Genomic DNA, 55,035 nt, shown 5'->3' on the forward strand with positions numbered 1-55,035 from the left:
GCCAGCTCCGTGCAGGTCTTCCGCAGACCCGGAGCCCCCGTGCAGGGGCATGCGCAGGGGTGCGCGGATCACGCTAATGAGGGAAAAGGCCCAGCGGTGCTGGTGCTTTGTCGATTTGTTGCGGAATTCTGGTCCTCGGAAGTGAAGGGCAGCGATTCACGGTCATCGGCAGTGACCGGAGCGACCATCGGCAGCACGGAGGAATCCATGACGCACTTACGCACCACCCGCCCGGCCGCAGGCCACGGCCCGATCGGCGGTGCGGCCTCCGACGCCGGCGCCGTCCTCTCGCCGGTCCATCGCCACTGACCTCCCGGCGGGAGGTGCGGACGGACCGGCGGGGGCGCCGGACCGGCCGGAGCACCTGCCGCCGGAGCACCCGGGAGTGGAAAGGGTCACCCGCCTCGGGGCGCACAGACGAACGGAAAACCCCTCGGGGGCGCGGCGACCGCCGCGCCCCCGAGGGGTTTTCCGACCGGAAGGACCGCCCTACCGTCGGGCGGTGAGGGTCGCCCCGACGCTGGCGGCGACCACGCAGCAGATGCCGATCAGCTGCGGCAGGCCCAGCACCTGGCCGAGCACCAGCAGTCCGACCAGCGCGCTGACCGCCGGGTCCAGGCTGACGATCACGCTGAACACCCGCTGGGACATCCGGCGCAGCGCGACCATCTCCAGCGCGTACGGCAGCACCGGGAAGAGCAGCGCGACACCCGCGACGGCGAGCAGCAGCAGCGCGGGGGAGGAGGCGCCGGACAGGCCGTGCAGCGCCTCGGCGGCGCCGAACGGGGCGAGCACGACCATGCCGACGGTGAACGAGACCGCCAGGCCCTCGAACCCCCGGAACGCCGCGCCGACCTTGTCGGTGAACAGGATGTAGCCGGCGTAGCAGGCGGCCGCCCCGAAGGCGCAGGCCAGGCCGACCGGGTCCAGGCCGGAGCCGGACTCGCCGTGGCCGAACAGGGTGAGCAGCACCACGCCGCCGGCGGCGAGCATCGCCCACAGCACGTGTCCGGCGCGGCGGGCGAAGACCAGCGCGACGGCGAGCGGGCCGAGGAACTCGATGGTGGCGGCGGTGCCCATCGGCAGCCGGTCGACGGCCGCGGCGAACAGCAGGGTCATGCCGGCGGACGCCACGCCGAGCAGGCCGGCCATCGCCAGGTCGCGCGGGCTGCGGCCGCGCAGCCGGGGGCGGGTGAAGGCGAGCAGGACGACGGCGGCGAAGGAGATCCGCAGGAAGGTCGCGCCGGCCACTCCCAGCACTCCGAACAGCGGCTTGGAGGCCGCCACGCCGAGCTGCACCGCCACCATCGAGACCACGCACAGCACCGGGGCCGGGATGCCGCCCAGCCGTCGTCGCATTCCGCTGGCCCGCGCCCGACCGGAGCCGCCTTCGACCTTGGAAATGGAGGTGATAGCGGGGAGTTCAGTAGTGCTTTCAACGGTGAGGGAGGTGCCTGGCATGAGATCGAGTGTGGCGTAAGGAGTGCTTTTGGTCAAAGACGGTTACCACCCATCGGTCGAGGCCGGCTGCCGCCCGCCGACCGGGGGCGGTTTGCCGCCCACCGGGCTCCGGGGCGCGACCATGGGAACAGTGGGCGGAGTCCCGGATTCCGAACACGCCGCGGACCCGGACGGACACGCGCGGAGACGGACAGCCGTGCAGGTCGGCGGCGTCGGTCTCATCTCGGTTGCGGCTACTGACAGCGCGGGTGTGCCGGAGAAACAATCGAGGGCATCGCCTACTACCTGCGGGTAACAACCGCGGGCCGGTCAAGGAGGACCCTGGTGTACAGCACGATGCAGGACGTTCCACTCACCGTCGCCCGGATTCTGCAGCACGGGTCCACCATCCACGGCCGGTCGACCGTGACCACCTGGACCGAGAACGGCCCGGTCGTGCGGACCTTCGCCGAGATCGGCGCCCGCGCCGCGCAGCTCGCGCACGCGCTCCGCGAGGAGTTCGACGTCGCGGACGGCGAGGCCGTCGGCACCCTGATGTGGAACAACACCGAGCACCAGGAGGCGTACCTGGCGATCCCGTCCATGGGCGCCGTGCTGCACACCCTGAACCTGCGGCTGCCCGCCGACCAGCTGGCGTACATCCTCCGGCACGCCGCGGACCGGGTGGTGATCGTCAACGGCTCGGTGCTGCCGCTGCTCGCCGCCGTCCTGCCGCAGGTCGGCGACGTCGTCCGGCACCTGGTGGTGGCCGGGCCGTACGACCCGGCGCTGCTGGCGGGCTTCGAGGGGACGGTGCACGACTACGAGGCACTGATCGCGGGCCGCCGGACCGACTACCCGTGGCAGACCGACATCGACGAGAAGCAGGCCGCCGCGCTCTGCTACACCTCCGGCACCACCGGCGACCCCAAGGGCGTGGTGTACAGCCACCGGTCGATCTACCTGCACTCGATGCAGATCATCGCCGCCGACAGCTTCGGCCTGACCGCCCGCGACACCGTGCTGCCGGTGGTCCCGATGTTCCACGTGAATTCCTGGGGCATCCCGCACGCGGCGTTCATGACCGGCGCGAGCCTGCTGATGCCGGACCGCTTCCTGCAGCCCAAGCCGCTGGCCGCGATGATCGACCAGGTGAAGCCGACCTTCAGCGCCGCCGTCCCGACCATCTGGACCGGCCTGCTGGACGAGCTGGACGCCGGCGACTACGACACCTCCACCCTGAAGACCGTGGTGATCGGCGGCTCGGCCTGCCCGCCCGCGCTGATGAAGGCGTTCGAGGAACGGCACGGGATCCGGGTCATCCACGCCTGGGGCATGACCGAGACCTCCCCGCTGGGCACCGTCGCCCACCCGCCGGCCGGCGTCACCGGCGAGGAGGAGTGGACCTACCGGGTCACCCAGGGCGTCTTCCCCGCCTCCGTGGAGGCCCGGCTGATCGGCCCCGGCGGCGAACCGGTGCCGCACGACGGCGTCGCCGAGGGCGAGCTGGAGGTGCGCGGCCCGTGGATCGCCGGGGCGTACTTCGGCGGCGCGGACGGTGCGGCGATCCGGCCCGAGGACAAGTTCAGCCCGGACGGCTGGCTGCGCACCGGCGATGTCGGCACCATCACCGCCAACGGCTACCTGACCCTCACCGACCGGGCCAAGGACGTGATCAAGTCCGGTGGGGAGTGGATCAGTTCGCAGGCCCTGGAGAACCACCTGATGGCCCACCCCGAGGTGGCCGAGGCCGCCGTGGTGGCCGTCCCGGACGAGAAGTGGGGCGAGCGCCCGCTGGCCACCGTGGTGCTGCGGCCCGGCGCCACCGCCGGACTGCCCGAGCTGCGGGCCTTCCTGGCCGAACGGGTCGCCTCCTGGCAGCTGCCCGAGCGCTGGTCGCTGATCGAGGCGGTGCCGAAGACCTCGGTGGGCAAGTTCGACAAGAAGGTGATCCGCGCCGACTACGCCGCCGACCGGCTGGACGTGACGGTGATCGGCAAGGGATGACCACGAACGGCGTGTGCCGGGTGAGCGGCCGGTGGCGGACGTCGACGACGGGCCGGGCGACGCCGCGCTGCCTCACCGGCTGCGTAGTCGGCGGGGTCCGCGGCCGGGTGATCGGCGTCGGCTTCGGCCCGCACAACGGCGCGACCGTGGTGCTGTCGATCGCCCCGGCGTTCGTCGTCACCGTGCCGGTCGACCGCCGGCCGATCGGCCGCGGACTCGGCCACGCCGTGGTGCACGCCCACCACTGACCGACCCCGAGGGCCCCGCCGCAGCGCCGCGGCGGGGCCGTTCGCGTGCGCTCAGCGGCCGTTCACGACGGTGTTGCCGGTGATCGACCCGTCGGCGCCGTCCACCGTCACCAGGTGGCGGACCCCGTCCGCGCCGAGCACCTCCACCGCCCAGGAGCTGCCGCCGCCCTCCCGGCCCACCACCGACAGGGCGTCCGGCTTCCCGTCGGGCACCGCGCCCGCGGCCTTGGCCAGCGCCTGATCGGCGGGCACGGCCGGCAGCGCGGCCGGAGCGAGCGTCGCCGCCCCGCCGCCCTCGGCGCCGCGGTGCGCCGTCTTCCGCCCGTCCTGGTGGGCCCCCGGCCGCCCGTCCTGGTGAGCCCCCGGCCGCCCGTCCTGGTGAGCCCCCGGCCGCCCGTACGCGCCGGGCGCATCGGGTGCCTCGGGCGCGCCCGGCACCCGCTGCGCGAACCCCCGCTCGTGCATCGGCCGCCCGCGCTCCGGATGGTGCAGCGCCACCCCGGCCACGGTCGCGGCGACGCCCAGCACCACCACGGCCGCCGCGCCCAGCGCCCAGCGGCCGCCCCGCCGCTTCGGCAGCGGAACCCGGCGCCGACGCGGCTCCGCCCCGGCCGGCTTCTCGAACGCGACCTCCGGATCGAACGCCAACGGCCCCGGCCCCGGCTCCGGCGACTGCGGCTCCGACTGCGGCTCGGACATCTGCCCACCACTTCCCCTCGACGACCCGGCCGGGACCGATCCGCCGGCCGGGCGCCCAGCATGCCGCCACCCGCCTGAAGCCAAGCTGAAGTTGCCCCCGCCGCCCGGCCCGGCGCCTGCCACGCTGGTCCCCATGCGCGTACTGGTGGTCGAGGACGAACGGCGGCTCGCCGCCGCACTGCAACGCGGCCTGCGGGCCGAGGGGTTCGCCGTCGACGTCGCCCACGACGGCGAGGACGGCCTCTGGCTGGCCACCGAGCACGACTACGACGTGATCGTGCTCGACATCATGCTGCCCCGGCTGAACGGCTACCGGATCTGCGCCCGGCTGCGGGCCGCCGGCGACGACACCCCGATCCTGATGCTCACCGCCAAGGACGGCGAACTCGACGAGGCCGAGGCGCTGGACACCGGCGCCGACGACTTCCTGTCCAAGCCGTTCTCGTACGTGGTGCTGGTGGCCCGGCTGCGCGCCCTGGTCCGCCGGACCGGCCGCCGACTGCCGCAGACCCTGGAGTTCGGCGACCTGGCGATCGACCCCGCCCGCCGCACCTGCACCCGCGCGGGCGCCGAAGTGCGGCTCACCGCCCGCGAGTTCGCCGTCCTGGAGTGCCTGGCCCGGGCGGCCGGCGGAGTGGTCTCCAAGCGGGAGATCCTGGAGCACGTCTGGGACTCCGCCTACGACGGCGACCCGAACATCGTCGAGGTCCACATCAGCGCCCTGCGCCGCAAGATCGACGCCCCGTTCGGCCGCAGCACCGTCGGCACCGTCCGCGGCGCGGGCTACCGGCTGGCGGTGGACGGTGGCTGACCGCGTGCGGCGTCCGCCGGTCCCGCCGCGCCTGCGGCGGCTGCTGCCGCGTTCGGTGCGGGCCCGGGCCACCTTCGCCGCCACCGCCGTGGTGACGCTCGCGCTGGGCGGCAGTTCGGCCGCGCTGCTCGCCGTGCTGCACGCCAACCTGCTGCGCACCGCCCGGGACTCCGCGGTCGAACAGGCCGGCAAGGTGGTCGAGCTGGCCTCCCGCGAGCACCTGCCGTCGGTCCTCGCCCCGCACGGCGGATCCTCCGTCTGGGTGCTGGACGCCGACGGGAACCTGGTCGCCGTCACCCCGGACCTGCTGATCCGCCCGGCCGCCGCGCCGCCCCTCCCGAACCCGCCCCTCCCGAACCTGCCCGGCCCGAGCGCCCCCGGCCCGGACCAGAGCCTGCTCCAACTCCCGCCCGACGAAAAGCCGCTGGTGGTCGGGGCGCGGCTGCACGACCGCCGGCAGCAGGTGATCACCATGTCCGTCTCCGGACCGGACGGGCCGCTCACCGTGCACGCCGCCGCCTCGCTGCGCGACGTCGAGGCCGCCGGGGACACCACCGGCACCGCGCTGGCCGTCGGCGTCCCGGTGCTGGTGCTGCTGGTCGCGGCCGTCACCTGGCGGGTCACCGGCCGGGCGCTGCGCCCGGTGGAGGCGATCCGCGCCGAGGTCGCCGAGATCACCGGCCACGACCTGCACCGCCGGGTCCCCGTCCCGCACACCGGCGACGAGGTGGCCCGGCTGGCCGTCACCGTCAACGCCACCCTGGACCGGCTGGAGGACGCGGGCCTGCGCCAGCGCCGCTTCATCGCCGACGCCTCGCACGAACTGCGCAGCCCCATCGCGGTGCTGCGCACCCAGCTGGAGGTCGCGCTGGCCCACCCGGACCCCGAGCTGTGGCCCGAACTGCTCGCCGACGCACTGGAGGACACCGTCCGCCTGCAGGACCTGGCCGCCGACCTGCTGCTGCTCGCCCGGCTGGACGCCGCCGACCCGGTCGCCGTCGAACTCCTCGACCTGGCCGCCCTGTTCGCCGCCGCGCTGGCCGCCCGCACCGCCGACCGCGTCCCGGTCGCAGCCGAACTCGCCGACGGCGCGGAGGTGCTGGGCAACCGCACCTGGCTGACCAGGCTGCTCACCAACCTGGTCGACAACGCGCAGCGCTACGCCGCCGACCGGGTGGAGGTCCGACTCACCGTCCGGGGCCCGGACGCGGTGCTGGAGGTGTGCGACGACGGGCCGGGCATCCCGGCGGCCGACCGGGAGCGGGTGTTCGAACGCTTCACCCGGCTCGACGACGCCCGCAGCCGCGAACTGGGCGGCGCCGGGCTGGGGTTGGCCATCGCCCGGGATCTCGCCGGGCACCACGGCGGCACCCTGGCCGCCGAGCCCGCCCGCACCGGCGCCCGCCTGGTGGCCCGGCTGCCGCGGGCCGGGTCCGCCGACTGAGCGTCAGAACGACGCGGCCGTCGCCACCTGCCCCAACGCGCCGACCCGGGCCAGCAGTTCGACGATCCGCCCCTGCACGTCCTCGGTGGTGGAGCGCTCGGCCAGGAACAGTACGTTCGCGCCGGTGCGCAGCCCCGCGCGGGCCTGCGGGTCGAGGTCGGCCGAGGTGTACACCACCAGCGGGGTGCGGTGCAGGCGGTCGTTGGCGCGCAGCCAGTCCAGCAGGCCGAGGCTGCGGCGCTCGATCCGCTGCAGGTCGAGCACCACCAGGTTGGGCTGGATGCTGCTGGCCCGGGCCACCGCCTCGTTCTCGTCGGTGGCGTGCTCCACCTGCATGCCGCGCCGCTCCAGGCTGGCGACCAGGGCAGCGGCCACCTCGGGGTCGGACTCCACCAGCAGGACCCGGGCGGCGTGGTTCTCGCCGTCGCGGGGGGCCAGGGCGCGCAGCAGCACGGCCGGGTCGGCTCCGTAGGCGGCGTCCCGGGTGGCCTGGCCGAGTCCGGCGGCCAGCAGCACGGGGATTCGTCCGGCCAGGGCGGCGGTGCGCAGCGCCTGCAGCGCGGTGCGGGTGATCGGGCCGGTCAGCGGGTCGACGAAGAGCGCGGCGGGGGTCTGCGGCACCTGGGCGTCGACCTCCTCGCGGGAGGCCACGACGACCGGGCGGAAGCCCCGGTGCTCCAGCGCGCCGCGGGTGGACGGGTCGGGCTCGGGCCACACGAGCAGCGGCCGGGGCCCGTCGAACGCGGGTTCCCTGGCGGGCGGCAGCTCGGCGATCGGCCGGGGCGGCGTCCGGCCCTCGACCGCGCCGGGCCCGGCGGGCAGCGCCAGGGCGCCGCCGCTGTCACCCGAACCGGCGCTCAGCGGCTGCCCGTTGACGGCCGGTGGGACGCCCTCGCCGGTGGCGGCGGGCAGTTCGGCCTGCTGCGGCGTCCCGGGGGGCGGGAACGCGCCCGGAAAGCCGTTCTGGAGGCCGCCCATCGGCCGCGGCGGGACGAGCTCGCCCAGTCCGCTGCCGACGGGCTGCGGCTGGCCGCCGTCGGCCGTGGCCGGCAGCGAGGGCGGCACGGGCGGCATCGGGGGAGCGGGCGGCGCGGCGGGCCGGGCGATCTCCAATGCGGCGGACGGTTCGGGGGCCGTGGCGGGGACGGGCGGCAGGACCGTCGTCACCTCCTCCGCGCTCTCCGCGGTGTCGGCGGGCAGGGCCAGCCGGCGGCGGCGTCCGGTGGGCTGGCTCGGCGGGATGACGGGTTCCGGCGGAGCGGTCGGCAGCGCGTTCTCCAGGCCCGGGTAGACCGCCGTGCCGGGGTCCGGGACGCCGGGCAGCTGCAGCGCCGGCGAGCTGTCGCCGGAGCCCGCGTGCGCCGCCCGGCGGGCCCGCCGCCCGGTGGGCGCGGGCGGTTCGACGGCGGGCCGCTGCTCGACCGGTTCGGCGGCGGCGGACGGGCCGGGCCCGAGGGCGATCGGCGTGCCGGGCCGGGGGGCCTCCTCGCTGGCCGGCCGGGCCCGTCGCCGGCCGGAGCCCTGGGTGTCGTCGGCCCGGGCGGCGGCGCCGGCGTCCTCCTCGGCGGGCTCGGCCTTTGACGGTCCGTCGGCCTCGGCGGGCGTCGACTCGGCCTCGGCGGGCTGCCCGGGGAGGTCGGGCAGCATCGCGGTGTCGGAGTCCTTGGGGACGTGCTGCTGCTTGTCCGGCGTGTCCCCGTCGCCGCCGTCCGGGTCGAGCGGGAGCTCCACCACATAGGTGGCCCCGCCGCCGCCGGGCAGGTCGTGCCGCTGCAGGACCCCGCCGTGCCGCTGGACGGCCGCGCGGGCGATCGGCAGGTGGACGGCGCTGGCGCTCTGTGCGGGGCCGCGCACCTCGATCCGGGCGACCTGACCGCGCTGCGCGGCGGCCAGCACCACCATCGGCGGCTGCCCCGGGTCCGGCGCCGGTCCGGCGAACGGCCCGCCGGCGGTGGCGGATTCGTCCTCGGCGCGGGCCGGCTCGGGCACCGGGGTGACGCCGCTGACGTCGGCGACCAGGTGCGCGAGGGCCTGGGCGAGGCGCTCGCGGTCGGCGAGCACCTTCACGGCGGCGGCGTGCACCGAGTAGCGGACCCGGCCGGGGCCGACCAGTTCGCCGGCCCGGTCGACGGCCAGCTGCACGACCTCGTCCAGGCCGATCCGCTCACGGTCCAGTGCGGCCTTGCCGCGGTCGGCGGCGGCCTCGAAGCGCTGGTGCTCCAGCACGCCCTCGATCAGCCGGCCGAACCGCCGGCACTCGTCGGCGAGCCGGCGCAGCGTCCAGTTGGCCTCCGGCCAGAGCTGCCCGGCGGGGTCGGCGGCGAGCGCGTCGATCCGCCGGTGCAGGGCGCCGAGCGCGCCGCCGAGTTCGGACTCCAGGACGGCGGTCAGGTGCTCGTTCCGGGCGGTCAGGGCGAGTTCGTGGGTGCGGTCGGTGAACGTCATGACCGCCCCGACCAGTTGCTCGCCGTCCCGGACCGGTGCGGTGGTCAGGTCGACGGTGACGGGGGTGCCGTCCTTGCGCCACAGCACGGTGTTGCGGATCCGGTGCTTGCGGCCGGAGTGCAGGGTGTCGTTCAGCGCCGAGCTCTCGGCGGCCAGCGGGCTGCCGTCGGGCTGCGAGTGCTGGATCAGCGGGTGCAGTTCACGGCCGCCGAGCTCGCTGGCCCGGAAGTCGAGGATGTGCGCGGCGGCCGGGTTGACCAGCACCACGCGGCCCTCCAGGTCGACGCCGAGGACGCCCTCGGCCGCGGCCCGCAGGATCATCTCGGTCTGTTTGTGCTGGCGCCTCAGTTCGGACTCCACGCCCAGGCGCGTCGACAGATCGCGGACCAGGAGCAGCAACAGGTCCTGGTCGGTGGTGGTGAAGGACAGGAACCCGTGCGCCTCCCCGCCGCCTTCGTCCTTGAAGTCGTTGCCGGACACCTCGACGGCGAAGGTGGTGCCGTCGGTGCGTCGGGCGGTCATCCGGACCGGTAGTTCCAGGCTCTGGGTCTCGCTCGCCGGGGGCCGCATCGAACCGGGGATTCGGCTGGGGTCGAACTCCGGCAGCAGGTCCAGCACTCCCCGTCCGACCAACGAGGTGCCGGGGGCCTGCAGGCTCTCCACGGCGGCCTTGTTGACGTCGACCACAGTGCCGTTGGAGTTCACCAGCAGCAGGGGGTCGGGCAGTGCGTCGAGTATCGCGGCGAGGCGAGCAGCGCCTCGGGTCGGCCTGCTGCTCACGTCGACAGGTCTCCTCACGCCTTCGGGCCGCCGCTTCGACGGGCGGCTCTGGCTCTCCTCGGAGACTGGAGTATCTCATTCTTCTTTGCGCCGTGGACGACCCGGCCAGTATCGTTGTGGTGGTTGGTGCCGGAGCCTTCGGCTGTGGCATCATCGCAGTCGCACGGAGTGCGCCGGAGTCCCGGTCGCAGTCCGGGTGTTGGAGGCGTCGCCTAGTCCGGTCTATGGCGCCGCACTGCTAATGCGGTTTGGGCTTTACCGTCCATCGAGGGTTCAAATCCCTCCGCCTCCGCTTCACCGGGAGCCCCGTCGGTCACAGACCGACGGGGCTCCTGCGTTGTCCGGAGGGGCCGGATCGTTCGCCGGACAGTCGTCGAACGGCTGTCGGACGGCCGCCGTGGCGGCCTTGACGGGGCCGACGGCAATGAATTTCGCCCCAGGTCGCCGGTCATGTAATGTTGTCCCCGCACCGCCCAGGAGGCCAAGGCCGACGGGGCGAGCGCTCATAGCTCAACGGATAGAGCACTTGACTACGGATCAAGAGGTTGCAGGTTCGAATCCTGCTGAGCGCACTCATCTCCGCTCGCGGTTCCGCAAGGGGCCGTCCGAGCGCTCATAGCTCAACGGATAGAGCACTTGACTACGGATCAAGAGGTTGCAGGTTCGAATCCTGCTGAGCGCACCAGCCGAAGGCCCCGGGTTTCCACCCGGGGCCTTCGTCGTCATGTCGGCGGGCCGAGTTCGGTCCGGTTGATCCAGGGCACGTCGCGTTCCTCCAGGAACCATTCCGCGGGCGTGAGCGGGCGGCTGCGGTTGAACGTGGCGGTGACCGGGTCGTGCCGGACGAGTGCGGGATCGGCGCGCTGGTCGAGGAGTTGGGCGGTGAGCGCGGGGGCGAGGTCGGGCGGGCCGGACAGGTGGATGTCGTGGCCGGCGCAGTCGCCGTAGTCGCGCAGGCCGTCGCGGAGCAGTCGGATCGCGGCGCCGCGGGACGCGCCGGGCGCGGGCGCCGAGAGCACGGCGTGCAGCCAGGCGTGTTCCTTCACCAGGTCGTGCAGGGCGGTCAGGTCGTACTGGTCGTGGTCGTCGCGGGCGGCGACGAACACGGTGGCGGACCGCCCGCCGTTCCGGACGAGCTGTTCCAGCAGGGCCTTGATCTGGGCCCAGCCGGTGCCGGCGGCGACCATCAGCAGCGGCCGTCCGGAGCCTTCGGCGAGCACGGCCTCGCCGAGCGGCGGGCCGAGCCGGAGGGTCTCACCGGGCCGGACGTCGTTGACCAGCGCGGTGGACAGCAGCCCGTCGGGGACCCGGCGGACGTGCAGTTCCAGGGTGTTGTCGGGTCGTGGTGCGCAGGCGGGGGAGTAGGGCCGCCAGACCTGCGGGTGTCGCTCGGAGCTGACGGTCAGGTACTGGCCGGCGGTGAACGGGTACGGATGGTCGGGCCGCAGCGTGAGCACGGCCAGGTCGGGGGCGGCCCGGCGGACGTCCGTCACCTCGGCGTCCCACCAGCGGGGGGTGTCGGCGGGGACGGCCGCGGCCGCGTCGATCATGGCCCGGGCGATGACGCCGTACGCCTCCGCCCAGGCCTGCTCGACCTCGGGCGTCCAGGCGTGGCCGGAGAAGTGCTTCAGCGCGGCGATCAGGCTGGCGCCGACGGCGGGGTAGTGCTCGGGCGCGGCCTGGAACTTGCGGTGGTCGCGCCCGAGCGCCGCCAGGTAGCCGGTGAGCTTCTCCGGGTCCTCCAGCCGCAGCACCAGTTGGGTGAGGGCGGCGAACAGGCGGTCCCGCTGCTCGGCGAGCCGGGCCGGGAACAGTGCTTCGACGCCCGGGTTGTTGGTGAACAGGTGGGCGTAGAAGTACTTGGTCAGGTGGTCGGCACGGCGTTCGACGACGGCGAAGCTGGCACGGACGACCGCGGGGTCGAAGGGCACCGGGGAGGTCCTCAGCCCGTGGCGGCTTCGGTCAGTGCCCCGCCCATGACCTCGGTGACGACGCCGTACAGGGCGGTCCAGGAGGCTTCGGCCTCCGGCGTCCAGGCGTCCCCGGCGACGTGCGCGAGGGCGGCCAGCAGGCTGGCGCCGACGGCGGGGAAGTGCGCGGGCAGGGCGCCGTAGCCGGCGTGCCGGCGGCCCAGGCCCTGCAGCACGGCGACCACGGTGTCGGTGTCGTCCAGCTTGTCGACCAGGGTGGTCAGCGCAGCCCAGAGGCGGTCCTGCTGCTCGTCGAGGTGCTCGGCGAAGAGCTTGCGAACATCAGGGTTGTGCTCGAACAAATGGGCGTAGAAGTATGTGGTGATCTCGCTGCCGCGGGGCTCGACGGCGGCGAAGCTGCTTTTGATGAGCGCGGAATCAATGGTCACGGCGGCCGACTCTACTGATAAACATACCAATTCCAACAGGGTGACCTGATGATCAGTCAAGTACTGGACAGTAGCGTCCGATTGATGCCCGCTTGGGCGAGTTGAAGCCCGGCCCGACGGGTATCCAGATGCTGTCGAACGAGTGACCGTCAATCGGGTGGTGTCGGGCGAATTCACCAGGTGTCGCGGTATGACCGAAACCAGATCGTGATTCCCTTTTGTCTGATCGTCATGGCCATTCGGGTGCATGGCATTGGGCCGCGAATTCGGCGGACGAAGACACCGAGAGGAGAGCCGGATGTGCCGACAGTTCCTCCACCGGGGCCCGGCCCCCGACGCCCGCCCGGCCGACCGTGACCGGCCCGGACCCCGGATCGGCCGGACCACCACCGCCCTGATCGCCACCGGGCTGCTCACCGGCCTCGGCACCCCGCCGGTGGCCGCCCAGCAGACGCCGGGCAGCTGGTCGGCCGGTCGGCGCGCCCAACTGCCCTCCGGGCTCGCCGTCCAGTTCGACTGGACGGCCGCCCCCGGCACGAGCGTCGAGGCCGAGCCCGGCCGGCTCGCCGAACGGACCGGCAGCGCCTACAGCGACGGCATCCGCCCCGGCGACCCCGCCGAGACCTTCCGCGCCGTCGGGGACCAGCCCCGGGCGGACGGCTCCTGGCGCGCCCTCGGCACCCTGCGGCTCTCCTTCTCCAGCCCCGTGCGCAACCCCCGCCTGCACCTCAGCGGCCTGACGGGGCTGTCCACCGGCAAGGGCGGCACCACCGGCAGCAGCACCCGGCTGACGGTCGCCGGCGGCAGCCCCGCCGCCCCCGCCCTGGTCGGCCGGGCCGGCTGGGCGGGCTGGACGGTCGGCCCCGGCGAACTCGCCCCCGCCGCGGTCGGCGTCCGCGACGGCGACGCCGACGGCGCCGGCACCCTCGAACTGGCCGGCACCGTCAGCACCGTCGACCTGCGCGTCGAACAGCGCTCCACCGCCCGGGACGGCTCCACCACACCGCCCGCGGCGCTCGGCCGGACGTGGACGGTCACCGTCGACGAGGGCCTCGGCAGCGCCCCGGAGAGCTACGGCAACGCCTCCCACCTGCTCTCCGACCTGTTCCTCGGGCAGGACGCCACCCCGGCCGCCACCCGCTCCCGGCCCGGTCTGGCCCAAACCGTCGAGAAGCCGGTGCTGCCCGTCCCGCCCGCCGCCGCCACCGGCCCGCTCGCCCCCGGCGCGGAGAGCGCCGCCGCGGCGGACCGGCGCAGCCCCTGGGCCAACCCGGCGCCGCCCCGGCTCCGGCCCGGCCGGGCCGACTACCGGGGCGCCGACCCGAGCCTCACCCTCCCCACCGAGACCGCCGCCGGGCGCACCTACCGGGCCGAGGTGCCGGTCAGCCCCGGCACCGGGTCCGCGGTGCTGGCCGGCTGGATCGACTTCGACCACAACGGGCGGTTCGACCCGGCGGAGCGGGTGCAGACCGACGTCCCCGCCGGGGCGAGCAGCGCCCAGCTGGAGTGGAAGGTCCCGGCCGCCGCCGCCGGCGGCGACACCTGGGTCCGGCTCCGGCTGGCCCGCGACGCCTCCCAACTCGCCGCCCCCGACGGCTTCGCCGACTCCGGGCAGGTCGTCGACCAGCGGATCGCGTTGACGGTCGGCCCCGCCGCCCCCGGGCCGGAGATCGCGCTGCCGATCCCCGGTGCCGTCACCGGCGAGACCCGCCCCGAGTTCCGCGGCGACGGCGCCGTCGCCGGATCGGGCATCGCCGTCCAGGAGAACGGCACCGCCCTGTGCCTCGCGCAGGTCGGCGCCGACGGCAGCTGGAACTGCCGCCCCGACAGCGCGCTCGGCGAGAGCACCCACACCCTCGTCCTGGCGGAGACCACCCGCGAGGCCGTGCTGCGCGGCGAGCCGTTCCGACTGACCGTCAAGACCACGGCGCCGACCGCCCCCGTGCTCACCCTGCCCGCCTACAGCAACGACCCGGGGCTGCTGGTCACCGGGCTCGGCGAACCCGGTTCCACCGTCACCGTCTCCGCGGACGGCGGGCCGGAGGAGCTCGACCTGTGCTCCACCGGCGTCGCCGCCGACGGCAGTTGGTCCTGCCTGCCGGTGGAGAACCTGGCCGACGGCGTCCGCCGGCTCACCCCGCACGCCCGCGACGGGGCCGGCAACACCTCCGACGGCAAGCCCGTCGAGCTCACGGTGGACACCGTGGCGCCCGACAAGCCGCAGCTGCTCTCGCCGACTGCCGGTGAACTCCTGCACTCCGCCCGGCCCGTGATCACCGGCCGCGCCGAGCCCGGCTCCACCGTCACCGTCACGGCCGGCCGGAGCGGGCACGACCGGGTCACCGTGTGCAGCGCCGTGGCGGCCGCCGACGGCAGCTGGTCCTGCACCGCCACCCACGACCTGGCGGGCGGCGAGGTCACACTGATCGCCACCGCCACCGACCCGGCGGGCAACGGCACCGCGGGCGGTCCCGTCGCAGTCCGGGTGCCCGGCTCGTCGGCCGGCGGCAGCAGCGCCGCACCGGCGCCGACCGCGTCGCCGAGCGCACCGAAGCCGTCGACGGCGGCGCCCACGGGCACGGCCTCGCCGACCGCGCCGCCTTCCCGCAGCCCGGCCGCGACGAGCCCGTCCGCCTCGGCCTCGGTCTCCCCGGCGAGCACGCCCCCGGCGGCGCCGGTGCCGCCGGAGCTGCTGCCGGTCGTGGTGCCGGTGGAGGCGACGCCGGCGCCGACGGCGGGCACCGGCCCGGTCGGGTCCGGCTCCGCCCCGGCCTCCGCGCCGGCTTCCGGCGCGCCGTCGGCGCAGGAACCCGGACCGGCCGTGGAGCCGGTGCCGCCCTTCCTGAAGCCGACGCTGACGGGTGATCAGTCGCCGTTCGCGGCCCGCCCCGCCGAGCCGGACGCCCCGGATTCGGCAGGCGCGCCGTCCGGCAGCCCGTCGCCGACGGCCGCGCCGTCCACGGGTGCGCCGAGCCCGAGCCCGGTGCCGTCGGTCCCGGCCTCGCCCACACCTACGGCCTCGCCCTCGGCCGCACGGGTCGGTGCCCCGTCGGGTCCGGTGGTCGCGTCGGCCGAGCCGACCGGCTCGTCGGCGGACGAGGCCGTGCGGGGGCGGACGTTGGCGCCGCCGCCGGGCGGCGTGGCGGCGGCCGAGCGTCGGGCGGCGGCCACCGGGTGGCGCGGCCTGGCCTGCGGGGCGCTGCTGATCGCGGCGGGTTTCGGGCTGCTGGCGCGGCGGGTGTTCGGCCGCCGTCGGAGGAGTGCCCGCCGTCGTTGACGGCCGGTTCGGTACTGCCCGCCCCGCGGTGTGCGGCGGGCGGTACCTCGGGCGACGTTGTTTTCCGACATAGCGACACACCGGATGGCATTCGTCGCATTTGATGATCAATCAGCCTAGCCTGGGTCCCCGGCACTGCCCGTCAGATCCGGGCCGCCCGTTGCGCGACACTCTGAACCCTTAGGACACGTGCATGGACGTCACCCGCGACTCGTCGCCGCGACCCCGTTCCTGGCCCTCCGCCGCCGAACCCCCCGCCGACCCCGTCGGTGCGACCCAACTGTCCAAGGCGGTCGCCCGGGCGGTGAACAACCCGCTGATCAGGCCCGCCGCGCCGGCCGAGGAGCCGCTCGACCGGAGCGCGCCGACCCAGCAGCTCCCGACCGTCGAAGCGGCGGACCTGCCGGCGGTCGGCGCGGACGAGCCGTCCGCGTTCCCGCCCGGCCCCCGGACGACGTCGGAACCCGCCGACCGGGGCGGGCCGCGACCGTTCGGCGCGGGCCGGTCCGACCGGGCCGGGTCCACCGCCCACCCGACGGTCGCGGACGCCGCCACCCACCGGCGCCCGCCGCGCGCCGACCAGTCGCTGCGCGAGCGCCCGGCGTTCGCCCTGCCGGGCTGGCTGCCGCTGCTGGCGTTGCTGCTCGGCACCGCCGGCGTGCTGCTGGTGCTGGCCCGCGCCGGGGTGCTCCCGCACCTGTCGGGCCTGCCGGACGTGCGCACCGCCGCCGTGAAGGCCGACGGGGTCCAGGTCGACGACCGGACCATCGGCGAGGTCAGCGCCATCGGCCTGGCGATGCTGCTGGCGATCGGCGGACTGCTGTCCAACCCGGGCGGCGAGACCCGGGTGCTGACCCGCTGGGGCCGCTACCGGGGCACCGTGCGCCGCACCGGTCTGCTGTGGGTGAACCCGCTGGTGCGCCGCCGCCGGGTGGACGTCCGGCTGCGCCACTGGCGCAGCGAGCCGGTGCAGGTCACCGACCGGACCGGCACCCCGCTGCTGGTGCGGGTGCTGATCGTGTGGCGGGTCAAGGACACCGCGCGGGTCACCCTGGGCATCGCCGACCACGAAACGTATCTGCGCGAGCAGGTGCAGGCCGTTCTGACCCGAACGTCCTCCGTCCTGCCGTGCGACTCCAACTCCGCCCCCGGGCCCGCGCTGCGCGACGGCCAGTGGTTCGCCGACGAGCTGACCCGGGCGCTGGCCGCGGAGACCGCCCCGGCGGGCATCGAGGTGTACTCGGTGCAGCCGCTGACCCTGGACTACGCGCCGGAGGTCGCCGAGTCGATGCGCCGGCGCCGACTGGCCGATCTGGACGCCGGGCTGCGGACCGTCCTGGTGGACGACGCCGTGGAGGCCGCGGCACTGGCGGTGCGCCGCCTGGAGCGCGCCACCGCCCACGAGTTGGACGACAGCGCGCGCAGCGCCCTGATGGAGCAGCTGCTGGTCGCGTTCGTCGCCCCGGCCGGGGTGACCGCCTCGGTGCCGGCCCCGGCCGCCCGGCCGGGCCGCAAGGAAGGGAAGCCCGCGTGACGAACCCGCTCGCCTCGATATCCACCGACCCCGCCGATCTGCCCGACTGGTCGGGCGCCCCACTGCTGGGCTTCGCCGAATCCGCCGGGCCGTCGGCCTGCCGGTGCGCGGAGTGCACCCGCCCCGCCCCGGCCGCCGCCCCGGGCGCCGTCGAGCGGGCGGGCCGAATACACCGCGCCGTGCGCTCGACCTGTCTGGCCACCACCGTGCTGGCCGGCGCGGGAGCCGTCGGCCTGGGCCTGGGCGCGACCACCGCGCACGCCATGCCCGCCCCGTCCGGCCCCGGCTGGGACGGTCACGTCTACTGGTTCAAGAACGCGTCCGGCGAGTGGCGCTACACCCAGTGGCACAACGTCTACCTGGAGCGCACCGGCGGCTCCAAGGGCCAGTCGCAGCCGCAGGGCTCCGGCTCCTCGCAGTCCTCGTCCGGCGGGATCCGGCAGGGCTGGGACGGCAAGGTCTACTGGTTCAGGAACGCCGCCGGCGAGTGGCGCTACACCAGCCACTACGACGTGTACGTCTCCCGCACCGGCGGGGGCGGCTCCGGCTCCCCCGCCCAGCCCCCGAAGCCGGCCGCGCCCGCGGCGAGCGGCGTCGAGGCCGCGTTGTCGTACGCGCTGGCGCAGGTCGGCAAGCCCTACGTGTGGGGCGGCAACGGCCCGAACGGCTTCGACTGCTCGGGCCTGGTCCAGCAGGCGTTCCGCCGGGCCGGGGTGTCCACCCCGCGGGTCGCCGACGACCAGTACCGGGCCAGCACCCCGATCACCTCGAAGCAGCTCCAGCGCGGCGACCTGATCTTCTGGTCCAGCAACGGCCGGGTCTCCGGCATCCACCACGTCGCGATCTACCTCGGGGACGGGACGTACGTCGAAGCCCCCCGTCCCGGCAAGAACGTCCGCGTCTCCCACCTGAACAGCGGCTACTACCCCGACTTCTTCGGCCGCCCCTGACCGGGCCCGCCACACCACGGCGGCACCCCTCCCGCAGCCGCGGGAGGGGTGCCGCCGGCGCGTTGACGGACGATCAGGCCGACGCGCCGTCCAGCAGCTTCAGCTCGGCCTCGGTCAGCCGCAGCGAGGCGGCGGCCAGCAGCGCGGGCAGCTGCTCGACGGTGCGGGCGCTGGCCAGCGGCGCGGCGACCGTGGGCTGCGCGGCCAGCCAGGCCAGCGCCACGGAGGAGACCTCGGCGCCGTGCGCGGCCGCGACCTCGTCCAGTGCGGCCAGCACCCGCGGGCCGCGCGCCGTCTCCAGGTGCCGGGACGCGCCCTGCGCCCGGGCGCTGTCCACCTGCGCGCCGGGCCGGTACTTGCCGGTCAGGAAGCCCGAGGCGAGCGCGTAGTACGGGACGGCGGACAGGCCGTGCGCGGCGACCACCCCGGCCAGGTCGCCCTCGTAGGTGTCGCGGGAGACCAGGTTGTAGTGCGGCTGCACCGCCACGTACCGGGCCAGGCCCTCGCGGGCGGCGAACTCCAGCGAGGCGGCGAGCCGCTCCGGGCCGATGTTGGACGCCGCGACCTCCCGCACCTTGCCCTCGCGGACCAGCTCGTCCAGCGTCGTGACGATCTCCTCGACCGGCGTGTCCAGGTCGTCCCGGTGGGTGTAGAACAGGTCGATCCGCTCGACGCCCAGCCGGCGCAGCGAGCCCTCGACGGCGCGCCGCACGGTGTCGCGCCTCAGGTTGTCCAGACCCGGCGCCATGCCGGCCTTGGTGGCGACCACGATCTGCTCGCGATTGCCGCGGCTGCGCAGCCAGTTGCCGATCACCGTCTCGGACTCGCCGCCGGAGTTGCCCGGCGCCCACGAGGAGTAGACGTCGGCGGTGTCGACGAAGTTGCCGCCCGCCGCCGCGTACGCGTCGAGCACCGCGAAGGACTGTTCCTCGTCGGCCGTCCAGCCGAACACGTTTCCGCCGAGGGAGAGTCGGGACACGACGAGGTCGGAGGTGCCGAGCGTCACCCGGGAGGTGTCAGTGGAAGTCATGCCCGAGGACAACCCGTTCGGGTCCTGCTTCATTCCGGTGCGACCGGTTGTTCATCGGGCTGTCGTCCGAGGTGAGGGCTCCGTGCAGAGTGCGCCCGCAGTGGGGTCCGGGGTGTCGGCGGGCCGTCGGGGTTGGCTAGAGTCCCGTCCATGGCTGACAACGACTACGACCCCGCCGGCTCCACCCAGATGTTCCGGGCGTTCGTCGACGAGGCCCCGGCCGCGCAGGCCCCGGGCACCGTCACCACCTACGGCAGCAGCAGCTCCTCGTCGAGCCGCACCCCGCTGATCGTCATCGGGGCCGTCGTGGCCCTGGCGGTCGTGGTCGGCGTGATCTGGCTGGCCGTCAAGTAATTCGCGGAGCCCGCCCGCCCGGGGCCGGCCGGACGCCCCGGACGGTCCCGCGGGTCGGCGCGCCTACACTGGCGGCAACCGCCGCAGCCCGCCAGGAGGCCCCGTGTCCGCGCCGTCCACCGAGACCGCCCGCAGCCTCGGCCTGGCGGCCGCCGTCAACGCCCGCGACCTGGGCGGCTACCGCACCGCCGACGGCCGCACCGTCCGCCCCGGCCTGCTGCTGCGCACCGAGGCGCTGAGCCGCCTCGGCGACCGCGACCGCGAACTGCTCGGCGCGCTCGGCCTGCGCCACGTCGTCGACCTGCGCAGCCTGGACGAGGTCCGCCAACTCGGCGCCGACCTGATCCCCGGCCTGCCCGCGGCGGTCCTGCCGATGGACGCCGCCGCGACCCTCAGCGTGCCCTCCCCGGACGGCCTCGGCCCGGCCCTGCACCACCTGCCGGTGTTCTCCGCCGACTTCGACCTCTACCTGGACCTGCGGCGGGCCCTGGGCAGCGGCGAACCGGACGCGATGCACGCCGTGCTCGGCGACGGGCGCGGCACCGCGATGATGACCTCGATGTACCGCTGGTTCGTCACCGACCCGCTGGCCCGCGCCCGCTTCGCCACCGTCCTGCGACTGATCGCCGAGGCGGACGGCCGCCCCGTCCTGTTCCACTGCACCGCCGGCAAGGACCGCACCGGCTGGACGGCCGCCCTGCTGCTCACCGCCCTCGGCGTGGACCGGGAGGCGGTCCTCGCCGACTACCTCCTCACCAACGAGCGCGCCGCGACGCGGATCGCCCGGGTGGACCCGCTGATGCGCCCGCTGGCCCGTGCCGAAACGTTTTACCTCAACGCTGCCTTCGACGAACTCGCCTCCGGCTGGCCCACCTTCGAGGACTTCTGGCACGACGGCCTCGGCCTGACGAACGATCACCTTCTGGCGCTTCGGGCGACCTGCACCGTCTAGGGACTCGTGGGGGCCCGTGACTACTCGCTGGTGAGGCCTTCCCGGAGGTGCGCGAGGGTCTTGGTGAGCAGCCGCGAGACGTGCATCTGCGAGATGCCGATCTCCTCGCCGATCTGGGACTGCGTCAGGTTGCCGAAGAACCGCAGCATGATGATGCGGCGCTCGCGCGGCGGGAGCTTGGCCAGCAGCGGCTTCAGCGACTCGCGGTACTCGACGCCTTCGAGGGCGAGGTCCTCGTAGCCGAGCCGGTCGGCGAGCGGGCCGTCGCCGCCGTCGTCCTCGCCGGGGCTGGAGTCGAGGGAGCTGGCGGTGTACGCGTTGCCGACGGCGAGGCCCTCGACCACGTCGTCCTCGGAGACGCCGAGGTAGGCGGCGAGTTCGGGGACGGTGGGGGAGCGGTCGAGCCGCTGGGAGAGCTCGTCGCCGGCCTTGGTGAGGGCCAGGCGGAGCTCCTGGAGGCGGCGCGGGACGCGCACCGACCAGCTGGTGTCGCGGAAGAAGCGCTTGATCTCGCCGACCACGGTGGGCATGGCGAAGGTCGGGAACTCGACGCCGCGCTCCGGGTCGAACCGGTCGATGGCCTTGATCAGGCCGATGGTGCCGACCTGGACGATGTCCTCCATCGGCTCGTTGCGGCTGCGGAAGCGCGCGGACGCGTACCTGACCAGCGGCAGGTTGAGCTCGATCAGTGTGTCGCGGACGTAGCCGTGCTCGGCGCTGTCGGGCTCCAGGACGGCGAGCCTGCGGAACAGCGAGCGGGACAGCGTACGGGTGTCGAGCGCCCGGTCGGGGGCCTCGGCGGGACCGGCCTGGGCCGGGATCGGTACGACGACGGACTCGATGACCGCACTGCCCTGTTCTGTGAACACGCGCCCACCCCCTTGTGACTGCCTGCCGAACGGGTGCCGCTCCGTGCGGCGGCCCCCCACTGACGTGTCCTCCTGCTCAATACCGGATCATCGGGCCCGGCAAACCCGATCGCGGCCAGTCGTCCCCGAGGAGTGGCGTCGGGCGGTTCACTCCTCCCAGGAGTTGCCGGTGCGCAGCCGGGTGAGGATCCGCGAGAGCAGCCGGGAGACGTGCATCTGGGACATGCCGAGTTCGGTGGAGATCTGCGACTGGGTGAGGTTGGCGAAGAACCGCAGCATGATGATCCGCCGTTCCCGTTCGGGGAGTTGGACCAGCAGGTGGCGGACCATGTCGCGGTGTTCGACGTCGGTGAGGGCGGAGTCCTCGTAGCCGAGCCGGTCCAGCAGGGCGAGCCCGCCCTCGTGCTCCTGGGCGGCCTCCAGCGAGGCGGCGTTGTAGGCGCGGCCGGCGTCCAGGCAGGCCCGGACGTCCTCCTCGGGGATGCGCAGGTTGGCGGCGATCTCGGGGACCTTGGGGGCCCGGCCGTGCGTGATCGTCAGCTCCTCCATGGCGCCGCTGACCTGGACCCACAGCTCCTGGAGCCGGCGCGGCACGTGCATGGTGCGGACGTTGTCGCGGAAGTAGCGCTTGATCTCGCCGAGGATGGTGGGCAGCGCGTAGGTGGGGAACTGCACGCCGCGGGTCGGGTCGAACCGGTCGATGGCGTTGATCAGGCCGATGGTGCCGACCTGGACGATGTCCTCCATGGGCTCGCTGCGGCTGCGGAAGCGGGTGGCGGCGTAGCGGACCAGCGGGATGTTGATCTCGATCAGCGCGGCCCGGACCCGGGTGCGTTCGGGGGCGTCGGACGACAGTTCGGCGAGCCGTTCGAACAGCACCCGGGTGAGCGTCCGGACGTCGATCGCGCCGCGCCCGCCGGGGCGGCGGGCGGCCAGCTCGACCGGGTCCGGCAGCTCTTCGGCCCGGTCCTCCGGCGCACTGCTGCCCTGCGTCCGCACCGACACGTCACCCCTCCCTTGTGGACCACCTCGCCAAAATTTCCGTCAAAACCGGTCATAGCATCACAAGTCGCTCTGCGGCCGGGCAAGCACCCGACGGAGGCGTGTTGACGCCCTGTCCAGCATTCGGCGGAGCGCGCCGCGACCCCCGGCCTGTTCGACAGACGGGGGGTCGCGGTGGTCGTACGGGTACGGCGGGGGGTGACGGGCGGTCAGACCTCCAGGTCGGCGATCACCCAGGTGGCGAAGGAACGCCACTGTCCGGCGGCGGCCTGATGGGCCGGGTGGCCCAGGTAGGCGGCCAGCGCGTCGCGGTCCTCGACCAGGCTGTTGATCGCGAAGTCGTGGGCGATGTCCCGCTCGGTGATGTTCCAGCCGCACTCCCACTCGCGCAGCTCCGGGATCAGCGCGCCCAGTTCCTCGAAGGCCTTCGCGCCCGCCAGGGCCCGCGGGTCGTCCTTGCCGACGCCGTCATTGAGCTTGAACAGGACCAGGTGCCGGATCACGATGCCGCTCCTCGCGGATCAGGAGGGCACGCCCCGGCCGGGGAGCGCCCCCGAAGGACGAACCACGCAAACGGTACTAGCGGACCAGTCCGGTCATGAACGACCCGACCGCCTTGGCCGCGTCCGAGATCCCGACGAAGCCGGACTGCACCAGCTCGGCGGCGCGCACCGGCGAGGTGATGATCGTGTAGATGACGAAGATGACCACGATCCACATGGCCACCTTCTTCGCCTGAGCCATCGAACGCGCCTGCCTCCCTGAGTCGGGCCGCCGTCCTCTCCCCGCACGACCCTGCCACCCGCAGCTTATCCACCGGACGGCGCAAGGGGTGAGGACCGTGTTCACCCGCCAGGACGAAGGTCCTGCGCGGGCAGGGCTTTCTCCGGGTGTGCCCGTCCCGATGGCACGGCAGGATGGTTGATGTACCGAGGATCTGGCAGGAATCCCCGGTACGGCGATCCGGAGGTCCCCGCTGTGGGACCGGGCACCGCGGCTTCCCCCCGACGCGGACCCGGTTGTGGGACCTCCGCTCCGGGGCGGCAGCTCGTCCCCCCGGAGCTGCCGCCCCCCTCGCGGACCGTGAGGTTCGTCCCGGCTCCGCACGTCCGAGGCACGGTGGTCAACCGCCCGGAAGTGCGGAGCCGTCCGTCGTCCACGGCGCCCCCGGCGAACGCAGCGCCTCGCCCAGCCGGGCCGCCTCCACCGCCACCCCCGGCAGCCGCTCCGCCCGCGCCCGGGCCGCCAGCAGCTCCACCGTCCGCGCCCCCGGGAAGGCGAACGTCAGCGCCCGCAGCGCCGCGATCCGCGCCTCCTCGTCGCCGTCCGCCACCGCCCGCAGCCGCAGGAACTCCGCCACCTCCGGGTCGGCCGCCAGCGCCCGCAGCGCCACCCGGCGCGGCAGCGGATCCGGGTCCGCCACCGCCCGCTCCTGCAGCAGCCCGGCCGGCCGGGTCGCCCGGTCGCGGGACAGCGCGTGCAGCGCGATCGCCCGGATCCCCGCCGAGGTGTCCGCCACCGCCCGCTCCCGCAACAGCGCCCGCACCGCCGGATCGCCCGGCCGGTGCGCCAGCAGCGCCCGCAGCACCGACAGCCGCACCGCCGCGTCCCGCAGGTGCGCGGCCCGCGCCAGCAGCAGCATCCCGGCCCGCTCCTCGCCGTCGTAGCAGCGCACCACCGCCGCCAGCGCCAGGTCCCTGGTCCGCGGATCGGGGTCGGCCACCGCCCGCTCCAGGAACAGCGCCCGGGCCCGCCCGCTCGGCGAGCGGCGGTCCGCCAGCGCGGTCAGCACCGCGCCCCGCACCAGCGGGTCCGGCGAGTGCACCGCCTCGTGCCGGACGAACGCGTCCAGTTCCGGGGCGTCCGCGAAGTGCGCCGCCAGCTCGCCGGTCGCCTGCGCCCGGCCGTGCCCGTCCGCCGCCCGGGCCCGCTCGAACAGGAACTCCGCCACCTCCGGGTCGCCCGCCCAGCCCTGCCCGAGCAGCGTCAACGCGAACGCCCGCACCTCCGGCTGCCCGTTCCCGGCGACGAAACCGCGCAGCTGCTCGGCCACCTGCCGGTCACCCGCCCAACGGTGCGCCAGCACCGCGAGGGTCCGCCGGCGCACCATCGGATCCGGGTCCTCGGCGACCCGCCGCCGCAGGAACTCCGCCACCTCCGGGTCGCCCGCCCAACCGCGGGCCAGCCCGGCCAGCGCCGCCATCCGCACCCGCGGATCCTTGTCCGTCCCCGCCAGCAGCCGCAGGAACGACGCGTTGCGCGGATCCTCGGCCGGCCGCAGGCAGATCGCCTGCAGCGCCAGCCCGCGCACCCCCGGATCCCGGTCGGTGCGCACCCGCTCGCGCAGGAACTCGGCCGGCGCGCCGCCGCCCACCCGCTCGTTCACGGTCAGCGCGAACACCGCCAGCCCGCGCAGCTCCGGCTGCGGATCGGCGGCCGCGATCTCCCGCAGCAACTGCTGCGCCGGGCCGTCGCACGCCCAGCCCTTGCCCAGCGCCAGCATCTCGTTCAACCGGTTCTCGCCCCGCGCGCCCGCCACCCGGGCCCGCAGGAACCCCCCGCTCGCCTCCTCGCCCGCCCAGCCGTCGGCGAGCGCCGCCACCGCCGCCTCCTGGGTCAGCGGGTCCGGATCCTCCTCGATCCGGCGGCGTACGAACGCCCCCACCCGCTGATCGCCCGCCCAGCCCTCCGCGAGCGCCGCGAACGCCGCCGCCCGCTGCGCCGGCGACCAGCCGTGCTCCGCCCAGGCCCGCAGCACCGCCGGGCCGCGCGGATCGTTCAGCAGCAGCGCGCACGCCAGCCGGGCCGTCACCGCCCCCACCGCCAGCAGCGGCGACTCCCGCTGCGCGTGGTGCCCGTACACCAGGTACCAGCGCAGGAACCGCTCCCGCCCCACCCAGTGCGGCCCCAGCCCGGTCAGCACCGGCCGCAGCCCGTCCAGCGCCTCCACGATGTCGCCGGGGAGCACCGTCGAACCCTCCGCCGCGTACGCCTCGAACAGCGCCACCAGGGCGTCCACCACGGCCTCGCTCTGCGCCGTCACCAGCCCGAGCTTGCGCACCTCGCCCAGGCAGCGCACCGCCAGCACCAGCCACTCCGGCACCGGGTCGCCCGCCCCCGGCAGGGCCGGCGCCGCCGCCAGCAGCCGTGACACCGCCTCGCCGACGAACCGCTCGTCCAGCTCGCCCGCCAGCAGCAGCAGCACCTCCCGCCACGCCGGGTCCCGCCAGCGGGCCGCGAACACGCCCTCCAGCAGCTGGTCCTCGGTCAGCGAACGCTCCCGGTTGAACCGGTACGCGATGTCGGACGCCGCCAGGTACTCCAGGAACGCCCGGTGCACGAAGCCGTACACCTCGCCGCCGAACCGGCTCAGGATGAAGTTCCGCTCCCGGAACTGCTGCAGCATCGCCCGCGCCACCGGCGCCGCCCGGTCGGCCGGCAGCTCGTAGCGCTCCCGCAGGTAGCCCTCGAAGGACGCCAGCAGCACCCGCCCCGGAATGTGGTTCCCGGCGATCCCGTCGCCGCCCTCCTGCATCCGCCGCGCCACCAGCCGCAGCAGCTCCAGGCGGTCGTCGGACGCCAGGTACGGCATCCCGCCGTCCACCCGCCGGTCCTGCAGGTACTTGCTCGGGTCCCAGTGCTCGACCAGCACCGCCACCGCGTGCTCGTACACGGTGCGGCGGTCCCGGGGCAGCTCGCGGCGGCGGCCGATGATCGCCAGGATGGTCAGGATCAGCGGATTGCCCGCCAGCTCCCGCACCGGCGCCGAGGACGCCACCGCGGCCGTCACTCGCCGGTGCAGCCGCTGCGCCTCCACCGGGTCGCCCGGGCAGGCGGTGGCGTACCAGCGGGCCGCGAAGGTGTCGATCTGCCGGTCGTCCAGGTCCTGCAGCATGTAGTGCCCGAACCCGGCGGCGTCCAGCGGCTCCCGCCGGTAGCCGATCACCCGGGACGTCACCAGCACCCGCACCTGCGGGTAGCGGGCCGCGAACGCGGCGATCCGGCGGCTCGCGGTCTCCCGGACCTGCGGGTCGAACAGCTCGTCCAGGCCGTCGAACACCACCAGGGTGGCCGCCGGATGCTCGGTCAGCTGACGCTCCAGCAGGCCCGCCGACAGGCCCAGGCCCTCGGTGCCGTGCAGATGGGCCAGGAAGTCCTCGAAGGTCCGCTCCCGCCACTCCGGGTCCGCGTACCGGCGCAGCTCCACGATCAGCGGCAGCCGGCCCGCCAGCGCCGCCACCTGGTCCGGGACGGCCGCGCCCGGGTGCACCAGGGGCTCGGTCAGCGCCAGGCCGAGGAACCGGGCCAGCGTGGACTTCCCCGACCCCGGGTCGCCCAGCAGCACCGCCCGGTGGCCGTCCGGTCCGGCCAGCAGCGGCAGCACCGGCACCGCCGGGCGGCGCCGGTAGGCCTCCCGGACCCGCCGCACCGTCTCCCGCTCCACGCCCGGCGGCAGCCGGTCCGGGTCCAGCTCGCCGGTCTCGGTGAGCCGTTTCAGCAGCTCCCGGGGCAGTTCCACCGGCGGCGGGTCGGCCCGCACCAGCTGCGGCACGAACACCTCGCGCAGGTGCACCGCCGGGTGCTCGTCCTGTTCCGACAGCGGGGTCAGCACCTCCAGGTCCAGCCGGTGGTAGCGCTCGCGCAGCCGCACCGCGTGCCGACGGCGCGCCTCGTCCAGGTCGCCCGGGGGCGGCGGCGCGGCGCCCACCGTGATCTGCACGCTCTGCGCGTGCTGGATCATCGTCAGGTCGCCGCCCGCGGTGGCATGCTCCGCGGACTGGCCGCCGCCGGCCGCGGCGCCCTCCGCGCCGAACAGTCGGCGCCAGAACCCGCTCACGGCTGCTGCTCGTCGAACCGGACCGAACCCTCCACCCCGTCCACCAGGTTCACGTCCCCGCCCGCACGGATCCCGCGCGCCGACTGGCCGTCACCCGCCGCGTCGGTGACGGGCGCCGCCGAGGCCTCCGGGACGGGGCCGGGCGCGGCGCCGCCGCCGATCACCACGTCGCCCTTCACGTTCCGCACCAGTCGCACCGAGCCGCCGGCCGCCGCGCCGTCCGCGGACTGGCCGCCGCCGCGGCCGCGCACACCGCCGGTGACGGACAGCGCCAGGCCCGCCAGCCCGACGAACAGGCCCAGCACGCCCGCCCACTGGTTCGCCCGGTCCAGCCCCTCCCCCCAGAGGAAGACCGCCAGCCCCACCACCGAGATCCCGGCCCCGACCCACACCAACCAGCGCCACCGCGAACTCCCCATGCGGGCATCATCCCCTCAACTGCGGCCCCGCCAACCGGAAATGGGCCGCCACTGCGGGACGCAGGGAACGCAGAAGAGCCCCGACCGTCAGGTCGGGGCTCTTCGCAGGCGGTAGCGGTGGGATTCGAACCCACGGTGGAGTTGCCCCCACACACGCTTTCGAGGCGTGCTCCTTTGGCCGCTCGGACACGCTACCGAGGGGAACTCTACCGGATGGGTGCGGGCGGACGAAATCCGTATCGGCGCGGTTCAGCGGTGGGTGTCGAAGAACGCCCGCAGCTGGGCGGTGCACTCGTCGGCGAGCACGCCCGGGATCACCTCGGGGCGGTGGTTGAGCCGGTTGTCGCGCAGCACGTCGAACAGCGAGCCGGCCGCGCCGGCCTTCGGGTCGAGGGCGCCGTAGACCACCCGGTCCAGCCGGGACAGCACGATCGCGCCCGCGCACATGGTGCACGGCTCCAGGGTCACCACCAGGGTGCAGCCGCTGAGGCGCCACTCGCCGACGGCGTTCGCCGCCTGACGGATCGCCACCACCTCGGCGTGCCCGGTCGGGTCGCCGACCGCCTCGCGGACGTTGTGGCCGCGGCCCAGCACCGACCCGTCCGGGCCGAGCACGAACGCCCCGACCGGCACGTCGCCGGTCGCGGTGGCCAGCGCCGCCTCGTCGATGGCGCGGCGCATCGGCTCCCGCCACCGGTCGCGGACCGGATCGGGGCGTTCGGGGGCGGGCAGCGGCGCGATCCGCGGCCGTTCGCCGAGGGTGCTGGAGAGGGAGGGGACGGACTGCATGGACCCAGTGTCGGACACCGGGCCCGCCGCTATCGAACGGCCTCCAGGACCTCGCCGCAGCCGAGCGCCTCGGCGATCTCGCCGAGCGCGTCGCCCGGGGCCGCGCCCTCGCCCGCCAGTTCCAGCAGCGCGGCCTGGCCGAGGCCGAACTCGCTCAGCAGCTCGGAGTCGCCGATCGGCCCGACCGGGGTGGCGTTCCGACCGGCCGGCTCGTCGTCCTCGTCCGCGTCGTCGGCCTCGTCGCTCGCGGCGGCGTCGTCGTCCTCGTCGAGGCCGGCCACCAGGCCGTCCAGGTCGTCGAAGTCGGCTTCCCCGTCCTGTTCGATCAGCTCGTCGGTGAGGACCGAGCCGTACGAACTGCGCGCCGCGGCGGCCGCGTCCGAGACGAAGATCCGCGGGTCGTCCTCACCGTCGATCCGCAGGACGGCGAACCAGGCGTCCTCCTGCTCGATGAAGACCAGCACCGTGTCGTCGTCCTCGGCCGTTTCGCGGGCCAGGTCGGTCAGGTCGGCCAGGGTCTCTACGTCGTCGAGTTCGGTCTCGCTCACATCCCACCCGGCACCGGTGCGAGCAAGCACTGCAGCGAAGTACGCCACCAGGGACACTCCCAAGATTGGTCTCGGCTGTCGGCGATCTCGGGCGGGTGCGGTCCGGCCGCCCCCGCGCCAGCGGGCGGTCCGCTGGTCGGACCGTCCCACCGCATCGTGACAGAAAGGCCGCCGCTGCGGGGGGTGTTCGGCAGCGCGTCTTCGCAGGTCGTGTCGGAATGGCCGGTCTCCGGCCGGTCCAGGCGTGGATCATGCCCCTCGGACGCCCCCGGGCGGGGGGCGGACAGGGGCTCACGGGGCGCGACCGTGCTGCGGGGCGCGGCCCCGGGCGACTCAGATCCGGAAGGTTCGCATCCGCATCGCCTCGCGCATCCGCCGCTCCTTGGTGCGTCTGGGCTGCACCCGGGCGCGCAGCTCGCGGGCCTCGGCCAGTTCACGGAGGAACACGGCCCGGCGCCTGCGCCGCTCCGCGTCGGTCTCCTCGGCGGTCTCTGCCTCGGTCTCCTCGGCGGCCGCGGGCTCCGGACGGGACTCGTCTGTCGAGCCGGACCCGCCCGCGCCGGCGGTCCATGCCCGCGTCGGGTTGCTCTTCATAGCCTCCGACTTTCCCAGATGTCACCCGCCGATACCACAGCGACGGCCGGGAATCGGTGATTCCGGAGGGATTCCCGGCCGGTCGCAGCAGGTCGCGGCGGGTCCGGGCGAACCGTGCGAAGTCGTACACATGTGCCGACGGCCGTTATCGTCGTTGTCATGCGTCTCCACGTCGTCGACCACCCGCTGGTCGCCCACAAGCTGTCCACCCTGCGCGACGAGCGCACGGACTCGCCGACCTTCCGGCGGCTCACCGACGAGCTGGTGACCCTGCTCGCGTACGAGGCGACCCGGGACGTCCGCACCGATGCGGTCGAGATCACCACCCCGGTCGCCGTCACCCAGGGCACCCGGCTGTCCTACCCGCGTCCGCTGGTGGTGCCGATCCTGCGGGCCGGCCTCGGCATGCTCGACGGCATGACCCGGCTGCTGCCCACCGCCGAGGTCGGCTTCCTCGGCATGGTCCGCAACGAGGAGACCCTGGAGGCCTCCACGTACGCGACCCGGATGCCGGACGACCTCTCCGGGCGGCAGGTCTACGTCCTCGACCCGATGCTGGCCACCGGCGGCACCCTGGTCGCGGCGATCCGGATGCTGCTCGACCGCGGCGCCACCGACGTCACCGCCGTGGTGCTGCTCGCCGCGCCCGAGGGCGTCGCCGTGATGGAGCGCGAGCTGGCCGGCCAGCCCGTCACCGTGGTGACCGCCGCCGTGGACGAGCGCCTGAACGAGAACGGCTACATCGTCCCGGGCCTGGGCGACGCGGGCGACCGCCTGTACGGCACCGCCGGCTGACGGAGCACAGCGAAACGCGGAGATCCGGCCGGGAGCGAGCACGTCGCTCCCGGCCGGATCTCCGCGTTTCGCGGGCCGGTCAGCAGTGGCCGGGCTCCGGGCTGGGCGAGGGCTTGGTGAGCTCGGCCAGCGCGGCCGCGGCCTGGTTCGGGTCGGCGAGCGCGGTGAAGGCGTCGCCGATGACCAGGTCCACGGTGGCGTCGGTGCGGGCGTCCTCGGTGCTGGTGGCGGAGGCGACCTGGGAGACCAGCAGGGTGGCGGCGCCGAGTCCGCCCGGGCCGCTCAGCACCTGCGCGGTGCCGGGGACCTTCCGGTCCAGCGCGGACGGCGCGTTGCCGACCTGGCCCACCTGGAAGCCGCGCTTCTTCAGCTCGTCGGCGGTCCGCGCCGCCAGGCCGGACTTGTCGGTGGCGTTGTAGACGTTCACCGTGACGGTGGCGGGCTGCGGTACGGCCGTGTTGCCGGGGACGGCGCCGGGCGCGGCGGACGGGGAGCCCTCGGGGGCGGCCAGCGGCTTGCCGGTCGCGCCCGGCGAGGCGCAGGCCTGCGCGGCGCCGTGCTTGTTCTTGCCGGTGAACACGTCGTACAGCTGGATTCCGCCGACCGAGACCAGGCCGAGGGCGAGGACGCCGCCGACGGCCATGACGACCTTGCGGCCGCGACGCGGGGGACGTCCGAGACGGGGGTAACTGTTGCCGGTGACCCGGTACTGCTTCCCCTTCAACCCCCGGGGAGTCAACATGCTCATGGTCTGTCTCCCCATAGGTGCCAGGGTGGGGTGCCGGTGACCGCGGTGCGGCCGTGGAAGAAGGCCGCGTGCGCCGCGGTAGTCGCCAGATTAATCCGACAACAGCGGCGCAGGTACTGGATGATCATCATCCGGGGGACGACGGCACTCGAAAGGACGTACCGACACCGACCATCGGTTGCAGCCGACAGCGGGTGGCGGTCCGTCAGTCCATCTCCAGCACGCGGGCGTGCAGGACCTGACGCTGCTGGAGGGCCGCTCGAACGGCTCGGTGCAGCCCGTCCTCCAGGTACAGGTCGCCGCGCCACTTCACCACGTGGGCGAACAGGTCCCCGTAGAAGGTGGAGTCCTCCGCGAGGAGGGTTTCCAGGTCCAACTGGCCCTTGGTGGTCACCAACTGGTCGAGCCGCACCGGACGCGGCGCGACGTCCGCCCACTGGCGAGTGCTGGTCCGGCCGTGATCCGGGTACGGCCGCCCGTTACCGATGCGCTTGAAGATCACACGGAAAGCCTACCGTTTGGGACATGGCGGGCGCAGCAAGCGGGACCAACGCCGACCGACTTTCCGCCTCAGCGCAGTGCGGCGCCGATCCGGTCGAGCGAGGAGAGCCGCATCAGGCCGTAGTTGTAGAACTCGACCTCGGGGACGCCGAGCTCGCGCAGCGTGGAGATCTTGGCGGCCAGGTTGGCCGGGCCGTCGCAGTCGGAGGACATCGGGCGGAGGATGACGGCCATGTCCTGCGGGCGGACGCCGTGCAGGGCGAAGGCGGCGACCTTCTCGCGGACGGCCTCGGGGGTCCTGGCGTAGCCGAGGGTCTCGATCTGGTGGGCGGCGCCGGCCAGCGCGGGCAGGTCGATGCCGGAGAGCCAGCCGGTGCCGGGGCCGCCGCCGTCCATGAAGGTCAGGCGCATGCCGTGGGCGGCGGCGGTGGCGGCGAGTTCGGCGGCCAGCGTGGTGACGGTGCGGGCACCGGCGTCGACGTAGGCGGCGAGGGCGCCGCCGGCCAGCTCGTCCAGCGGGACGGGCGCGAGGGCGCGGGTCTCGTCGGCGAGGCGGGCGCGCAGTTCGGCGCGGACGGTGTCGCGGACGCGCTCGGCGGGGACGCCCGCGGCGGTGGCGGCGGCCAGGCAGTGCGGGCAGAAGCAGATCGACAGCAGGGCCTCGGTGACGGGGCCGAGCTGCTCGAAGTAGCGCTCGTGGTGGTAGCCGTGGGCCAGGCCGTGGAAGTGCAGGGACTCGGCGCGGATCGCGTCCACGCCGTACCGGGCGAGCTCCTCGACCAGGGTGTGGCAGTACGCGCGGACCTCGGGGTTGGCGGGGCAGAGCTCGGTCAGGTGGCGGTCGCCGAAGGCGTTGGCGGGGGCGCAGTCGGGGTGCGCGAAGCCGAGCCGGTCGTTGTGGCAGAAGACCGTCCAGGCGTGCAGTTTGAGGCCGCGTCGGCGGGTCTCCTCGGCGGCCTCGGCGAACGGGTCGCGGGTGCCGATCGCGGTGGAGGGCAGCGGGGCGAGGCGCCGGCCGGCCCAGCGGGCGGGGTCGGGGTGGAAGTAGGCGGCGCCGGGTTCGAGGTAGCGCAGCACGCGGTGCGGGTTGTGCGGGAAGACGTCGCGGGCCTCGTGGTAGACGGAGGCGAGCGTGACGCCGCCGACGCCGGCCCGGTCGGTAAGGTTGCCGAAGAACGTGTCGGCCCCTTCGTCGAGCAGGTCGGTGGCGAAGGCGAGGACGGACGTCTCCACGGGGCAACTCCGGAGAAGGAAGTACAGGGAGTGACCACGCTAGCCGCGGCCTCCTGTATTGGTCTATACCTGGTTGGGTGAGGGGAGCGGCAGGGTGGCGGTCTACCGGGGCTTCGACCAGCGGGAACTCGATCGGGAGTACTCGCCCAGCAGCCGGGTGTCGGACTTCGACGCGGAACTCGCCGCGTACGCCCGGGAGAGCGGCCGGGCCCTGCGGGAGCTGCCCGGGCACCGCGAGCTGCGGTACGGGGCGGACGGGCCGGAACTGATCGACTTCTTCCCGGCGGTGCCCGGCGCGCCGCTGCACGTCTTCGTGCACGGCGGCTACTGGCAGGAGCTCGGCAAGGAGGACTCGGTCTTCCCGGCGCTGGACTTCGTGGCCCGCGGCACCGCGTACGCCGCCGTCGGCTACGGGCTGGCGCCCGCCTGGACGGTGGAGCAGATCGCCGCCCAGGTCACCGAGGCGGTGGTGTGGCTGGTCGAGCACGCCGCCGAACTGGACGTCGACCCGGAGCGGATCGTGCTCAGCGGCAGCTCGGCCGGCGCGCACCTGGCCGCCACCGCGCTGCTCGACGGACGCCTGCGCGGACGGATCTCCGGGGCGGCGCTGCTCAGCGGCGTCTACGACCTGGAGCCGATCGCCCTCAGCTACGTCAACGAGCCGCTCGGCCTGGACGCCGAGCGGGCCCGCCGGCTCAGCCCGCTGTTCGCCGACCTCACGGCGCTGCCGCCGCTGGTGGTGGCGCTCGGCGAGTACGAGACCGGCGAGTTCGCCCGCCAGCAGGCCGAGTTCGCGCACGCCGCCCGGGACGCCGCCGTGCCGGTGCGGGAACTGCTGATCGGCGGCCGCAACCACTTCGACCTGGTCTTCGACCTCGGCCGGACCGACACGGTGCTCGGCTCGGCCGTCGACGCGCTGGCTCGCGTCTGACGCTCCGTAGACTGCCCGGCGTACCAGCGAACACCTGCGAGAGGACACCGATGACCGGCCGCATCCCGCTCCCGTACGACTTCCTGCCGCCGGTGCCGAGGTTCGAGCTGCACAGCGCGGACCTGGTCGACGGGGCCACCATGCCGGACGCGCACGTGTACGGGGCGGGGAACCGGTCGCCGCAGCTGTCCTGGGAGGGCTTCCCGGCGGGCACCCGGTCGTTCGCGGTGACCTGCTACGACCCGGACGCGCCGACCGGCGCCGGCTGGTGGCACTGGCTGGCCGTCGACCTGCCCGCCGACACCACCGAACTGCCGCGCGGCGCCGGGTCGGAGGACGGCGGGCTGCCCGGCGGGGCGTTCCACGTCCGCAACGACTTCCCCGGTCACCGGTACGACGGCGCGGCCCCGCCGCCCGGGCCGGCCCACCGCTACGTGTTCGTGGTGCACGCCCTGGACGTGGCGAACCTCGGCGTGGAGCGCGACACCCCCGCCGCGCAGGTCGGCTTCGCGCTGACCGCGCACGCGCTGGGCCGCGCCCTGCTCACCGTGGAGTACAAGTCCGCCTGACGGCGGAGCGTCAGGCCAGCACCTGGCGGAGGAACGCCTCCAGGTTGGCGACCGTCCGGGCGATCTGGTCCTCCAACGGGAGCGACTCGTTCGGACGGCTGACCGTCGCCGGGCGGCGGATGCCGCGCACGTACAGCGAACAGGCCAGGTCGGCGCAGAGGTAGGTGCCGACCGAGTTGCCCTCGCGGCCGCGGACGCCCGCCCGGGGAGCGGTCAGCAGCGACACGCCGCTGCCCTGGTGGGCGGTGATGCACGCCGAGCAGACGTTCGTCCTGGTCAGGCTGCGCCGGACGTTCGGCGACCGGAGCGTCACCCCGACCAGGTCTCCGTCGAGCTCGGCGACCAGGTACGCCCGGTCGGGCGCGCCGAGGTCGCGCCAGCCGAGGAAGTCCAGGTCGTCCCAGCGCTGTTCGGCCAGCTCGCGCGGGACGGGCAGCCGCTTGGCCTCGCCCTTCGAGCAGTTGACGAAGGAGGCGCGGATCTCGGGCTCGGTCAAGGCACGCATGGACCGGACGCTAGCGGAGCCACCCCGGGCGTGTCGTCCGGTTTTCCGGCGGTATCAGCCCTTGGCGGCCTTCGCGGCGCGCTTGGCCTCCTGCTTGGTGGCGCGGACCTTCAGCAGCGACTCCGGACCGGTGATGTCGGCGACCGAGCGGTGGCAGCCCTCCTCGCCGTACGCGCCCGCCGCCTCGCGCCAGCCGGGCGGGCGGACGCCGTACTGCTTGCCGAGCAGCGCCAGGAAGATCTGCGCCTTCTGCGCGCCGAAACCGGGCAGCGCCTTCAGCCGGGCCAGCAGGTCCTCGCCGGTGGGGGCGTCGCGCCAGACCGCCTCCGCGTCGCCGTCGTAGTGCTCGACCAGGTAGGCGCAGAGCTGCTGGACCCGCTTGGCCATCGAACCCGGGTAGCGGTGCACGGCCGGCTTCTCGGCGAACAGCGCGGCGAACGCCTCCGGGTCGGCGGCGGCGACGGCGTGCGCGTCCAGGTCGTCCGCGCCCATCCGCTGCGCGATCACCCACGGGCCGCTGAACGCCTTCTCCATCGGCACCTGCTGGTCCAGCAGCATGCCGGTGAGCGCGGCCAGCGGGCTGCGGCCGAGCAGCGCGTCGGCGTCGTCCTGCTGGGCGAGGTGGACGGCGGGGGCCATGACGTGCTCCAGGGGGTCGGGACTCCCATCCTGGCAGCCGGTCCCCGGCGGCGCGTCCCGCAACACACCACCGGCGGACCGGCCACACTGGGGGGATGACCCAACAGCGGCGGTTGATCGTGCTGCGGCACGCCAAGGCGGACTGGCCGGACGTGCCGGACGAGCTGCGCCCGCTGGCCGAGCGCGGCCGGGCCGACGCGGCGGCGGCCGGGCGCTGGCTGGCCGCGCACGGGCTGGTGCCGGACCGGGTGCTGTGCTCGACGGCGGTGCGCACCCGGCAGACCTGGGAGCTGGCCGAGCCGGCGCTCGGCGGCGAACCCGAACTCGTCCTGGAGCCCCGGGCCTACAAGGGCGAGGTGGACGAACTGATCGGCCTGGTGCGGGCGTTGCCGCCGATGGTGCGCACCGCGATGCTGGTCGGGCACCGGCCCGAGGTGCAGGAGCTGGTGCTGGCGCTGGCGGGGGAGAAGGAGAGCGAGCCGCTGGAGCGGCTGCGGGAGAAGTTCGCCACGGCCGGGATCGCGGTCCTCGACGTGCCCGGCGAGTGGAGTCAACTCGTCCCGGGAAGTGCCGAGTTGACCGAGTATGCGGTGCCGCGCGGGTGAGTCGTCGGGCGTGATAGGCATGGGGCATGCGCTTCGACTCCGTGCCCAAGCCGCCCGCCGTGGCCGTCCGCCCGCGTGACGAGCGCGGCTACCCGGTGCCCGCGATCACCCCGTGGGAGGGCGGCCACCCGCAGTTCGGGCTGACCGACTACGAGCGGTCCGCGGCCTGCGCCCGGGAGCGGCTGTGCTCGGTGTGCAACACGCTGATGCCGCGCGGCCCGGTGTGGCGGGTGGTCGGCGGAGAGGAGGCGGCCGCGATCGGCGAGGCGCTGGCGGTCGGCCGGCCGTACCGGAACATGGCGCCCACCATGGAGGCCCCCGGCCACCGGGCGTGCATGCTGTACGCGACGATGGTCTGCCCGTACCTGGGCCGCCCGAACGCCCGCCGTCAGGTGACGGCCGATCAGCAGGACGCCCCGGACGACCTGACCGCGCACGTGGTGCGCGGGGCCGCCCGGGGCGAGCTGGGCGCCGTGGTGGGCTTCGAGGACTACGAGTTCGCGATCACTCCGAACCGGGTGCTGTTCCGCTTCATCGACCCGGTGGAGTGGCTGCCGCACGACCTTGCCGAGCAGCAACTCCCGAACCTGCAGCAGGAGTTGGCCCGCCTGGCTCAGGAGCGGTAGGCGGGCAGTCCGACCGTGTCGGTGATCCGGTCGGGCTTGCCGCCCTTGGCGGGCATGGTGTAGATGCCGTCCGGGCCGCGGAACGCGACGTTCTTGCCGTCGTGCGAGATCACCGGCTCGGTGTAGTCCACCGAGGCGTCCGGTGTCAGGTCGACCTCCTTGGCGCCCTGCTCGTGCGCCTTGGCGAAGATGTGGGCGTGGCCGCTGACCGAGCGGACGAACACCACCGTGCCGTCGTCGGCCAGCGCGGGCTGCGAACCCTTGGTGATCACACCGCCGTTGGTGCGGGCGATCACGTCGTGGAAGTACACCTGGCCGTCGTTCTTGTTGGCGTACACCGTCGCGCCGGCCTTGCCGGCCGAGTTCGGCCACAGGTTGCCGACGTCCGGGAGCGGCTTCTCGGCCTCGGAGTCGCCGACGTGCAGCGCATCCGGCTTGGCGCCCGCCTTCGCCTCGACGGACAACAGCTTCAGCGCCTTCTTGTCGTCGGCGGTGAACAGCAGGTAGGTGCCGGCGCCGTGCGGCTCGTCCGGGCCGTACACCTGCCAGGTCGGGTGGGACCAGGTCTCGCCGGACGGGGCCTTGGCGATGACGGTCTTGTGGCTGCCGTCCGGGTCGGAGGTCTCCAGGTTGCCCGCGCCGTCGATGAACGCGGCGTGCTTGCCGTCCGGGGACCAGGCCAGGTCGCGGACCACGGTGCCGAAGTCGACGGACTTGCCGTCCATCAGCACGGTGTTGGTGCCGGTGCTGACGGTGACCTTGGTGCCGGCGGTCTTGTTCAGCTTGCCGCCGGCCGGGGCGGGCGAGCCGCCGGACGGGCCGGACGGTTCGGCCGCGGCCGGGCTGTCAACGGCCTTGCTGGGAGCGGAAGTCGCGCTGGTGTCGCCCTCCGGGTCGCAGGCGGTCAGCAGCAGGGCGGAGCCGGTGGTGACGGCGGCCACCAGCAGGGCCGCGGCGGACCGGCGCAGACGGATGCGTTCGCTCATCGAAGATTCCCCCATGGAACAGATCTACGTGCGGCGGCCCGGTCGGTGACCGGGCCGCCGCCATGATGGCATGCGCCTCGTACACATCCTGTCAGCAGTCGCCAACATCCTTGCGGCCCGGGGCCGTTGGGAATGGCGACGCGTCAATCGCGAAGCCCGACGCGAGTGCGCGGATCGGGCCGGACGGGTGTCAGCCGCGGAACGCGGGCAGGCCCGCGGTGTCGCTGACCTTCTTCGGGGTGCCGCCCTTGGCGGGCATGGTGTAGATGCCGTCGGGGGCGCGGAAGGCGATGGTCGCGCCGTCCGGGGAGAAGGTCGGCTCGGTGTAGTCGACGGTGGCCTTCGGCGTGATGTCGCGCTCCGGGCCGTTGTAGCCGCCGGTCTTGGTGAACAGGTGGTCGTGGCCGCCGACGGACCGGACGAACACCAGGTCGCCCTCGTCGGACAGGTCGGGCTGCGAGCCCTTGGAGACGGCCGCGCCCTGCTGACGCAGGTACTCGTCGCGGAGGTACACCTGGCCGTCGTCCTTGTTGGCGTAGGCAGCGCTGCCGAACCGGCCGCCGGCGTTCAGCCACTGGTTGCCGGTCTCCGGCAGCGGCTTGACGTTGTCGTCGCTGAAGGTGCCCAGGGAGAGCGGCGCCGGGGTGGCGCCCGCCTGCGCGGGGACGCCGAACAGGCGCAGCGCGCCGTGGTCGTCCGCGGTGAACAGCAGGTTGTTCTTGGGCTTGAGGTACCCCAGGGACTCGTCGGCGGTGGGCGTGAACACCTGCCAGGTCGGGTGCGACCAGGTGACGCCCGAGGGGGCCTTGGCGACCAGGACCTTGTGGCTGCCGTCCGGGTCGGCGGTCTCCAGGTTGCCGTTGCCGTCGATGAACGCGGCGTGCTTGCCGTCGGGGGACCACGCGAGGTCGCGGACCACGGTGCCGAAGTCGACGACCTTGCCGTCCATCACCACGTAGCGGGTGCCGTTGCTGATGGTCAGCCCGGTGCCCTTGGTGAGGTTCAGCGCGGCCTTCGTCGGGGTGGCGGACGGCCGGTCGGCCGGCGCGGAGGCGGAGCTGCTCGGCGAGGCCGGCGCGGACGGGGAGGCGGTGGTCGACGCGGACGCGGACGCGGACGCCGAGGGCGCGGCGGAGGCGGGCGCGGAGGGGGAGCCGGTCGCGGCGCTCGGCGCGGCGCTGCCGGACTTCGCGGCGTCGGCGTCGGCCGACGGGTCGCAGGCGGTCAGCAGCAGAGCGGAGCCGGCGGTGACCGCGGAGACGAAGGCGACAGCGGCGGAACGGCGGAGGCGGGCGCGCGCGGACATGGATGATTCCCCCTGGAAACAGTGCTCGATGATGGTTTCCGCCCGGTCCGTTCCGCGCTCTGCTGCGCTGCCGTTCGGGCGACGTTCAATAGATTCGCAGTCGGATGACCCCGGCCCGTGCGGGCGCTGTCACCGCCCCGTAACAGGCGTTCGAGCCTCGTTTCTCCGTTGGTCCGCCCGGCTGCTGACGGCCCGTCGGGTGGTGGCCGCGCGCGCCGCCGGGAAACCCGTGACCTCGCTGGTTAGCGTGGCAACGCAGGTGGTTCTGCCCGCGGCCGGGCCCTTCGCCGGGCCGCGGATCCCCGATTCCCGACAGCGGAGCGAGAGGCACCATGGCTGCGCAACCCGAAGGCACCCCGGTCTGGGCGGACGCGATGTTCACCGACCTGGAGGGCGCCAAGAGCTTCTACGGCTCAGTGCTGGGCTGGACGTTCGGCGAATCCTCGACCGAGTACGGCAACTACACGCAGGCGTACCGGGACGGCAGGGCGGTGGCCGCGATCGTGCCGCCGATGCCCGGCCAGGGCCCCGGGCAGTCCGCCTGGGTGCTCTACCTGGCCTCGGTCGACGTCGAGGCCACCGCGGAGCGGATCCGGGCGGCCGGCGGCACCCTGCTGCTGGAGCCGATGAAGGTCGGCACGTTCGGCTCGATGGCGCTCGCCAAGGACCCGGGCGGCGTGGTGTTCGGCATCTGGCAGGGCGGCGAGCACACCGGCTTCGCGCTGCGCGACTCGCCCGGCAGCTACGGCTGGGCGGAGGTGTTCACCCGCGACCCGGCCGCCGCCAACACCTTCTTCCCGAAGGTCTTCTCCTACGGGGTGCGGAAGGTCGCCGACACGAACGTCGACTACCGGGTCTTCAGCATCGGCGACACGCCGGTCCTCGGCTCGATGGCCATGACGTCCGAAGTGCCCACGCAGGTACCGTCGTTCATCAGCGTGTACTTCGTGGTCGACGGCTGCGACGCCGCGGTCGCCCGGGTCGCCGAGGCCGGCGGACGGCTGGTGTTCGGACCGATCACCACCCCGTTCGGGCGCTTCGCGTCCTTCGTCGACCCGCAGGGCGCGGCGTTCTCGCTGATCGACCCGTCCGCCGCCGAGGGCGAGCCGCCGGCCACCGTGGAGGTGGCCTGAACCGATGGTCACCCCGCTCCCCGACCTCACCGGCGAACGCGCCGACCTGCTGGCCGCGCTCGACCGGCACCGCGGCTTCCTGCGCTACACCGTGCGCGGCCTGACGGACGACCAGGCCCGGCAGCGCCTCACCGTCAGCGAACTCACCCTCGGCGGGCTGATCAAGCACGTCGCCGGGATCGAGGAACGCTGGACGCGGTTCGCGCTGGGCGGCGCGGAGGCGATGCGCTCCGCGGGCGCGCCGTCCGACGCCCGGGCCTGGGCCGACCAGTTCCGGATGCTGCCCGGCGAGAGCCTGGACGTCCTGCTGGAGCGCTACCGGGCGGTCGCCGAACACACCGACGGCCTGGTCGCCACCCTCGACCTGGACGGTGAGCACGCCCTGCCGTCCGCGCCCTGGTTCGAACCCGGCGCGGTGTGGAGCGTGCGCCGGGTCCTGCTGCACATCCTCGCGGAGATCACCCAGCACGCCGGGCACGCCGACATCCTCCGCGAGACCCTGGACGGGCAGCGCACCATGGGCTGAGACGCCGTCGAACCGCGGCCGTCAGCCGCCGTCCAGGACCTCCCGGTAGTAGGCGATCTTGTCGCGCAGGTGGGTGCGTCGGCGCTCCAGCAGGGCGATCTGCTCGTCGACGGCGGCGTCGTGCCGCTCCAGCAGGGCGATCCGGTCGCGGAGGCTGCCCGGGCCCTCGACCCGGGCGAGTTCGGCGTAGCGGCGCATGTCGGCGATCGGCATGCCGGTGTCGCGCAGGCAGCGCAGGATGCCCAGCCAGGCCAGGTCGTCCGGGGTGAAGCGGCGGTGCCCGCTGGTGGCGCGGGTGATGGCGGTGAGCAGGCCGATCCGCTCGTAGTAGCGCAGGGTGTCGAGGCTGAAGCCCGAGCGTTCGGCGGCCTCGGCCGGGGTGAGCAGCTGCTGAGTCGTCACGACGCCGATTCTGCCTGCCCGTTGGGCACGGCGCAGCGGGTGAAGCGTTCGCCCCAGGCGGCCATCAGCTCGGTGAGCTCGGGCGGGGACACCACCTGGAAGTCGACGTCCAGCGAGCCGATCGCCATCGCGGGCCAGTCCAGCGACTCGGTGCTCATCACGATCCGGCAGCGGTCCTCGGCCACCTCCTCGACCTGGGCCCAACTGCCGATCCGCTGCCGGATCGTCCCCGCGGGGGCGGCGGCCAGCACCTCGACCCGGTACTGGCGGGCCTGGCCGGTCAGGCCCGCCCGGACGAACTCGGCGGCGTCGGCGGCCGGGAGCGGGCGCGGCCGGAAGTGGGCGCCGGTCGGGGCGGGCGCCTCCAGCCGGTCCAGCCGGAACGTCCGCCAGTCCTGCCGGGTGAGGTCGTACGCCACCAGGTACCAGCGCCGTCCCAGCCGGACCAGGTGGTGCGGCTCGGTGTGGCGCTCGCCGGCCCGGCCGTCCGCGGTGCCGTACCGGAAACGCAGCCGCTCGGTGTCGCGGCAGGCCAGCGCGACGGCGGTGAGGGCGTCCGGGTCGATCCGGGCCTCGCCGCCGCCCCGGCCCGGCCAGGCGGCCGGCACCGTGACGGTGCGCAGCGCGTCCACCCGGCGGCGCAGCCGGGCCGGCATCACCTGCACCACCTTCGCCAGCGCCCGCACCGACGCCTCCGCGAGGCCCTCGACCGCGCCGTCGGCCGCCGCCTGCAGCCCGACGGCCAGCGCCACCGCCTCCTCGTCGTCGATCACCAGCGGCGGCAGCGCGGCGCCCGCGGCGAGCTGGTAGCCGCCGTCCACGCCGCGCCGGGCCTCCACCGGGTATCCCAGCTCGCGCAGCCGGTCGACGTCGCGCCGCAGCGTGCGCGCGGAGACGCCCAGCCGGGCGGAGAGCTCCTCGCCGGGCCAGTAGCGGTGGGACTGGAGCAGGGTGAGCAGCCGCAGGGTGCGGGCACTGGTGTCGGCCATGCTCAGATCCTCCTTTCGATTGCGGCCGGAAACTGACCGCAATGGCTCCTAGTGTGGAACACGAGCGAGGGAGACACCGCGAAGCGGTGCGGAACTCGCTTGCAGGGAACCGATGTTGACGTGCCAGAAAGGCGAGACCATGACCACCGAGACCCCCGTCGGCGAGTACACCACCACCAGCACGGACGAGCGGCCGACCGGTGAGCGGGCCGACCTGCTGGCGGCCCTGCGCCAGGCCCGGTACTTCATGCGGCTGACCACCGAGGGGATGGACGACGAGCAGGCCGGGCGCCGCACCACCGTCAGCGAGCTGTGCCTCGGCGGCCTGATCAAGCACGTCACCGTGTCGGAGCGGGTCTGGGCGGCGTTCGTCGAGTTCGGCCCGGCCGCGCTGCCGGACTTCATGAACTTCACCGAGGCCGACTACCAGCGCCGCGCCGAGGAGTTCCGCCTGCTCCCCGGTGAGACGCTGGCCGGCGTGCTGGCCGCGTACGAGGCCGTGGCCGCCGCCACCGACCAGCTGGTGGCCGGCCTCACCGACGCCGACCTGAACACCAGCTACCAGATGCCCCCGGCCCCCTGGGACCTCAACCCCGAGGCCCGGTCGGTCCGCCGCGCCCTGCTGGGCATCATCGCCGAGACCACCCACCACGCCGGGCACGCCGACATCATCCGAGAGGCCATCGACGGGGCGAAGAGCATGGGCTGAGCACCGAACTCCACCGGGGCCCGCGCGGTCGACGATCAGTCGGCCGGGCGGGCCCTCGGCGCTCCCGCCGGGAATGCCTCGGGCCTCCGCCTCGGAGCGATCCGAGCTGACGGAACGTCAGAATCCTTACGGGGATGGCTTCGAGGTCGTGGAGAAGAGAATGAGGGGCGCGATGAAACTGACCGTACTGGCCGCCACCGGCGGCATCGGCCGGCACCTGCTCGACCAGGCGCTGGAACGCGGGCACGACGTCACCGCGGTGGTGCGCAACCCCGCCAAACTGGGCGAACAGCCCTGGGCACGGGTGGTGCAGGCCGACCTGGCGACCGCCGGGCCGGCCGAACTGCGGGCGGCGGTGGAGGGCGCGGACGCGGTGCTGTCCGGGCTGGGCGCGGTCGGCAAGGCGGGGATCGGAGTGGCCGAGCACGGCACCCGCGCCGTCATCGGCGCGATGCGGCAGACCGGCGTCCGGCGGCTGGTGGTGGTCAGCGCCGCGCCGGTCGGCACCGTGCCGTCCCCCGACCGGCCGCACCCGCCGCGCCACGACCCCGGCGAGGGCCCGGTGCTGCGGTACCTGCTGACACCGCTGGTGAAACGAGTGCTGCGCGCCCACTACGCCGACCTGGCCCGGATGGAGGACGCGGTGCGCGCCAGCACTCTGGACTGGACGGTGGTCCGCCCGCCCCGGCTCACCGACAAGGCCCTCACCCGCGACTACCGGACCGCCCACGGACGGAACGTGCGCGGCGGCGGCAGCGTCTCCCGGGCCGACGTCGCGCACTGCATGCTGCGCAGCCTCGACGACCCCGGGACGATCCGGCAGATCCTCGGCATCGCCGACTGAGCGGACGTCGGGGACCACCGCCGCGGTCGGCTCCGGCGACGGCCGCCTAGGGTGAAGGGATGTCTGCTCCTCGTCTGCGCCGGGTGGCCGTGCTGGTCCTGGACGGTGCGAAACCGCTCGACGTCGGGATCCCGGCGCAGGTGTTCTCGACCCGCGCGAGCATGCCCTACGAGGTGCGGGTGTGCGGGGCGGCGCCCGGGCTGGTGGCGGGCGGGGACGGGCTGTCGTACCACGTGGCGCACGGGCTGGAGGCGCTGGAGTGGGCGGAGTCGGTGTTCGTGCCCGGCTACCGCCACCCCGACCGGGACGACCCGCCGGCCGCCGTGGTCGAGGCGCTGTGCGCGGCGCACGCCCGCGGGGCCCGGCTGGCGGCGATCTCCACCGGGGCGTTCGCGTTGGCCGCCACCGGGCTGCTGGACGGCCGCCGGGCCACCACGCACTGGCACTACACCCGGGCGCTGGCCGCGAAGTACCCGCGGGTGCGGGTCGACGAGAACGTACTGTTCGTGGACGAGGGCAGCGTGCTCACCTCGGCGGGCGCGGCGTCCGGCATCGACCTGTGCCTGCACATGCTGCGCCGCGACCTCGGGGTGGCCGCGTCCAACCACACCGCGCGGCGGCTGGTGGCCGCGCCGTACCGCAGCGGCGGCCAGGCGCAGTACGTGCCGCGCAGCGTGCCCGAGCCGATCGGGGAACGGTTCGCCGCCACCCGTGAGTGGGCGCTGCACCGGCTGGACGAGCCGCTCACGGTGCGGACGCTGGCCCGGCACGCGGCGGTCTCGCCGCGCACCTTCTCCCGGCGGTTCGTCGAGGACACCGGGTACACGCCGATGCAGTGGGTGCTGCGGGCCCGCGTCGACCTGGCCCGCGAGCTGCTGGAACGCTCCGAGCAGGGGGTGGAGCAGATCGCCGCCGCCACCGGCCTCGGCACCGGAGCCAACCTGCGCACGCACTTCCAGCAGATCCTCGGGACCACGCCGAGCGAGTACCGGCGGACCTTCGCCAAGGGGGAGTGAGAGCGCTCTCCCGAGCGGGCGGGAAAGCGTTTTCCGGACTGGATGGGAAAGCGTTTTCCCGTTGCCTTCCGGCATTGGCACGATCCTTGCGAACCATGGCACGGACGCCACTGCCGTCGACCGGTCCGGCGAGCGAAAGTGGAGGAGTTCACCCAGCGCACAGAAGGGCGCCTTCCATGACCCGCATCGCCATCAACGGATTCGGCCGCATCGGCCGCAACGTGCTGCGCGCCCTGCTGGAGCGCGACAGCAAGCTGGAGGTCGTCGCCGTCAACGACCTGACCGAGCCGACCGCGCTCGGCCGGCTGCTGGCCTACGACACCACCTCGGGCCGGCTCGGCCGCCCGGTGACCGTCGAGGGCGACGTCCTGGTGGTGGACGGCCGCCGGATCAAGGTGCTCGCCGAGCGCAACCCCGCCGACCTGCCGTGGGCCGACCTCGGCGTGGACATCGTGCTGGAGGCCACCGGCCGGTTCACCTCCGCCGAGGCCGCCCGGGCCCACCTGGCCGCGGGTGCGAAGAAGGTCCTGGTGTCCGCGCCGTCCGACGGCGCCGACGTCACCCTGGCCTACGGCGTCAACACCGAGGCGTACGACCCGGCCGCGCACACCATCGTCTCCAACGCGTCCTGCACCACCAACGCGCTGGCCCCGCTGGCCGCCGTCCTCGACGAACTGGCCGGCATCGAGCACGGGTTCATGACCACCGTGCACGCCTACACCCAGGAGCAGAACCTCCAGGACGGCCCGCACCGCGACCCGCGCCGGGCTCGCGCCGCCGGCGTCAACATCGTGCCGACCACCACCGGCGCCGCGAAGGCGATCGGCCTGGTGCTGCCGCAGCTGGACGGCAAGCTGTCCGGCGACTCGATCCGGGTGCCCATCCCGGTCGGCTCGATCGTCGAGCTGAACACCACCGTCTCCCGCGACGTCACCCGCGAGGAGGTGCTCGCCGCCTACCGCGAGGCCGCCGGCGGCAAGCTCGCGGGCGTGCTGGAGTACTCCGAGGACCCGCTGGTCTCCTCCGACATCGTCGGCAACCCGGCGTCGTCGATCTTCGACTCGGAGCTCACCCGGGTCGACGGCCGCCACGTCAAGGTGGTCGCCTGGTACGACAACGAGTGGGGCTTCTCGCACCGGGTCATCGACAGCCTGGAGCTGCTCGCCGCGAGCTGACGCCACGGCGAGGGGCCCGCACCGCGACGCGCGGTGCGGGCCCCTTCGCGTGCCGGTGTCAGAGGGCCGGCAGGTCGAACGCGGCGGCGGCGACCCGGTACTGGGCGGAGAACGGGGCGCCCGCGCGGGAGGTCGGGGTGAACGAGTAGACCAGCTCGCGCGAGCCGTCGCGGGTGGCGAACACGGCGCTGGTGTACCCGGGGCGGCTGCCGGTCTTGCCCCAGAACTCGACGCCGGGGGCGGGGGAGAAGCGCATCAGGCCGGTGCTGAAGCAGGCCCGGCCGGCGGTGGGGCCGATGTCGCAGTGGTCGTTCTGGATGTTCGGGACGTCGGGGACGGCGAACAGTTCGGCCTGCTGGGCGGGCGGCAGCAGCCTGCCGTGCAGTAGCGCGGACATGAAGCGGTCCAGGTCGGGCGCGGTGGAGATCATGCCGCCCTCGGCCCACGGCCAGGGGCTCTGCCGGGTGACGTCCGCCAGGCCGGTGCTGCCGTCCGGGCGGGTGACGGTGAGGACGGCGTGCGCGCTCGGGTTCGGCAGCGCGGTGTCGTCGGCGGCGGGCGCCGAGGTGTGGTGCAGGCCGAGCGGGCGCACGATCCGGGCGCCCAGCTCCTGGGCGAAGGTGCGGCCGGTGACCTGCTCGATCACCAGGCCCGCCAGGTAGTAGTTGACGCCGTTGTACTGCTGGGCGGTGCCCGGGTCGAACTGCTTCGGGTTGGCCATGATCCGCCTGACCACCTCCTGCGGGGTGAAGCTGTCGCTCGCGTGGGCGGCGAACCACTCCGGGGTGCCGTCGTCGGGGAACTGTCCCTGGCCGGTCGGCAGGCCGCTGGTGTGGTTGAGCAACTGCCGCACGGTGACGTCCGGGTAGCCCTTCGGCAGGGTGCCGGGCAGGTACTGCTGGACGGTGCCGTCCAGGTCGACGCGGTGCTCGGCGGCCAGTTGGAGGAGCACGGTGGCGGTGAACACCTTGGAGATGCTGCCGATCCGGAACTCCCCGTCGGCCTTCACCGGCCGCCCGGTGGCCGGATCGCCGACCCCGGAGGTGCCCGACCAGCGGCCGCCGTCGCCGTCCACCAGTACGACGGCGCTGGTGAGCTGATCGGTCGGCAGGTCCGTGATGGAGGCGCGCAGCGCGGCCGCGTTCGGCGGCGTCGCACCGGCGGCGGGTGCGGCCGCGGCCGTCCCGGCGGTGAGTGCCACCACCAGTGCGCCGATCGCGGCCGTCCCCGCCAGCCCGCGTCCCATGGTCTTCACGCGCATCCCCCGTACTCCTCAACCCTTGTTGCTGCCGTGCCTGTTGACGTACGGAAGTCTGTCGTCCGGGTGCCGCGCGAGGCATCCGGGACGGACCCTGAGCCGCCCCCGAGGTCGGGCCCCGGAGCGGGTCAGGGGCGGTCCACCAGCCGGTGCTGCCAGGCCCAGGCGGCGATCTCGACCCGGTTGCGGGCGCCGAGCTTCTGCTGAACGGCCGTCAGGTGGCTCTTCACGGTGCTGAGCGTGATGAACAGGTCGGCGGCGATCTCCTGGTTGGTGCGGCCCCGGGCGATGGCGCGGACCACCTCGGTCTCCCGGGCGGAGAGCGGGCGGTCGGGCGGAGCGGCCGCCGGGGCGGGCGCGGGGGCGAGGCCGCGCAGCAGCCGGAGGGTGAGGGACGGCGAGATCAGCGCGTCGCCGGCGTGCGCGGCGCGGACCGCCTCGATCAGCAGGGCGGGCGCGGCGCCCTTGAGGACGAAGCCGACCGCGCCGGCCCGGAGCGCGCCGTGCACGTACTCGTCGAGGTCGAAGGTGGTGACGACGACCACCCGCAGCGGGTCGGCAACGCCGGGGCCGGCCAGGGCCCGGGTGACGTCGATGCCGTCCAGGCCGGGCATCCGGATGTCGACCAGGCAGACGTCGGGGCGCAGCCGCCGGGCGAGTTCGACCGCCGCGGGCCCGTCGGCGGCCTCGCCGACCACGGTGATGTCGTCCTGGTCCTCCAGGATCAGCCGCAGCCCGCCGCGGATCATCGCCTGGTCGTCGGCGAGCAGCACGCGAATGGTCACCGGGCACCGCCCGCGTCCGGGGTGCGGGCCGGTGCCGCGTGGTCGGCGAGCAGGTCGGGGGCGGTCACCGGGTACCGCCCGCGGGCACCGGCAGTTCGGCGTGGACGGCCCAGCCGGCGGTGGGGCCGGGGCCGGCGGTGAAGGTGCCGCCGAGAAGCCCGAATCCGGCGGACAGCCGGTCCTGGGCACGGGCGGGCACGTCATTGTCGACCGTGGTCGAGGTTCCGGGTGCGCCGGCGGCAGCGGTGGCGGTGCGGGCCGGTGCCGAGCAGCAGGCGAGCAGGTCGGGGGCGGTCACCGGGCACCGCCCGCCGGCACCGGCAGTTCGGCGTGGACGGTCCAGCCGGCGGTGGGGCCGGGGCCGGCGGTGAAGGTGCCACCGAGGGCCTCGACGCGTTCGCGCATGCCGAGCAGGCCGAATCCGACGGGGCGCAGATGACGGGCGGGGGCGGGCGGGGCGTCGTCGGTGACGGTGACGGTCACCGCGCCGGGCGCGTGGGCGACGGCGACCTCCGCGGTGCGGGCGTGCGCGGCGTGCCGGGCGACGTTGGTCAGCGACTCCTGGACGATCCGGTGCACAGTGGTGGCGACCTCCGGCGGCCACGGCGTCGCGTCCCGATCGGGGAGCCGCAGCCGGACCGCCGGGCCGTGGCCCTCGAACCGCTCGACCAGGGCGGTGAGTTCGGCCGCGCCGGGGGCGGCGGGCGCCGTCCCCGGGGTGTCGTCGCCGGCGCGCAGCAGGCCGACTACCCGGCGCATCGCGGACAGCGCGTCGGCGCCCGCCGTCTCGATTCCCGCGAGGGTCTCGTCCAACTGCTCGGGGCGCTTGCGGGCGACGATCCGGGCGGCCTGCGCCTGCACCACGACGCCGGTGATGTGGTGCGCCACCAGGTCGTGCAACTCCCGTGCCAGCGCGAGACGTTCGTCGTGCCGGGCGGCCTCTGCGGCGGCCCGGCGGCGGTGGTCCAGCAGACGCAGTCCGAGCCCGGCCGCCAAGGCCAGGGCCCACACCTCGATGCCGACCCGGAACGGGGTGGCCGGGGCCTGCGCGGCCAACAGGCCCGCCGTCATCAGGGCCAGTCCGGCCACGCCGAGGGCCACCGCCGAACGCCACGGCAGGGTCCGCACCGCCGAACCGCCGAGCACCAGCAGCCCCACCACCGCCGCCGCGCCCGGCTCCCCGGGCAGCCCCGTCAGCCGCGCCACCAGCGCCGCCGCGCCGGCCACCGCCAGCCCCACGGCCGCGGCGCCCCCGCGGTGCCGCTCCCGCCCCAGCGCCAGCGCGCACACCACCGCGCCGGTCGCCGCGTCCAGCGCCCACACCCGGCCCTGCGACGCGTACTGCGCCGCCATCACCAGCAGCACCAGGGCGAATCCCGCCCCCAGCACCGCGTTCCCCACCATCGACGTTCGTCTCACGGCCGCCACGCTAGGCGAATCCCCCGGCACCGCGTACCGGCCGAAAGTACGACGCCGCTGCCGCCCGGACCGTACCTTCGGCCGCTGCGGGCCGCTGCCGCCCGGCGGAAACGTGGGGCCATGACCGCAACGACGACCGGTGCCGCGCTGCTCGCGGTGGCCGAGAAGACCGAACGCAGCCCGCTGCTGTACGCCTGGTGGGCCGCACAGTTGGGCGTACTGATCGCCCTCGGCTGGGGCGGGTACCGCCTGGTCCGGGCCTGGCGGGCGCGGCGCGCCGAGCAGGACGCGGAGGACGGACAGTGGTGACCGCGGTGCTGGAGACCACCGGGCTCACCAAGCGGTACGGGCGACGAACCGCCCTCGCCGACGTCGAGTTGAGCATTCCGGCGGGCCGGGTGGTCGGCCTGGTCGGGCCCAACGGCGCCGGCAAGTCCACCCTGATGCAGCTCGCCTGCGGACTGATCGGCCCCACCTCCGGGCGGATCCGGGTGCACGGCGCCGAGCCCGGCACCCGCCCCGACCACCTCGCCCGGGTCGGATACGTCGCCCAGGACACCCCCGTCTACCCGGACCTCACCGTCGCCGAGCACCTGCGACTCGGCGCCCGCCTCAACCCGCGCTGGGACCGGGCGCTCGCCGAACGCCGCCTGGCCCGAGCCGAGTTGGACCCCCGACAGAAGGCCGGCCGACTGTCCGGCGGGCAGCGCGCCCAACTCGCCCTCACCGTGGCCGCCGCCAAACGCCCCGACCTGCTGATCCTCGACGAACCCGCCGCCGCCCTCGACCCGCTCTCCCGGCACGCCTTCCTCGACCACCTGATGGAGTCCGTCACCGAACTCGGCGCCACCGCCGTGCTCTCCTCGCACGCCCTGCCCGACGTCGCCCGGGTCTGCGACCACCTGGTGCTGCTCGCCCGCGGCCGGGTCCACCTGCACGACGACATCGAGCCGCTGATCGCCCGGCACGCCCGGGTGACCGGCCGCGCCGCCGACCTCGACGCCCTGCCGCCCGACGTCACCGTGCTGGCCCGCACCGACCCGCCCGACGGCCCGGCCACCGCCCTGGTCCGCACCGAAAGGCCACTGCCCGCCGACCGCCGGTGGGCCGTCACCACACCCGACCTGGAAGAACTCGTCCTCGCCCACCTGGCCCGCGCCGCCCGGCCGGGCGGTCCCGCAGCCCCGACCACCCGACCGGAGACCCGCCGATGATCTGGCTGACCTGGCGCCAGTTCCGCACCCAGGCCCTGATCGGCCTGGCCGCGCTGCTCCTGCTGGCCGGCTACCTGCTGCTGCTCGGCCTCGACGTCCACCGGGCCCACCAGGACGTCCTCGCGCACTGCGCCGGCCGGGACTGCGCCGGCCCGCTCGGCGCCTTCGCCGACCGCTACCGGCTGCGCGCCGACCTGCTCGGCTACCTGCTGCTGGTGCTGCCCGCCGTGCTCGGCGTGTTCTGCGGCGCCCCGCTGATCGCCCGCGAGTTCGAGGCCGGCACCCACCGGCTGGTGTGGAACCAGAGCATCACCCGCCGCCGCTGGCTGGCCGTCAAGCTCACCGTGGTGGCCGGCGGCTGCACCCTCGCGGTCGCCTTCGCCGCGCTGCTGCTCGGCTGGGCCACCGGCCCCGTCCTCGCCGTCGAGGGCGCACGCTTCGAACCCGTCGCCTTCGCCTCGCACGGGCTCGCACCCGTCGCCTGCACCGCCTTCACGTCCGTGCTCGGCGCCACCCTCGGCCTCCACCTGCGCCGCACCGTGCCCGCGATGGCCGCCACGCTGGCCGTGTTCACCGTCGTTCAACTGGCCGTCCCGGCCTTCGTCCGGCCGCACTACCAGGCACCCGAACGGACCAGGGTGCAGCTCACCGCGCCGATCGTCGCCAACCTCAGCAAGATCGGCACCTACGGCGACATCGGCGGCCTGCGGGTCCCCGGCGGACCCTGGGTGATCGACACCAGCGCGATCCTCGACGAGGCCGGCGCGCCCGTCGGACACACCGACTGGTTCCAGGACTGCATGGACCACAGCTCGCTCACCGACCTGCCCCGCTGCCTCGCCGACCACCGGATCCACGTGGAGATCACCCAGCAGCCCGCCGCCCGCTACTGGACCTTCCAGGCCGTGGAGAGCGCCCTGTTCGCCCTGCTCACCGCCGCCACCGCGATCCTCGCCGTACGACGGCTGCGGACCCGCGCCGACTGAACGGAGACCGCCGGAAAACTGCTGACAACCTTTCACCCCGACCCGGGCGTGTGTGCGGTGTGAGTCGAGAAACCGAGGACGACGCCTACGCGGCCTTCGTCGCGGTCGCCTGGCCCCGGCACCTGCGGACGGCCACGCTGATCGCGGGAGACCGCAACCGCGGCGAGGAACTGCTGCAGGACTGCCTGGTCAAGCTGTACGTCCGCTGGCGCCGGGCGGTCGCCGACGATCCGCACGCGTACCTGCGGCGGATGCTCGCCAACGGCCACATCAGCTGGTGGCGCCGCCGACGCCGGGAGACGCTCACCGCCGAGCTCCCGGACCGGCCCGGCACGGCCGGCGCCGAGTACGGCGAGACGGACGAACTCCACCGCGCCCTGCGCTCGCTGCCCGCCAGGCAGCGTGCGGTGGTGGTGCTGCGGCACCTGGAGGACCTCTCCGAGAAGGAGACCGCCGCCGTCCTCGGCTGCTCGGTCGGCACCGTCAAGAGCCAGCACTTCCGGGCAATGGCCCGGCTGCGCACCGTCATGTCGAAGGACCGGCCGGAGGGCCGGTCCAGGAATCAGGAGGCAGTCAGCCCATGAGCATCAACGAGAACGAGGACCTGACACAGGCGCTGGAGGTGCTGGCGGACCGTCAGTCCCCGGCCGGACCGCCGCCGACGGCGGAGCTGCTGCGCCGCGGCCGGCTCGGCAGGCGTCGGCGCGCCGCCGTCGTGACGGGCGGGGTCGCCGCGGTCGCGGCGGTCGCGATGGCCGGCGCGTTCGCCGTCGGCATCGGCGGCGGCAGCCCGACGGTCGGCATCGGACCGGCGGCCTCCGCGTCCGGGTCCGCCAAGCCGTCCGGCACACCGTCGGGCAAGCCGTCCGGAACGTCATCGGGTAAGCCGTCGACCGATCCCACGAACTCCAGCCCGTCGGGCAAGCCCTCCGACGCGCCCACGGCCGGTGCGCCCGTCCCGGATCTGCTGGCCGAGCGGGTCCCGGCCGGCTACCGGATCCTCGCCACCTGGAAGGACCCGGGCCCGAAGCCCGGGTCGGGGAAGCCATGGCGGATCGGTGTGGCACACACCATCACCAACGGCCCGCGGACCGGCACCATCCGCATCGAGCTCACCCAGGTGGCCGGCGTGCCGAGCGGATCGACGGACTACAAGCCGACTGCGGACTGCGGTACGGCGCCCGCCTGCACGGTCACCCACCGTCCCGACGGCAGTCTGCTGATGGTGACGCTCCCCGCGGCGGCGGCCGGCCTTCAGGACTGGCAGGCCACCCTGTACAGCACCGACGGCAGTGTGGTCACCGCGTCCTCAAGCACCGTCCCCGCCCCGGGTGGGGCGACCGATCCCTACTCGGGCCCGCCGGTCCTCAACGGCGAGCAGCTCACGGCCCTTGCCCTGGACCCGGTCTGGCAGGGCGTCATCAAGCAGCACTAGTCCGACCAAACGATCCCGCCGCAGCTCAGGGGCGCAGCAGCCCCCAGTACAGCGCCCATGGGGCGAACACCGCGCCCGAGAGCGCCAGGAGCCCGAGCCGCACCCGGCTGCCGTTCGCCGGGTGGCTCCGGACGGCCGCCGCGACAGTCAGTGCCACGGCCACCACCGTTGCCACGGAAGCCAGTTGGAGAACCGACCAGACCACCGGCCGACCCAGCAGGACCGGTCCGGGCAGTGAGGCTGCCGTGATGGCCATGAACAGCAGGTAGAGCGGGGTGCCGACGACCGCGAACGTGCCGGTCAGGGCGGCCCAGCGGGCCGGGCGGGGCACTCCGACGGGGGCGGGGCGCCGGCGCAGTCGGCGGACCGCGCCGGTGGCCAGGTGGCCGACGAAACCGAGCAGGCAGACGACGGCCGACGCGGCTTGCAGCCACGGCGATTCGTACCAGCCGAGCGGGGCGAGCGGCCGGCTGGCGTGCTCCTGCGCGGGGGCGGCGTCCACCGACACCGGTGGCAGGCCGGCGGCCAGACCGGTGATCCAGCGGGACTCGAAGTCGGCGTAGTCGTCGGGCAGTTGGCTCGGACGGTCGAAGCCGTCGGCGAAGCTGCGGCGGAGATTGTGGCGGACGTCCGGGACGTTGCGGATCGTGTAGTGGCGGTTGCCCGCACGGTCCAACGCGTCCCGGACGATCCGTTCGCTCTCGGCGGGCACGGCCTCGCGGTCCAGCGTCCCCCACTCGGCCAGCACCGGCAGTCGGAGCCGCTCCCAGGCGGGCACCGGGTCGTAGTCGGCCTCCGGGAAGAGCCCGGCGCCGGACAGCTCCCGGATCAGCGTGCTCTGCATGGTCGGCACCAGCGAGCCGCCGATGCCCGCGTGGCGGAGGAACTCACCGTAGGCCCAGGCCTGTTGGCGGGCCGGGCTGAGGCCGACCGCGCCGGCGGTCACCACGAAGGACACCTCGGAGGTCCGTCCGGCGGCCAGTGTGGCCACCCAGGCGCCCTCCGACAGGCCCCACAGGCCGACCCGGTCCGGGTCGATCTCGGGCCGGGAGTGCAGGAGTCGGACGGCGGCGAGGGCGTCGTCGGCCAGCCGGTCGTAGTCCCGGCTCAGGGTCGAGTAGCCGGCGGTCCGCTTGTCCCAGATCAGCGTCGGGATGCCGTGCGCCGCGTACGCCTCGGCGGCGGGCCGGAGTTCGTCCATGGCGACCGGTCCGGCCCCGGCGATCATCGCCAGTCCGGGGGCGCCGCTCACGCCCTGCGGGGCGACCAGTTCGCCGTGCAGTCGGGTGCCGTCGGCGCTGGTGAACTCGACGGCGGTGTGCGCGAGTCGGGGGTCGGCGTTGGCCGGGGCGGCGGCTGCGGGGGTGGCCGCCGGGACGGCGAGCAGGAGTGCGACCAACCCCAGCAGTGCTGTTCTGTGCCGGTGTCCCATGGCGTGCTCTCCCCGTGATCGAAGGCGGTCGGTCGCTCCACCCTGTCCGATCGCGTGCCGCCGCGGGATGGGGCCGCCACCCGGATCGGCAAGGGGGGCAACCCCCGGACGCACCAGCGGAGCTGACGTCGGGTCAGCTCCGCCGTTAGTGGTGCGGGTTACTCGGACTCGCGGTCGAACTGCGAGCGGGACCAGACGTAGCCGAGCACGGTGAGGGCGGCGCACCAGGCCAGCGCGATCCACCAGTTGTTGCCGATCGGGGTGCCGAGCAGCAGGCCGCGCAGGGTCTCGATGGCGGGGGTGAACGGCTGGTACTGGGCGATCGGCTGGAACCAGCCGGGCATCGAGTGCAGCGGGACGAAGGCGCTGGAGATCAGCGGCAGCACGATCAGCGGCAGTGCGCTGTTGCTGGCGGCCTCCGCGTTCGGGCTGCCGAGGCCCATGCCGACGGCGATCCAGGTGAGGGCGAGCGCGACCAGCACCAGCAGGCCGAACGCGGCCAGCCACTCCAGCAGGGTGGCGTCGTGCGAGCGGAAGCCGACGGCGACGCCGACCGCGCCGACCAGCACCACGCTCAGCACCGACTGCAGCACACTGCCGATCACCCGGCCGAACAGCACCGACCCGCGGTGGATCGCCATGGTGCGGAACCGGGCGACGATTCCCTCGTTCATGTCGGTGGCCATCGAGACGGCGGTGCCGATCACGGTGGAGCCGATGGTCATCATCAGGATGCCGGGCACCAGGTAGGCGACGTAGGCGGCCCGGCCGGCCCCGCCGCTCATCGCGTTGCCGAAGACGTAGACGAACAGCAGGAGCAGCATCACCGGGGTGAGCAGCAGGTTCAGGGTCAGCGACGGGTAGCGCCGGGCGTGCAGCA

The 55,035-nt window shown here is 74.4% G+C and carries 55 protein-coding genes and 4 tRNA genes (1 of these 59 only partly in view); 28 read left to right on the top strand and 31 right to left on the bottom strand.

The annotated features are described in order from the left end of the window. Positions 1-489 precede the first annotated feature (489 nt). Entirely contained in the window at positions 490-1,461 is a 972-nt protein-coding gene (locus tag ACI1MP_RS20050) for a DMT family transporter (protein WP_157815787.1), read from the bottom strand. Positions 1,462-1,785: 324 nt separating this feature from the next. Between ACI1MP_RS20050 and ACI1MP_RS20055 the strand changes: the two genes are divergently transcribed. Together ACI1MP_RS20055 and ACI1MP_RS20060 are read left to right on the top strand one after the other, a co-directional pair. Then, positions 1,786-3,447 (top strand): long-chain fatty acid--CoA ligase, encoded by a 1,662-nt coding sequence (locus ACI1MP_RS20055; protein ID WP_380341754.1) that lies wholly within the window; start codon positions 1,786-1,788, stop codon positions 3,445-3,447. Beyond that, positions 3,444-3,695, top strand: a complete 252-nt coding sequence (locus ACI1MP_RS20060; RefSeq protein WP_404869167.1) for a DUF4396 domain-containing protein — start codon at positions 3,444-3,446, stop codon at positions 3,693-3,695. The genes ACI1MP_RS20055 and ACI1MP_RS20060 overlap by 4 nt, the downstream gene beginning before the upstream one ends. Positions 3,696-3,746: 51 nt before the next feature. On the opposite strand, the gene ACI1MP_RS20065 is transcribed toward ACI1MP_RS20060, so the two are convergent. Beyond that, positions 3,747-4,394 (bottom strand): PepSY domain-containing protein, encoded by a 648-nt coding sequence (locus ACI1MP_RS20065; protein ID WP_404869168.1) that lies wholly within the window; start codon positions 4,392-4,394, stop codon positions 3,747-3,749. Positions 4,395-4,527: 133 nt separating this feature from the next. On the opposite strand from ACI1MP_RS20065, the gene ACI1MP_RS20070 reads away from it, so the two are divergent. Further along, positions 4,528-5,205, top strand: a complete 678-nt coding sequence (locus tag ACI1MP_RS20070) for a response regulator transcription factor (RefSeq protein WP_043915232.1) — start codon at positions 4,528-4,530, stop codon at positions 5,203-5,205. Positions 5,206-5,209: 4 nt separating this feature from the next. Continuing rightward, positions 5,210-6,649 carry a sensor histidine kinase gene (locus ACI1MP_RS20075; RefSeq protein ID WP_404869169.1) on the top strand — a complete coding sequence of 480 codons (1,440 nt, stop codon included), beginning with the start codon at positions 5,210-5,212 and terminating at the stop codon, positions 6,647-6,649. A 3-nt stretch (positions 6,650-6,652) separates the two neighbouring features. Here the strand turns inward: ACI1MP_RS20075 and ACI1MP_RS20080 are convergent, their stop codons facing one another. Then, a complete protein-coding gene (locus ACI1MP_RS20080; RefSeq protein WP_404869170.1) occupies positions 6,653-9,874 on the bottom strand; it encodes a PAS domain-containing protein in 3,222 nt (1,073 codons plus the stop codon). Between the two features lie 201 nt (positions 9,875-10,075). Between ACI1MP_RS20080 and ACI1MP_RS20085 the strand changes: the two genes are divergently transcribed. From ACI1MP_RS20085 to ACI1MP_RS20095, 3 genes are all read left to right on the top strand, one after another. After that, positions 10,076-10,166, top strand: a tRNA-Ser gene (locus tag ACI1MP_RS20085). A 207-nt stretch (positions 10,167-10,373) separates the two neighbouring features. Next, positions 10,374-10,446: transfer RNA gene (locus tag ACI1MP_RS20090), tRNA-Arg, on the top strand. Positions 10,447-10,483: 37 nt separating this feature from the next. Beyond that, positions 10,484-10,559, top strand: a tRNA-Arg gene (locus tag ACI1MP_RS20095). Positions 10,560-10,596: 37 nt separating this feature from the next. Here ACI1MP_RS20095 and ACI1MP_RS20100 read toward each other — a convergent pair. Together ACI1MP_RS20100 and ACI1MP_RS20105 are read right to left on the bottom strand one after the other, a co-directional pair. After that, complete coding sequence (locus ACI1MP_RS20100; RefSeq protein ID WP_404869171.1) at positions 10,597-11,805, bottom strand: globin domain-containing protein; 1,209 nt, start codon at positions 11,803-11,805, stop codon at positions 10,597-10,599. A gap of 11 nt (positions 11,806-11,816) precedes the next feature. Further along, positions 11,817-12,233 (bottom strand): globin domain-containing protein, encoded by a 417-nt coding sequence (locus ACI1MP_RS20105; protein ID WP_404869172.1) that lies wholly within the window; start codon positions 12,231-12,233, stop codon positions 11,817-11,819. A gap of 298 nt (positions 12,234-12,531) precedes the next feature. On the opposite strand from ACI1MP_RS20105, the gene ACI1MP_RS20110 reads away from it, so the two are divergent. From ACI1MP_RS20110 to ACI1MP_RS20120, 3 genes are all read left to right on the top strand, one after another. Beyond that, the gene (locus ACI1MP_RS20110) at positions 12,532-15,510 is read left to right on the top strand and encodes an Ig-like domain-containing protein (protein ID WP_404869173.1); all 2,979 of its coding nucleotides are present in this window, start codon (positions 12,532-12,534) and stop codon (positions 15,508-15,510) included. A gap of 193 nt (positions 15,511-15,703) precedes the next feature. Continuing rightward, the gene (locus tag ACI1MP_RS20115; protein WP_404869174.1) at positions 15,704-17,044 is read left to right on the top strand and encodes an SPFH domain-containing protein; all 1,341 of its coding nucleotides are present in this window, start codon (positions 15,704-15,706) and stop codon (positions 17,042-17,044) included. Next, positions 17,041-17,994, top strand: a complete 954-nt coding sequence (locus ACI1MP_RS20120) for a C40 family peptidase (RefSeq protein WP_380341726.1) — start codon at positions 17,041-17,043, stop codon at positions 17,992-17,994. Before ACI1MP_RS20115 ends, ACI1MP_RS20120 begins: the two co-directional genes overlap by 4 nt. 73 nt (positions 17,995-18,067) lie before the next feature. On the opposite strand, the gene ACI1MP_RS20125 is transcribed toward ACI1MP_RS20120, so the two are convergent. Beyond that, on the bottom strand, positions 18,068-19,024 hold the full coding sequence (locus ACI1MP_RS20125) for an aldo/keto reductase (protein WP_404869175.1): 957 nt from the start codon (positions 19,022-19,024) through the stop codon (positions 18,068-18,070). Positions 19,025-19,174: 150 nt separating this feature from the next. Here ACI1MP_RS20125 and ACI1MP_RS20130 point away from each other — a divergent pair, with 150 nt between their 5' ends. Next, positions 19,175-19,378, top strand: a complete 204-nt coding sequence (locus tag ACI1MP_RS20130) for a hypothetical protein (protein WP_043915228.1) — start codon at positions 19,175-19,177, stop codon at positions 19,376-19,378. A 103-nt stretch (positions 19,379-19,481) separates the two neighbouring features. Beyond that, positions 19,482-20,330, top strand: a complete 849-nt coding sequence (locus ACI1MP_RS20135; protein ID WP_404869176.1) for a tyrosine-protein phosphatase — start codon at positions 19,482-19,484, stop codon at positions 20,328-20,330. Positions 20,331-20,350: 20 nt separating this feature from the next. Here ACI1MP_RS20135 and ACI1MP_RS20140 read toward each other — a convergent pair whose 3' ends face one another. The 10 genes from ACI1MP_RS20140 to ACI1MP_RS20185 all read right to left on the bottom strand — a co-directional run bounded on the left by ACI1MP_RS20140 (position 20,351) and on the right by ACI1MP_RS20185 (position 29,388). Beyond that, complete coding sequence (locus ACI1MP_RS20140; protein ID WP_369880711.1) at positions 20,351-21,172, bottom strand: RNA polymerase sigma factor SigF; 822 nt, start codon at positions 21,170-21,172, stop codon at positions 20,351-20,353. 174 nt (positions 21,173-21,346) lie between these two features. Beyond that, positions 21,347-22,204: an RNA polymerase sigma factor SigF gene (locus tag ACI1MP_RS20145; protein WP_373295499.1), complete on the bottom strand. Its 858-nt coding sequence runs from the start codon at positions 22,202-22,204 to the stop codon at positions 21,347-21,349. Positions 22,205-22,410: 206 nt separating this feature from the next. Continuing rightward, positions 22,411-22,704: a Dabb family protein gene (locus tag ACI1MP_RS20150; RefSeq protein WP_043915225.1), complete on the bottom strand. Its 294-nt coding sequence runs from the start codon at positions 22,702-22,704 to the stop codon at positions 22,411-22,413. Positions 22,705-22,780: 76 nt separating this feature from the next. Beyond that, positions 22,781-22,945 carry a hypothetical protein gene (locus tag ACI1MP_RS20155; protein WP_189273132.1) on the bottom strand — a complete coding sequence of 55 codons (165 nt, stop codon included), beginning with the start codon at positions 22,943-22,945 and terminating at the stop codon, positions 22,781-22,783. A 379-nt stretch (positions 22,946-23,324) separates the two neighbouring features. Then, complete coding sequence (locus ACI1MP_RS20160) at positions 23,325-27,038, bottom strand: HEAT repeat domain-containing protein (RefSeq protein WP_380339052.1); 3,714 nt, start codon at positions 27,036-27,038, stop codon at positions 23,325-23,327. Next, complete coding sequence (locus ACI1MP_RS20165) at positions 27,035-27,457, bottom strand: hypothetical protein (protein ID WP_404869177.1); 423 nt, start codon at positions 27,455-27,457, stop codon at positions 27,035-27,037. The genes ACI1MP_RS20160 and ACI1MP_RS20165 overlap by 4 nt, the downstream gene beginning before the upstream one ends. A 109-nt stretch (positions 27,458-27,566) precedes the next feature. Then, a tRNA-Ser gene (locus ACI1MP_RS20170) sits at positions 27,567-27,653 on the bottom strand. A 53-nt stretch (positions 27,654-27,706) separates the two neighbouring features. Beyond that, positions 27,707-28,246: a tRNA adenosine(34) deaminase TadA gene (tadA, locus tag ACI1MP_RS20175; protein WP_100589182.1), complete on the bottom strand. Its 540-nt coding sequence runs from the start codon at positions 28,244-28,246 to the stop codon at positions 27,707-27,709. Positions 28,247-28,275: 29 nt separating this feature from the next. Next, entirely contained in the window at positions 28,276-28,842 is a 567-nt protein-coding gene (locus tag ACI1MP_RS20180) for a hypothetical protein (RefSeq protein ID WP_100589243.1), read from the bottom strand. 285 nt (positions 28,843-29,127) lie between these two features. Beyond that, a complete protein-coding gene (locus ACI1MP_RS20185) occupies positions 29,128-29,388 on the bottom strand; it encodes a hypothetical protein (RefSeq protein ID WP_100589183.1) in 261 nt (86 codons plus the stop codon). A 159-nt stretch (positions 29,389-29,547) separates the two neighbouring features. Here ACI1MP_RS20185 and upp point away from each other — a divergent pair, with 159 nt between their 5' ends. Further along, entirely contained in the window at positions 29,548-30,183 is a 636-nt protein-coding gene (gene upp, locus ACI1MP_RS20190) for a uracil phosphoribosyltransferase (protein ID WP_043915202.1), read from the top strand. A gap of 79 nt (positions 30,184-30,262) precedes the next feature. Here upp and ACI1MP_RS20195 read toward each other — a convergent pair whose 3' ends face one another. The 3 genes from ACI1MP_RS20195 to ACI1MP_RS20205 all read right to left on the bottom strand — a co-directional run bounded on the left by ACI1MP_RS20195 (position 30,263) and on the right by ACI1MP_RS20205 (position 32,665). Further along, the gene (locus tag ACI1MP_RS20195) at positions 30,263-30,931 is read right to left on the bottom strand and encodes a LytR C-terminal domain-containing protein (RefSeq protein ID WP_100589184.1); all 669 of its coding nucleotides are present in this window, start codon (positions 30,929-30,931) and stop codon (positions 30,263-30,265) included. Positions 30,932-31,136: 205 nt separating this feature from the next. After that, positions 31,137-31,433, bottom strand: a complete 297-nt coding sequence (locus tag ACI1MP_RS20200; protein WP_014136828.1) for a type II toxin-antitoxin system VapB family antitoxin — start codon at positions 31,431-31,433, stop codon at positions 31,137-31,139. A 68-nt stretch (positions 31,434-31,501) separates the two neighbouring features. Beyond that, positions 31,502-32,665, bottom strand: coding sequence for a hypothetical protein (locus tag ACI1MP_RS20205; protein WP_404869178.1), 1,164 nt, complete (start codon positions 32,663-32,665; stop codon positions 31,502-31,504). Between the two features lie 94 nt (positions 32,666-32,759). On the opposite strand from ACI1MP_RS20205, the gene ACI1MP_RS20210 reads away from it, so the two are divergent. Continuing rightward, positions 32,760-33,596 (top strand): alpha/beta hydrolase, encoded by an 837-nt coding sequence (locus ACI1MP_RS20210; protein WP_404869179.1) that lies wholly within the window; start codon positions 32,760-32,762, stop codon positions 33,594-33,596. Between the two features lie 50 nt (positions 33,597-33,646). Further along, positions 33,647-34,165 (top strand): YbhB/YbcL family Raf kinase inhibitor-like protein, encoded by a 519-nt coding sequence (locus ACI1MP_RS20215; protein ID WP_100589186.1) that lies wholly within the window; start codon positions 33,647-33,649, stop codon positions 34,163-34,165. Positions 34,166-34,175: 10 nt separating this feature from the next. On the opposite strand, the gene ACI1MP_RS20220 is transcribed toward ACI1MP_RS20215, so the two are convergent. Then, on the bottom strand, positions 34,176-34,670 hold the full coding sequence (locus tag ACI1MP_RS20220) for an FBP domain-containing protein (RefSeq protein WP_043915195.1): 495 nt from the start codon (positions 34,668-34,670) through the stop codon (positions 34,176-34,178). A gap of 54 nt (positions 34,671-34,724) precedes the next feature. Then, on the bottom strand, positions 34,725-35,309 hold the full coding sequence (locus ACI1MP_RS20225; RefSeq protein WP_043915194.1) for an HhH-GPD-type base excision DNA repair protein: 585 nt from the start codon (positions 35,307-35,309) through the stop codon (positions 34,725-34,727). Between the two features lie 95 nt (positions 35,310-35,404). Here ACI1MP_RS20225 and ACI1MP_RS20230 point away from each other — a divergent pair, with 95 nt between their 5' ends. Both ACI1MP_RS20230 and ACI1MP_RS20235 read left to right on the top strand, forming a co-directional pair. Next, positions 35,405-35,914 carry a histidine phosphatase family protein gene (locus ACI1MP_RS20230; RefSeq protein ID WP_100589189.1) on the top strand — a complete coding sequence of 170 codons (510 nt, stop codon included), beginning with the start codon at positions 35,405-35,407 and terminating at the stop codon, positions 35,912-35,914. Positions 35,915-35,940: 26 nt separating this feature from the next. Then, the gene (locus ACI1MP_RS20235) at positions 35,941-36,540 is read left to right on the top strand and encodes a hypothetical protein (protein ID WP_404869180.1); all 600 of its coding nucleotides are present in this window, start codon (positions 35,941-35,943) and stop codon (positions 36,538-36,540) included. Here the strand turns inward: ACI1MP_RS20235 and ACI1MP_RS20240 are convergent. Together ACI1MP_RS20240 and ACI1MP_RS20245 are read right to left on the bottom strand one after the other, a co-directional pair. Further along, positions 36,528-37,526 carry a hypothetical protein gene (locus ACI1MP_RS20240; protein ID WP_404869181.1) on the bottom strand — a complete coding sequence of 333 codons (999 nt, stop codon included), beginning with the start codon at positions 37,524-37,526 and terminating at the stop codon, positions 36,528-36,530. The two genes, ACI1MP_RS20235 and ACI1MP_RS20240, sit on opposite strands and share 13 nt — an antisense overlap. A gap of 190 nt (positions 37,527-37,716) precedes the next feature. Beyond that, a complete protein-coding gene (locus tag ACI1MP_RS20245; RefSeq protein ID WP_404869182.1) occupies positions 37,717-38,832 on the bottom strand; it encodes a hypothetical protein in 1,116 nt (371 codons plus the stop codon). A gap of 332 nt (positions 38,833-39,164) precedes the next feature. Here ACI1MP_RS20245 and ACI1MP_RS20250 point away from each other — a divergent pair, with 332 nt between their 5' ends. Continuing rightward, positions 39,165-39,965 carry a VOC family protein gene (locus ACI1MP_RS20250; RefSeq protein WP_404869183.1) on the top strand — a complete coding sequence of 267 codons (801 nt, stop codon included), beginning with the start codon at positions 39,165-39,167 and terminating at the stop codon, positions 39,963-39,965. Positions 39,966-39,969: 4 nt separating this feature from the next. Continuing rightward, entirely contained in the window at positions 39,970-40,491 is a 522-nt protein-coding gene (locus tag ACI1MP_RS20255; protein ID WP_043915188.1) for a DinB family protein, read from the top strand. Between the two features lie 21 nt (positions 40,492-40,512). Here ACI1MP_RS20255 and ACI1MP_RS20260 read toward each other — a convergent pair whose 3' ends face one another. Both ACI1MP_RS20260 and ACI1MP_RS20265 read right to left on the bottom strand, forming a co-directional pair. Further along, positions 40,513-40,893, bottom strand: coding sequence for a MerR family transcriptional regulator (locus ACI1MP_RS20260; protein WP_380339078.1), 381 nt, complete (start codon positions 40,891-40,893; stop codon positions 40,513-40,515). Next, a complete protein-coding gene (locus tag ACI1MP_RS20265; protein ID WP_404869184.1) occupies positions 40,890-41,882 on the bottom strand; it encodes a helix-turn-helix transcriptional regulator in 993 nt (330 codons plus the stop codon). The genes ACI1MP_RS20260 and ACI1MP_RS20265 overlap by 4 nt, the downstream gene beginning before the upstream one ends. A gap of 139 nt (positions 41,883-42,021) precedes the next feature. On the opposite strand from ACI1MP_RS20265, the gene ACI1MP_RS20270 reads away from it, so the two are divergent. The 4 genes from ACI1MP_RS20270 (at position 42,022) to gap (ending at position 45,626) form a co-directional block, all read left to right on the top strand. Next, positions 42,022-42,591 (top strand): DinB family protein, encoded by a 570-nt coding sequence (locus tag ACI1MP_RS20270; RefSeq protein WP_380339084.1) that lies wholly within the window; start codon positions 42,022-42,024, stop codon positions 42,589-42,591. Positions 42,592-42,763: 172 nt separating this feature from the next. Next, entirely contained in the window at positions 42,764-43,435 is a 672-nt protein-coding gene (locus ACI1MP_RS20275) for an NAD(P)-dependent oxidoreductase (protein WP_387996599.1), read from the top strand. 59 nt (positions 43,436-43,494) lie between these two features. Continuing rightward, positions 43,495-44,451, top strand: coding sequence for a GlxA family transcriptional regulator (locus ACI1MP_RS20280; protein ID WP_100589199.1), 957 nt, complete (start codon positions 43,495-43,497; stop codon positions 44,449-44,451). A 176-nt stretch (positions 44,452-44,627) separates the two neighbouring features. Continuing rightward, positions 44,628-45,626 (top strand): type I glyceraldehyde-3-phosphate dehydrogenase, encoded by a 999-nt coding sequence (gene gap / locus ACI1MP_RS20285; protein WP_043915181.1) that lies wholly within the window; start codon positions 44,628-44,630, stop codon positions 45,624-45,626. Between the two features lie 58 nt (positions 45,627-45,684). On the opposite strand, the gene ACI1MP_RS20290 is transcribed toward gap, so the two are convergent. From ACI1MP_RS20290 to ACI1MP_RS20305, 4 genes are all read right to left on the bottom strand, one after another. Then, positions 45,685-46,887 carry a serine hydrolase domain-containing protein gene (locus ACI1MP_RS20290; RefSeq protein ID WP_404869185.1) on the bottom strand — a complete coding sequence of 401 codons (1,203 nt, stop codon included), beginning with the start codon at positions 46,885-46,887 and terminating at the stop codon, positions 45,685-45,687. Positions 46,888-47,012: 125 nt separating this feature from the next. Continuing rightward, entirely contained in the window at positions 47,013-47,669 is a 657-nt protein-coding gene (locus ACI1MP_RS20295) for a response regulator (RefSeq protein ID WP_380339092.1), read from the bottom strand. Positions 47,670-47,733: 64 nt separating this feature from the next. Continuing rightward, positions 47,734-47,967, bottom strand: a complete 234-nt coding sequence (locus ACI1MP_RS20300) for a hypothetical protein (protein WP_404869186.1) — start codon at positions 47,965-47,967, stop codon at positions 47,734-47,736. Next, a complete protein-coding gene (locus ACI1MP_RS20305) occupies positions 47,964-49,088 on the bottom strand; it encodes a sensor histidine kinase (protein WP_404869187.1) in 1,125 nt (374 codons plus the stop codon). The genes ACI1MP_RS20300 and ACI1MP_RS20305 overlap by 4 nt, the downstream gene beginning before the upstream one ends. A 120-nt stretch (positions 49,089-49,208) precedes the next feature. On the opposite strand from ACI1MP_RS20305, the gene ACI1MP_RS20310 reads away from it, so the two are divergent. From ACI1MP_RS20310 to ACI1MP_RS20330, 5 genes are read left to right on the top strand one after another with little or no spacing between them, the layout of a single operon-like run. Then, positions 49,209-49,397, top strand: a complete 189-nt coding sequence (locus ACI1MP_RS20310) for a hypothetical protein (RefSeq protein ID WP_043915176.1) — start codon at positions 49,209-49,211, stop codon at positions 49,395-49,397. Beyond that, positions 49,394-50,302, top strand: coding sequence for an ABC transporter ATP-binding protein (locus ACI1MP_RS20315; protein ID WP_404869188.1), 909 nt, complete (start codon positions 49,394-49,396; stop codon positions 50,300-50,302). Before ACI1MP_RS20310 ends, ACI1MP_RS20315 begins: the two co-directional genes overlap by 4 nt. After that, positions 50,299-51,288 carry a hypothetical protein gene (locus ACI1MP_RS20320; protein WP_404869189.1) on the top strand — a complete coding sequence of 330 codons (990 nt, stop codon included), beginning with the start codon at positions 50,299-50,301 and terminating at the stop codon, positions 51,286-51,288. The genes ACI1MP_RS20315 and ACI1MP_RS20320 overlap by 4 nt, the downstream gene beginning before the upstream one ends. Positions 51,289-51,347: 59 nt before the next feature. After that, positions 51,348-51,872 (top strand): SigE family RNA polymerase sigma factor, encoded by a 525-nt coding sequence (locus tag ACI1MP_RS20325; protein ID WP_404869190.1) that lies wholly within the window; start codon positions 51,348-51,350, stop codon positions 51,870-51,872. After that, positions 51,869-52,723, top strand: a complete 855-nt coding sequence (locus tag ACI1MP_RS20330) for a hypothetical protein (protein WP_404869191.1) — start codon at positions 51,869-51,871, stop codon at positions 52,721-52,723. The genes ACI1MP_RS20325 and ACI1MP_RS20330 overlap by 4 nt, the downstream gene beginning before the upstream one ends. A 25-nt stretch (positions 52,724-52,748) precedes the next feature. Here ACI1MP_RS20330 and ACI1MP_RS20335 read toward each other — a convergent pair whose 3' ends face one another. Further along, positions 52,749-54,155, bottom strand: a complete 1,407-nt coding sequence (locus ACI1MP_RS20335) for an alpha/beta hydrolase family protein (RefSeq protein WP_404869192.1) — start codon at positions 54,153-54,155, stop codon at positions 52,749-52,751. A gap of 158 nt (positions 54,156-54,313) precedes the next feature. Next, a protein-coding gene (locus tag ACI1MP_RS20340) for an ABC transporter permease (protein ID WP_380339114.1) crosses the window boundary here: on the bottom strand, positions 54,314-55,035 show its 3' portion. The gene runs 55 nt beyond the window's last position; the window shows 722 of its 777 coding nt (coding positions 56-777); its start codon lies beyond the right edge, outside the window — the gene reads right to left on this strand; its stop codon occupies positions 54,314-54,316.

This window comes from Kitasatospora griseola, assembly GCF_044999035.1.
GTDB classification, from domain to species: Bacteria; Actinomycetota; Actinomycetes; order Streptomycetales; family Streptomycetaceae; genus Kitasatospora; species Kitasatospora griseola.

Coding starts and splice junctions, on each gene's coding strand:
- ACI1MP_RS20050 (WP_157815787.1), bottom strand. CDS start 1,461: ATGCCAGGCACCTCCCTCACCGTTGAAAGCACTACTGAACTCCCCGCT.
- ACI1MP_RS20060 (WP_404869167.1), top strand. CDS start 3,444: ATGACCACGAACGGCGTGTGCCGGGTGAGCGGCCGGTGGCGGACGTCG.
- ACI1MP_RS20065 (WP_404869168.1), bottom strand. CDS start 4,394: ATGTCCGAGCCGCAGTCGGAGCCGCAGTCGCCGGAGCCGGGGCCGGGG.
- ACI1MP_RS20070 (WP_043915232.1), top strand. CDS start 4,528: ATGCGCGTACTGGTGGTCGAGGACGAACGGCGGCTCGCCGCCGCACTG.
- ACI1MP_RS20110 (WP_404869173.1), top strand. CDS start 12,532: ATGTGCCGACAGTTCCTCCACCGGGGCCCGGCCCCCGACGCCCGCCCG.
- ACI1MP_RS20115 (WP_404869174.1), top strand. CDS start 15,704: ATGGACGTCACCCGCGACTCGTCGCCGCGACCCCGTTCCTGGCCCTCC.
- ACI1MP_RS20125 (WP_404869175.1), bottom strand. CDS start 19,024: ATGACTTCCACTGACACCTCCCGGGTGACGCTCGGCACCTCCGACCTC.
- ACI1MP_RS20130 (WP_043915228.1), top strand. CDS start 19,175: ATGGCTGACAACGACTACGACCCCGCCGGCTCCACCCAGATGTTCCGG.
- ACI1MP_RS20155 (WP_189273132.1), bottom strand. CDS start 22,945: ATGGCTCAGGCGAAGAAGGTGGCCATGTGGATCGTGGTCATCTTCGTC.
- ACI1MP_RS20165 (WP_404869177.1), bottom strand. CDS start 27,457: ATGGGGAGTTCGCGGTGGCGCTGGTTGGTGTGGGTCGGGGCCGGGATC.
- tadA (WP_100589182.1), bottom strand. CDS start 28,246: ATGCAGTCCGTCCCCTCCCTCTCCAGCACCCTCGGCGAACGGCCGCGG.
- ACI1MP_RS20185 (WP_100589183.1), bottom strand. CDS start 29,388: ATGAAGAGCAACCCGACGCGGGCATGGACCGCCGGCGCGGGCGGGTCC.
- upp (WP_043915202.1), top strand. CDS start 29,548: ATGCGTCTCCACGTCGTCGACCACCCGCTGGTCGCCCACAAGCTGTCC.
- ACI1MP_RS20195 (WP_100589184.1), bottom strand. CDS start 30,931: ATGAGCATGTTGACTCCCCGGGGGTTGAAGGGGAAGCAGTACCGGGTC.
- ACI1MP_RS20215 (WP_100589186.1), top strand. CDS start 33,647: ATGACCGGCCGCATCCCGCTCCCGTACGACTTCCTGCCGCCGGTGCCG.
- ACI1MP_RS20220 (WP_043915195.1), bottom strand. CDS start 34,670: ATGCGTGCCTTGACCGAGCCCGAGATCCGCGCCTCCTTCGTCAACTGC.
- ACI1MP_RS20225 (WP_043915194.1), bottom strand. CDS start 35,309: ATGGCCCCCGCCGTCCACCTCGCCCAGCAGGACGACGCCGACGCGCTG.
- ACI1MP_RS20230 (WP_100589189.1), top strand. CDS start 35,405: ATGACCCAACAGCGGCGGTTGATCGTGCTGCGGCACGCCAAGGCGGAC.
- ACI1MP_RS20235 (WP_404869180.1), top strand. CDS start 35,941: ATGCGCTTCGACTCCGTGCCCAAGCCGCCCGCCGTGGCCGTCCGCCCG.
- ACI1MP_RS20240 (WP_404869181.1), bottom strand. CDS start 37,526: ATGAGCGAACGCATCCGTCTGCGCCGGTCCGCCGCGGCCCTGCTGGTG.
- ACI1MP_RS20245 (WP_404869182.1), bottom strand. CDS start 38,832: ATGTCCGCGCGCGCCCGCCTCCGCCGTTCCGCCGCTGTCGCCTTCGTC.
- ACI1MP_RS20250 (WP_404869183.1), top strand. CDS start 39,165: ATGGCTGCGCAACCCGAAGGCACCCCGGTCTGGGCGGACGCGATGTTC.
- ACI1MP_RS20255 (WP_043915188.1), top strand. CDS start 39,970: ATGGTCACCCCGCTCCCCGACCTCACCGGCGAACGCGCCGACCTGCTG.
- ACI1MP_RS20265 (WP_404869184.1), bottom strand. CDS start 41,882: ATGGCCGACACCAGTGCCCGCACCCTGCGGCTGCTCACCCTGCTCCAG.
- ACI1MP_RS20270 (WP_380339084.1), top strand. CDS start 42,022: ATGACCACCGAGACCCCCGTCGGCGAGTACACCACCACCAGCACGGAC.
- ACI1MP_RS20275 (WP_387996599.1), top strand. CDS start 42,764: ATGAAACTGACCGTACTGGCCGCCACCGGCGGCATCGGCCGGCACCTG.
- ACI1MP_RS20280 (WP_100589199.1), top strand. CDS start 43,495: ATGTCTGCTCCTCGTCTGCGCCGGGTGGCCGTGCTGGTCCTGGACGGT.
- gap (WP_043915181.1), top strand. CDS start 44,628: ATGACCCGCATCGCCATCAACGGATTCGGCCGCATCGGCCGCAACGTG.
- ACI1MP_RS20290 (WP_404869185.1), bottom strand. CDS start 46,887: ATGCGCGTGAAGACCATGGGACGCGGGCTGGCGGGGACGGCCGCGATC.
- ACI1MP_RS20310 (WP_043915176.1), top strand. CDS start 49,209: ATGACCGCAACGACGACCGGTGCCGCGCTGCTCGCGGTGGCCGAGAAG.
- ACI1MP_RS20320 (WP_404869189.1), top strand. CDS start 50,299: ATGATCTGGCTGACCTGGCGCCAGTTCCGCACCCAGGCCCTGATCGGC.
- ACI1MP_RS20330 (WP_404869191.1), top strand. CDS start 51,869: ATGAGCATCAACGAGAACGAGGACCTGACACAGGCGCTGGAGGTGCTG.
- ACI1MP_RS20335 (WP_404869192.1), bottom strand. CDS start 54,155: ATGGGACACCGGCACAGAACAGCACTGCTGGGGTTGGTCGCACTCCTG.